This is a genomic window from Caballeronia glebae (assembly GCF_001545035.1).
GTDB classification, from domain to species: Bacteria; Pseudomonadota; Gammaproteobacteria; order Burkholderiales; family Burkholderiaceae; genus Caballeronia; species Caballeronia glebae.
The window spans coordinates 1-41,269 of record NZ_FCOJ02000064.1 but is presented as its reverse complement, the minus strand read 5'-3'; the positions used below and the strand labels follow the sequence as shown (position 1 = coordinate 41,269).

The following is a 41,269-nucleotide window of genomic DNA, read 5'->3' as shown; positions in this document are numbered from 1 at the left end:
CCCCGCCGCTTCGGGCGCTCGTCGGCAGCGAGCTGGAAGCATTGTTCGACCGTGCCGTGCGCGAAGCCGCACGCCGCAGGGCCGAAACCGTGGCGGCGCCGCCCGAGGCGCCCGCCGTCGACGACACATCCGACCCGTCAGGGTCATGAAGCGCGGATGCGCCAGATTTGCCTCTCATGGTGAACGCGGCGCGCGGCGCGAAGCTTATGCAAACGGCACTTATCGCGTTGTTGCGCTTCTACAAGGTTGCAGTGAGCCCTCTGCTCGGCAACCGGTGCCGCTTTTATCCTTCCTGTTCCGACTACGCACGCGAAGCAATCCAGTATCATGGCGCCGCGCATGGCACGTATCTCGCCGTGAAGCGGTTGTGCCGCTGCCATCCTCTTTCGGCGGGCGGCGTCGATCTCGTGCCGCCTCCCCGCGGACATGTCGCCTCTGACGACACGTCCGAATCGCGCCCGAAGTCCGACGATTCCGGGCAAGACAAGCTTTCAACACTAAACGGCGCTGAAGCGCTTTCCGATCGACACTGAGACAACGCATGGATATCAAACGCACCGTCCTATGGGTCATCTTCTTCGTGTCAGTTGTCATGCTGTTCGACAACTGGCAACGCGACCACGGGCGCCCGTCGATGTTCTTCCCGGGCGCGACGCAGCCGGTGAAGACCGCCAGCAACCCGGCGCCGGGCTCGGCCGCATCCGGCGTGCAGCCCTCCGTACTGCCGAACGCGCCTGCGGGCACGGCCGCACCCGGCACGACGACGCCGCCCGCTACGGCGCAAGCGCAACTCGTGAAGTTCACGACGGACGTGTACTCCGGTGAAATCGACACGCGCGGAGGCACGCTTTCGAAGCTTTCGCTGATGAAAGAGGGCGACGGCAAGCAGCCGGACCTCTACATCACGCTCTTCGATCACACGGCGAACCATACCTATCTCGCGCGCACGGGCCTCTCCGGCGGCGATTTCCCGAACCACAACGACGTCTTCACGCCGATTCCCGGCCAGACGTCGCTGACGGGCGACGAAAAGACGCTGAAGATCGCGTTCGAATCGCCGGTGAAGGGTGGCGTGAAGGTCATCAAGACCTACACGTTCACGCGCGGCAGCTATGTGATCAACGTCGACACGAAGATCGAGAACGTCGGCGCCGCGCCGGTCTCGCCCAAGCTCTACATGGAACTCGTGCGCGACAACACGCCGGTCGAGACGCCGCGTTTCTCGCATACGTTCATCGGGCCGGCGGTCTACACGGAGCAGAAGCACTTCCAGAAGATCGACTTCTCCGACATCGACAAGAACAAGGCAACGTTCGAGCCGTCGTCGGACAACGGGTGGATCGCGATGGTGCAGCACTACTTCGCGTCGGCATGGCTCCCGCCGCAGGGCGTGAAGCGCGACATCTACGTTCAGAAGATCGACCCGGACCTGTATCGCGTTGGCGTGACGCTGCCCGCGCAGACCATCGCGCCGGGACAGACCGTGAACGTCGATGCGCGCCTCTTCGCCGGTCCGGAAGAAGAGCGCATGCTCGAAGGCATCGCGCCGGGTCTGGAGCTGGTGAAGGACTACGGCATGGTGACGATCATCGCCAAGCCGCTCTTCTGGCTGCTCGAAAAGATCCACGGCTTCGTCGGCAACTGGGGCTGGGCGATCGTGCTGCTCACGCTGCTCATCAAGGCGGTGTTCTTCCCGCTGTCGGCGGCGAGCTACAAGTCGATGGCGCGCATGAAGGAAATCACGCCGCGCATGCAACAGCTCCGTGAGCGCTTCAAGAGCGACCCGCAAAAGATGAATGCGGCGCTGATGGAGCTGTACAAGACCGAGAAGGTCAATCCGTTCGGCGGCTGTCTGCCGGTGGTCGTGCAGATTCCGGTGTTCATCTCGCTGTACTGGGTGCTGCTGTCGTCGGTGGAAATGCGCGGCGCACCGTGGATCGGCTGGATTCACGATCTGTCGCAACAGGACCCGTATTTCATTCTGCCGGTGCTGATGGCGGTGTCGATGTTCCTGCAAACCAAGCTGAACCCGACGCCTCCGGACCCGGTGCAAGCCAAGATGATGATGTTCATGCCGATCGCGTTCTCGGTCATGTTCTTCTTCTTCCCGGCCGGTCTCGTGCTGTACTACGTGGTGAACAACGTGCTGTCGATCGCCCAGCAGTACTACATCACGCGCATGATGGGAAAGAATAAGAAGAAGGCCGCGTAAGCGCTTCTTCGGCTTCGAATGTGAAAACGCCCGGCTCTGGCCGGGCGTTTTTCTTTGGTGGAGTGGAAATTTACCGCTTCATCGATCCATAAAACTGCTCGACGAGTTCTTCGAGCAAATACCGATGATGCGGCGACAGCGCTTCGATCTTCGTCGCCAGTTCGAGCGTTTCCTCGGATGCGGGATATTGCTCGTCGCGCGCGAGCGGCTTCGGCGTCACCTGCGGATTGCCGCTCGGCGGCGGTCCGTAGTGGAGCCAGTGCTGATCGACCTTGAACCAGTCGGCGAGCGTCTTCAGCTTGTCGGCGGTCGGAATCGAACGCGCGGTGAGCCACTTGTGCGCCGTCTGCGGCGAAACGGGTTCGCCTCGATAGCGCAGATTGAAGTGCAATGCGAGATCAGTTGCTCCGCGCATCTTTTCGGCTGCGCGGGTCATCGAGAATTTGAGCCGCTCGGAGAAATCGGTCTTTTCTTGTGGTGTAGGCATGGGCTGGATTGTGCGAGGCAATCGCTGCTTACAAGTCAACCATTTACGCTAGATTTGGCGCGCACTCGCATTGATTTATCTTAATTACGTGATCTTATTCGCTGCTTATCGGCAATCTATTTGCATCGAAGCCGCAACGCCAGTAAGCCTCACCTCGCTCGTCGTACAAAATTTCGCTTTTCGGTCTGGATAAAATTGTCTATCTCAAAAAAGATAACTTATCTAGCCGGGTTCCGCCAGCGAGAAACGAGGCGATTCGGACGCCGCGATACAATGCCCGCACTTCGAAACCATCCCATTGCGCCATCGACATGCTGAGCAACGACACCGATCCGATCGTCGCAATCGCCACTGCGCCCGGGCGCGGCGGAATCGGCGTCGTGCGGCTGTCGTTCGGTCGCGCGGGCGCGGCCGCCGCGCAAAAGGCGATGCACGCGTTGTGCGGCCAGGCGCTCGCGCCGCGTCACGCGAGCTACGTGCCGTTCAGCGATGGCAACGGCGAAGCGCTCGATCGCGGCATCGCGCTTTATTTTCCCGCGCCGAACTCCTACACCGGCGAGCACGTGTTGGAATTGCAAGGACACGGCGGCCCGATCGTGCTGCAACTGGTTTTGCAACGTGCGATCGAAGCGGGTCGCGATTTCGGCCTGCGGCTCGCCGAACCGGGTGAATTCACCCGGCGCGCATTTCTCAACGACAAGCTCGATCTCGCGCAGGCCGAAGCCGTCGCCGATCTGATCGAAGCGAGCACGGAAGCCGCCGCGCGTTCGGCCGGCCGCTCGCTGGAAGGCGCGTTCTCGCGCGAGATCCATGCGCTGGTCGAGGACGTGATCACGCTGCGCATGCTCGTCGAAGCGACGCTGGATTTTCCCGAAGAAGAGATCGACTTTCTCGAAGCGGCCGACGCGCGCGGCAAGCTCACGCGCATCCGCGAGCGGCTGGACACGGTTCTCGCGGACGCGCGTCAGGGTGCGCTGTTGCGCGAGGGCTTGTCGGTGGTGCTCGCGGGTCAGCCGAACGTGGGCAAGTCGTCGCTGCTCAATGCGCTCGCGGGCGCGGAACTCGCGATTGTCACGCCGATCGCCGGAACGACGCGCGACAAAGTCGCGCAGACGATTCAGGTCGAAGGCATTCCGCTGCACATCATCGACACGGCAGGGCTGCGCGACACGCAGGACGAAGTGGAGCGCATTGGCATCGAACGCACGTGGGACGAGATCGAGCGCGCTGACGTCGTGTTGCATCTGCTCGATGCGCGCGAAAACGTGACTCCGGAAGATCGGGCGATCGCGGCGCGCTTTCCGGCGGGCGTGCCCGTCGTGCGGGTGATGAACAAGACGGACCTGGCGGGGGCGCCATCAGCCGCGCGAGATGCGCAAGGCCACGCGCGCGAAGTGAATCTGTCGGCGAAAACCGGTGACGGCATTGCGCTGCTGCGCGACGAGCTGCTGAAGATCGCGGGCTGGCAGGCGGGCTCGGAAAGCGTGTATCTCGCGCGTGAGCGGCATCTGATCGCGCTGCGCGAGGCGCGCGACCATCTTGCACTCGCCGCCGGACATGCCGATCAGCAGTCGCAGGTGCTCGATCTTTTCGCGGAAGAACTGCGGCTCGCGCAGGAAAATCTCAACGCGATCACGGGCGAATTCACTTCCGATGACTTGCTGGGCGTGATCTTCAGCCGCTTTTGCATCGGAAAATAAAAGCCGGCGAAACTACGCGCCGGCCGGTTTGCCGATCTCGCGTAGTTCAGCGCTGAGCTTTTCGCTTTCCTCCGGCCGTCCGTGAAACGCCGCCGGCGTGTTCTGGAACATCTCGATCCGATACACGCCGTCGCAGAACGACAGCACCATCGTCTGAATCGCGTTCAGACCGGGTTCGAGTTCCGTCGCGCCGCGCGGCCACATGCCCGCGACGGCACGCAGCAGCAGCGCCTGCCCGTTCGCCATGCGCCTCACCTCACGCACCTTCGCGACGAAGCGCGGTGTGGGATGCTCCGCGAAGATCGGCAGAAGGTGCGCCTCGATGCACGTGCGTCCGTCGATTGCGCTGCCGTCGAAACCGACCAGACTGCCACGCTCCGTAAAGCGCACCGCCATGGCAACCGCGTCCTGCCTGTTCCAGTCGTCGAGCAGGCCGAAATACGCGCGCCGCGCGCTCGCGGTCCAATCGTCGGACTGACTACTCATGTCGCCTTCTTCCACGCCGCCGCGAAGACGCCCGCGCCCATCAGAAGCGCGCCGCCCGTGCGGTTCACCGCGCGCTGCACGGAAGGCTTGCGGATCGCCTTGCGCGCGCCGGACGCGAGCAACGCGTAAGCGAACGCGTTCGCCGCCGCCAGTCCGACGAAGGTGGCTTCGAGAATCGCGATCTGCGACACGCTCGCCGCGTGCGGATCGACGAATTGCGGCACGAACGCGACGAAGAAAATGATGCTCTTCGGGTTCAGGGTCGTGACGGCGTAGGCGTGCGCCATGATGCGGCTCGTGCGAAGTTCGCCGGTGGGCTGCACGGCGTCCGTATCGACGGCGGGCGCGCGCCAAAGCTTGATGCCGAGGTACACGAGATACGCCGCGCCGATCCACTTCACCACCATGAACAATTCAGCCGATGCCGCCAGCAGCACGCCGAGGCCGAGCATGGAGGCGGTCATCGCGGTAAGGTCGCCGAGCGCGACGCCGACAGTCGTCGCGAAAGCATACTTGCGGCCGTGGCCGAGCGCGTAGGACACGACGAGCAGCACGGTCGGACCGGGAATCGCGACGAGAATTGCCGATGCGATCGCGAACGGCAGCCATTGAGCGAGGGTCATGCTGGGTCTCCTGAAGTCGATGCGTCGATTTATCCATGAACGCCGCATGCTGGCAATAGGCCGTTCAGCCAGCTTGACGTATTTCGCGCCCTGCTCATCATGTGTTGGCTTCGCCTCGCGCACGCTTAATGCGGCGCACCAAATGCACACGAGAGGCGAATTGTCGCAGTCGCGTGAACATAAACGTGAGCTTTCATTTCGCCAAGCGCGTCATATCAAGGATTTTCGTCTGCTTCGCCTTTATCGCAATTCACTTAAAACCAGTCTGCGACATTCTGACGTGTTGCGGACGCACATAACATGTGCTTGCAAGTTTTCCTCGCTCCTCTAGCATGAGTTTTGCGGTCATCCGCTTTTAAATACATAGCTAATTCGAAACGAGTTCGTCTGGAGGCTATACATGAAGAAACGCGCCGGTGCTCTCTTCGCGATTATGGGTTTGTTTGCAGTCGTTTCCGCAGCGCAAGCTCAGGACAGCGTTATTCAAGCTCAGCAGACATTCACTTTCAGGCCCGACTCGTATGGCTGCTTGTCCAAGGACAAGTTCGATTCGGCCGATCAACACGCGAAAGCCGGCGAGCATCAAAAGATGCAGCAGTTCTTTGAGGGCTTTGAATGCATTTCGACTCCGGTCGATTCGCATTTTCGTGTGATTCGTGTCGTGGGCCATGACGTCGAATTCGTCAACGCCTCAAATAACGATACGCAAGGTATGTGGACCGCAGATCGTTTCATCGATCAATAAGCGGTTTCTCGCGACTGCTAAATCGGCAATCCGGCGCGATTCTTAAATTGCGCCGGAGTTGGGAATTACCCGCGAACCGATCGCTCGGTTAATTCGACGGCTGAATCTACGCTACGCCAATCTCCGCCGCGCTCGCTGAGCGGATCGCGCGCGTCTCGCAATCTTCCAAATTTCCATCGATTCAACGCACAATATCGGTCTCGCGCGCGAACCATCGCGCCATATCGACAATTTTTGCGCCGGTCAACGAACCGGCGACGGATGCTGAATGGCCCTCAAATCCACGATCTACAAGGCAGATCTGCAAATTGCCGACATGGATCGCCACTACTACGGCGATCATTCCCTGACCATTGCGCGTCATCCGTCGGAGACCGACGAACGGATGATGGTGCGCGTCGCTGCGTTCGGCATGTTCGCCGACGAGCATCTCGAATTCTGCAAGGGCCTGTCCGATACCGACGAGCCCGATCTCTGGCAAAAGGATCTCACCGGGCAGATCCAGACGTGGATCGAGGTCGGCCAGCCGGACGAACGGCGCATTTCGAAGGCGAGCGGCCGTTCGGATCGCGTGATCGTCATCGCGTATGCCGGCAGGACGGCGGATATCTGGTGGAACGGCGTGAAGGGCAAAGTCGAGCGGCTGCGCAACGTGACGGTCTGGTCGCTCGGGGATGGCATCGCGGAAGCGCTCGGCAAGCTGGCCGAACGGACGATGCGTTTGCAGATGATGGTGCAGGACGGCGAGGTATCGCTGGGCAGCGAGACTGCCGACGCGGTCGCGATCCGCTGGAACGTGCTTAAGGCCGGCGCGGCCTGACCCTCAGGCTTCGGGCGGCCCTTTGAGCTCGATCATGTTGCCTTCAGGATCGAAGAAATAGAGCGAGGGGCCGAAGCCTTCGGCGCCATATCGACGCGCCTCTTCGCCGACGCGCGCGCCGTGCTTTTCAAGATGCGCGCGTAACGAGTCGGCATCGAACGGCTCGACGCGCACGCACTGGTGATCCATGTTGCGCCCTCTGCCGACCTGACCGCTCTCCGGCCGATCGATTTTCGCGCCGACGGCCAGCAGATCGATCAACGAACGGCCCGCGCGCATCTGCACGAGGCCGAGGTCGCGCTGTTCCTTCTCGACCGGACAACCCAGCACGGTGCGATAAAAATCCACCATGTTGTCGATATCGGCGCAGCGGATCACGACGTGATCGATTTCGCGGATGTTGATTTGCATGGTGCCTCTCTCACGGTCGATGGCACGGTCAGTTTAGCGCGACGGGGAAAAGGGGAGGTGGGAGCGGAAATGAGAAAGGGCCTGGCGTTTGAGCCAAGCCCTTCGGATTCGTGGTGGGAGGAGGACTATCAAACTAACCCGTCAGTTCAGCCACAGATAAGCGCTATAGCAAACGAATCTAAGCCGTTGCCCCCAAAAGTGCCCCCACATTAGACTTCCTGCTCTGATGTCCGGCAAGGGTACTTGGCTCGCTTCGCCGAACAGCGGAACCCGACTAGGTCGCTTCTGCACTGTCGCAGAAAGGCGACACCTTACAAATCGCATACTGAGGGCCTGCCTGTAGTCAGGGAGGTTCTCGACGTGCGCTCTTATTCCGTAGGTAGAGTGCTCGAGTCACTCACGCCCCACCCAAGAAAATCGCGCGATCATGCCGCATGTTTGACCGATCACTGTTCACAGGCGCTGCGCTGCGATCGGACGCAAGCGGCGCATTCGACTCGCGAGACGCTGCAGTCATCGAATGCCGGGAGCGAGCGTGCAAGGACGCCGAATGGTACATACGAAATGGCTGGACTGTGCGCTCTCCCACCGATTGTGAATTCGCGCAGCTCGCCAGCGAGCTATTTTGTGCGATGATTTGTAACCATACGGCGGCGGGTTCGAGCCCAGCAGCCAGAATTAATAAAAACAAAGGGTAGCGAGAGGTTGGCTTGTGACCCTTTGGCTAAGACCTACGCCCAATGCGAATGGGTGCGGCAAGGGGGCCAGAAAGAATGATCAATATCGGTCAGTTTGTGTCCGATCGCCGCTATGGTCCAGCAAAGATCATCGGTGCCCACGGGGGGAAGCATGAAATCGAGTACTTTTTCTCTCCGCAGCGGCGAAAGGCAGTACTTGTCGACCTGAATGGGGCGGCGCCGGTACGGCTCTACGAGCAAACGCGAATCTACGTACACCGTAGCGGGTTCTGGCGAATGGGGCGCATTATTCATGCACACCCAAGGGAGCCCTTCGGGTACGACTACGATGTTCAATTTCCGAACAAGCAAGTTTTGCGGATTTCGGAGGAAGAACTCTATTGTCGGTGTTGGTTCTCTCATGATGATCCTACCGCGGTGCTGGCAGGCGGTGGGATGGAAACGCAGTACTGGCATGAGTGCAGGCAAACGTTCACGAGATCTCTTATTGCCCAGCGTGCATCTTGCCGTGGGCTTTCCGCCCTGTTGTCTTCACGCATTGAACTAGTTCCTCACCAAGTTGAGGTGGCGCGACGCATACTCGAGGACCCGTTGCAGCGATACTTACTCGCAGACGAGGTCGGCATGGGAAAGACGATTGAGGCTGGCATCGTCATCCGTCAATTCCTTTTAACTAACTCTGAAGGGCGGGTTTGGGTCATTGCACCACCCTCATTGGTCAGGCAATGGGAGACGGAACTAGAAGATAAATTGGCCATCTTGGACTTTCCCGAGCGGATAAACGTCTGTTCCATCGATAAAATGGCGACCATTCCGACCGACGGGATTTCCATGCTCGTTGTCGATGAGGCGCATCACCTGGTGGCCGATGAAATTCCTCACGAGCTAACGCGCTTGGCAAGTTCGTCCCCGCGACTTTTGCTCTTGTCCGCCACTCCTCCTCTTGGACAACCCGAGGTCTTACTACGTCTCCTGAAAGTCCTTGATCCCGACAATTATGGTGATGTGGGTCTGGAAGAATTCTCAACCCGAGTCCGTGAGCGTGAAGCCCTCGGCATTTTTTTGCGTGGCTTGCGTCCAGATGCGAGCCCGGCAATCCTGCGCCAGCGACTCCGTCGTCTGCCAGATTTGTTTCCTAGTGATCGGGAAGCGATGCGCATGGGCGAGCAGATCAATTCTGCACTACAGGAAAATGCTCAAGAAGCCTTACAGCGCCATGTGAGCGACCTACGGAGCCATATAGCGGACGTGTATCGAATCCACCATAGGCTAATCCGCACGCGGCGTCGTGATGCCGCGGACTGGGTATTCCGGCCACGGGGGCCAGCAAGTCTGCATGAGGGTGAACCAAACCTCGAGCATGTCCGGTTGAGTTGGATCGAAGATAGTCGCCTTACGAGCGTGTTTGAGCTTTTCGAACAATGGCGTGTCGAGTTGGCATCAAAGTTTCCGAAATCATCGGCCGCGCGGACGGAAGCTTCACAGGCCGTCGTTACTCTGTTTGAAGCATTGGGGTGCAGCGTAGACGTATTTGCTGAGATCCTTGACGCTTTGCCCGGAGCCCTCTTCGACGAAGCCTGGAGGAGTGCGTTCACGAGTGTCATTCAAGAGCAAAATGACAAGCCATCACGACCCTTGCAGGTTGCGGCTGTCATAAAGCGTCATTTGGAGATACTCCAGCAACAGGACAAAGAGGGAACTCCACGCATTGCGGTCTTCGGCAGCAACGCCGACGACCTAGAAAAGTGTTACGCCGCTTTGCAGACGACACTCGGAAAGGAGCGAGTCTGGACGGCACCTGCGCATGGAGACGACGACGGCGATATCGCAGCGGAGTTTGAATCCGATAAGCAAGCGCGAGTGCTTGTTTGCAATCGGCAGCAAGAGGAAGGTCTCAACCTTCACTTCGTCGATGCATTGGTCCATCTTGATCTGCCGTTTTCCCCTGCACGTATCGAGCAGCGCATCGGTCGACTCGACCGATTCGGCCGGCGAAAGCGCCGACTCGAGCAGCGTGTTTTCTTTCCGTCTGTGAATGAAGAGTCAAGTCTATGGGAGGCGTGGTTTGATGTCTTGGCAAAAGCCTTCGACATCTTTAACTCTCCGATCGCGGATGTTCAATTCTCCCTAGCAGAAATTTCTGCCTATCTAACCGATGCTTTGTTTGAGCATGGCGCACTTGGCCTACATGAAGTGATTCCGCATGTGCGCGAGCAACTGGCGGCGGAGCGCGAGCGACTTGACAACCAATACGCGCTTGATCGGGTGCAACAAGAAGAAGATGCTGCAGAAGGCCTTTTTCGAAACCTTGATGAACTCGAAGGCGAAGAGTCCTTCATGTCCACGGCCCTTAGGGGATGGTTACTGACTGGCCTCGGCTTTTCTTGTAAAGGTGATTATGAGCGGATCTTTCGCGTAACGTGGGACGCCGAACGCACCCTGCTCCCGCTGAAGCCTTGGGGGCCAAGATTTCAGGGGGCATTGGCCGAGAGCCACACCTTTCACCGGAGTTATGCGCTAAGGCAAAACGAGCACGGTCGGCCTCAACTCATCAGGGTCGGCAGCAAACTGATGCGAGCGGTTGAACAAGAATATCGATGGGATGATCGAGGGACGGCTTTCGGCACATGGCGTCATTTGCTGTCGGACGGCGAAGAAGAGTGGTTCGCATTTAAGCTGTGCTATATCGTCGAAGCAAGCCTGCCGACAGATCTGACCGCGGATGAAAAGAGCGGACTCCGCGCTCGAATGGACGGCTACTTTCAGCCTTGGGCCGAGGAACTGTACATTGACGAAGCACTAGAAGTGGTTGAGGATGAGGAGCGTATACGGCTTTTGGCACTGCCCTACGACAGCCTGGAAACACATGGGCGAGACCACAATCTCGGAAGCCGCCAGGAATGCTTGTTCACACTCATCGAGCCCAGCAGATTCGAGCAGTTGTGCGACGCGGTCCGCAATTCTTCTGAGGCGTGGTTGCGCGAACGACCACGCTTCAAGCTTGCGCTTGAGCAGTCCGTTGCACGTGGGCAAGCGGACATAGACCGAAGGAACCGCAGACTCTTCCAGCGCCAACTCAATCAACGTCAGGCAAACGAGCGCGTGGACGTCGGACTAGCGCGCGAACTCGAACTGAACGCCTTGCTTTCGGAGGCGCTCCGTAACCCCGTGGTGACTTTGGATGCAATCGGCATCATTGTGTTAAGCGGGCGCGCTCCCGCAGCGTTCATGGAGGGGCGCACGTGACAGTCGTTGAAGGCCCGTTGGCGTTTGGCTACATTCGCAAGGCATTAATTGGCAGTATTCATCCGGAAAGCTTCCGATGCGCGGACGTGCCTTTCGAGCGCTTGCGGCAGGCAACAATCGATACGACGCTGAGTGCTTTGGATCGCGCGGTACGCCTGCGTCAAGCGCTCCGATATGCGGACGAGCGATTCGGAACCGCAGCGGGACGGCATAGTCTGCCTCTCCCAAAATCAATAGATTGGCCAGATCAGGTCATGTGTGAGACGTGCGGCCTGCAGAACAAGGCGGGCGCACATGTCGAAGCCTGGCCATGGTCGCCCTCGTGGCTAGACGGTTTGCCTGCCGACGGAGTGGACGCGGCGACGGTCCGGGCAATGCCACGGCAATGGCACAACGGTTCCTTACCCGCCGACTATTGGCTTACGGAAGCGCTCGGTTTCGATACGTTTCGTGGGCCAGGCCAGTCCGTTGGGGTACGCTGTGCCCTGCATATGTCCCGTGACGAAGCCTTACTGGTTATTCTGCCAACGGGTGAGGGGAAGAGTCTGGTTTTTCAAGCGGTGGCTGCGGCACATCCGGGGGAGACGGTAGCTGTCGTTGTGCCGACCGTCCCCCTAGCTATTGATCATGCGGCCTCCACTCGCAATTTCAGATCGTTGCTTCCCGAGCAGCAGCATGCTTATATAGGAAATCAATCCGAGGACAGGGCAGCCATACGGGAAGCTGTCGCCAGTGGAGAACAGGGACTCGTCTTTGCTGCCCCCGAGGCGTTCCTAGCCAGCTTGCGCCAGCCATTGCTGGATGCGGCGGCGGCGGGAAGGCTGGCGGCGGTCGTTATTGATGAAGCGCATCTCGTTAATGCGTGGGGCACAGATTTTCGCGTCGAATTCCAACTGCTAGCCGCACTCTTTGCCGAACTGAGGCGCAGTGCTCCAGCAGGTCGCAAGCCTCGTCTCATCTGCCTGTCCGCGACGGTCACGCAGGATGCCCTGCAATCCCTTGAGACACTTTTCTGTAGTGGCAAGCCGATTTCCGTTGTGCCAGCAGCACGCCTTCGTCCCGAACCAGACATCTGGGTTGCGCCACTGTCGTACAGCGAACTGGAGCGGCAGGTGCGTGTTCTCGAGGCGCTGCGTCACCTGCCCCGCCCAGCCATCCTCTACGTCACGGAGCAGAAGGAAGCCGAAGCATGGCATACAAGGCTTCGAGACGAAGGCTTTGCTCGGGTGGGGATGGTTCACGGGGGCAGCAATACCGATACGCGCACCACTGTCGTGAACGCTTGGCGAGAGGGCCGACTGGATATTGTCGTCGGTACCTCGGCCTTCGGATTAGGGATTGACTATCCACATGTCCGGACGATCATCCACGCTTGTCTGCCGGAGAGTCTTGATCGGTACTACCAGGAGATCGGTAGGTCCGGAAGAGATAACTGTGCCAGCATCGCGCTGCTGTTGGCGGACCGGTCCGACCTTGCGGTTGCCGAGGGCCTTGCTACCAAAAGGATTATCTCGATCGACAAGGGTTTTCAGAGGTGGGAGTCGATGTTCGCCAAGGCGAAGCGTGATGCTCGCGGCCAGGCCCGGTTCGAGATTGACATGACCACCAGTCCGAGCTATGAGCCGGATATGAAATCGGAGCGGAACGAAGACTGGAACGGGCGTGTTCTAAGTCTAATGTCCAATGCATCATTGATTCGCCTGGCTGGACTCAGCAATCACGAGGCTTCCCAGAAGACATTTTTGGCGGTGGATGTCCTTCACGAGGGGCATCGGGACAGAAGCGTCTGGGATAGTCGGGTCGAGTCGCTTCGCAAACGGTTGTTCGTTGCGAGTTACGAGAACTTCCTCGGCGTTCGTCGTCTTCTGGAGGACCGTGTCTGCCCTAGCACCCTGTTTTCCGCGATGTACAAACTGAAACATCAAGACGGCGTCCTGAATGTCGTTCAAGCTTGTGGCGGTTGCAAGGTTTGTCGGGCAACAAAAGAGCAAGGATGGTTTGCCGACTGGCCTGCCATGCCTCCATCACCGTGGCCAATCGGTCAAATCAGGCCGGAATTGGCGGCCGTTATTGACAACGGTCGTTGCTTTATTGCGCGTGACAGGTCGTCCGGTGGCAAAGCCTATGAGCGCAAACTCAAGGATTTGATCGGGAGCTTGTGGGAGGCAGGCCTTCGCAAGTGCTTCGTCCTCGGCGAAGTCCCATCGCTGCTACGCGGCGCGCTGACGCAGCGACCGTGGTGTGTCGCATCCGGAGACGATCCGCGTCTCCTAAGTGGCAATAGCCTTCCGCCGGGACCTGACCTTGTCTGGGTCGCTCCCGGACAGGCGCCGCTCGGTCATCACCTCGGGCCGCGGCCAGTCGGACGTGAGCGCATCTACCTGCTCCCCGATGGACTCGACGATCCCGAGCGCCCCGGCCGCCCACTTGCAGACCGCCTTTCTCTGCTCACCGTTCAGCATGTACTCAAAAGTCTTCAAATATGAGTGTTCTTAGCAATTTCCCCGCAATCCCCAACCGCGTCGCCATTGCCTGCGAGTATCTCCATTTCTTGGGAAGTAAGGGAGACCTCCGGGAAAATGTCGAAAAGCAACTGTCTCCACTAAAGAAGGGGGGAAACGAAGATTCCGAGTCGCAGGATGGAAAGGCTGACGGGAGGACGATAGCAGGTTTTGTCGTGGACGAAATTTTGAAGCTTGGGCTATCGAGTCTCGATGAGGAACGCGTTCTACGTCTGAATGACGAATACCTATGCATGCAAGTGCCGGAAGGCGATTGGGCAAACGCGCTTCGCCCGATCCTAATGGCCAAACTGGTGATGCCCGAGCATGCTGAGAAATCTGACCAATCGAGTGTGCCAGAAGCGCTATCGTGGTTGTTGGTGCAGGATCCTTACAGCACGCTCCCATTTTCCGGCGGTATCCACGCGGAACAGATTGTCCGTCAACTTGGCCAGCAGGACGCGCTTCGCACGATAATTGGCAATAATCAAAGGTTCCAGAACCTGATTTATTGGGCTCGCTATCTCGGCCTTGCGGAGCGCGTATCACTCAAAATTGGCGCTTCGTCCGCAGACATCGTGATTCCCGATCCAACTGAGGCGCTTGCGAGAATGCTGCCAAGCATTTTCGTGGATCAGCGCGAATTATCGATTCAAGCATTTATGCAACGCGCCGCAGAGTACTGCCCCGTCTTGGATGGCGGTGTGGCTCGCGTCAGATTGGAGGATCGCCTTATGGGGGACTTCGAACCGAAGGAAGGACACCTTTCGCGATCGACCAGTTTGGCTTTGTTTCGCTTGCAAGCACGGAAGTTGCTGAGATTGGAGAAGCCATCTGACGCGCAGGCACGGATACTGGATCTCGGCAAGGCGCACGAGCCCGTAAGCCATGTCCGGTATACAGCACCGGAGGCGGCATGAGGCAGAACCCGTGCTGGAACGAGCTTGAACTGCACCGCATCCTGAAGCCCGATGCTGAGGAAATCTCAGACCACGTGTTTCGAGCCGTGCACTGTCCGACGGACCTGCAGGTCGCCCACACATCGGATGGTGAGCGAAGCGCGATGTCGCCAGACAACCTGATCGCTACGTTTCTCGATCCAGGGCGAGACTACGTGCAAGCGGTTGTGCTAGGAGAATCGGGCACAGGGAAGTCGCACCTTATCCAATGGCTGCGGATGAACATTCCCGAAGACGAGTCGACTGTCTCGCTGACGATTCCACGGGCCGGTACCAGTCTGCGCGGAATTGTAGAACGGATCATTTCGCGTCTGCCTGAGGACGAGCGCGCACCATACGAAGAGCGTTTGCGCGGTACTGGCGCCCTGATGGCTTCGCAGGACGCAAAGGTTGGAAAATTCCTAAGTGAGCTTGCGTGGGCCATCGAACACGGCGGGCGTGCTACCGATCCCGAAGACGTCGATCTTGCGACCCTACTGCCCAACTTGCTGCTGGATCCGACCTTCCGCAGAGGCTTTTTCCAGAGCCCCGGCGGTACGGTCGACCTCATTGTGCAGCACGTCTTCGTTGACCCCGAGCAACGGGATAGCGGAATCGAACGTCGCGAGTTTCAACTCGGCGATCTTCCCTTGGATGGACGGCGCTATCAGGACGCTGCCGCGCTTGCCAAGGATGCGATCGATTACATTAAGAACGAGGAAGGTATGGAGGTGCGTGCCATCGCCCTCATGAATCGTAACCTTGCCGCGGCAATCGCTCAGACGCTTAATTTCTCCGCGGACCATTTGATCGATCTCATGAATTCCTTACGCCGCTATTTGGCCCGTCAAGGAAAGCGGCTGATCTTGCTAATTGAAGATTTCGCGCGGTTGCAAGGGATCGACACCGCACTTCTACAGGCCCTGATCACGCCACCGGGACAAGGGGACGAGCGTCTGTGCGAATTGCGCTGGGCGATGGCGGTGACGACCGGCTACTACAAGCGCTTGGAGGAGACCGTACTTTCTCGCACGACCCTGCTCGTCGACATGGACCTGAGCAAACCTGCAAGCCTGCAACAGTTGACCTCGGGGTACTTGAACGCCCTACGATTGGGGAAGATGCGTTTGCAAGGCATCTCTTCCGAGGAACCGATTCGCTCACGGTGCGAGGCCTGTGAATTCCAGGCGAATTGCCTGCCTTCATTTGGCCAGGTCGAGGGGATCGGCTTGTTCCCTTTCACCGCAAACGCCATCGAAATCATGGCTACAAGGACGGAGTCTCTGGACGATGACGGGAGGTTCAATGCTCGCCGGTTCCTACGCCGCGTACTAGAACCCGTGTTGCGAGATCACTACGCTGACCTGGAGCACGGAGAGTTTCCATCGGACGCCTTGCTGAAACGAGTGGGCGGAACGGATGCCCTGAGACCAATCGACCGAGACCAACTTGAACGGATGGATCCGCGCGAATTTTTACGGCGGAACACCCTTCTGGAGCTATGGGATGGCTCGGGAAGATTGGTTAACCTTTCGGATGGGATTCACGATGCGTTCGGGATTCCAAAGTTGCGAGATATCTCAGCAGAGCCAAAACCTGCTGAGTCCGTTGACAAGAAGCTGCCAGAACCTAGGTTGCCGCAGGAGGATATACCCGAGGAGGTCGACCTGGTTCGAAAGTGGGAACGCAATAACGCCATGCTGCCTCAAGGTCTGGTCACCGACCTGCGTAAGATGATTCATTCGGCATTGGGCAGCTTTATCGACTGGGACAGGATCGGATTGAGAAAGGCAACCGTGTTCGCCGATCCTTCCAGTTCACCCGTGGTTTTTGCACCCGCTAGTATCAGTTTCGAAAATCAACAAACTAGGCGACGCGAGCACCTACTGGTCTCGTTGGAGTTGAAGACTGACGCCACGCTCGCCATAGAAGCGCTGTTGATGTACGACCGATATCGGAGTTGGGATTTTCCTGACGGTGAGAAGTTGCAGGCATATCTTCTCGAGGCGCTTCGCGGATGGGCCATTCACATCGAGCAGCAACTCAAAGTCATCTATGGGGCTACGGACGATTGGGACCCTGCTAACGCCGCCGCCGAACTGCTGACGCTCGCGACGTATCGCAGCGGGCGCATGAAGATTGGAGACACGCTGAGCGAGACCACTGCGGCGCTTATGTGGGAAGCCAATGCGCCCCTCCAATTCAGGAATCTCGACCGTGCATTCACGGATATGAACGCGGAGATCATCAGCCATTGGCCGCGCCTGTTGGACCTGCTCAAGAACTTGTCGTCTGGAACCAAGGGAGGGGTGGCCGGTAACTTCGTTCGGGTGACACCAGTTGTCCGCGGATTGAAGTCGCTGCGCCGCTCGCTCCAACTATCTCAAACCCCGCCGAACAGTTCGTCGGGAAAGGAACTCGATGATCTGGCAAAACTGTACGGCCGAACCAAGGAGCAGTTCCTGCCGAGCCTGGAAAGAGAAAAGGACCAATGGCTTGCCTGGGCAGCGGAATTAGACGGATACCTGGGCGAGAACGGCAAGGTTGCAGAGTTGGTGACGGAACTGCGGAACGCGAGCGAGAACGCGATTTCGTATGGACTTAACACCGGAGCGTCCAGAAGCAGGCTAGCTGAAACACTGAGCTTACCGGGAATCAACACGCTGGACCGCACCGTCGATCACGCTCGCGCACTCAGGAATGCAAGCGTTGGTGAAACCCTGATAAGAATTGCTGCGGTAATTGACAAGCGTGATCTCGTCCAGCAGGTGTTGGAGCATGGGAGTGCGTTCTTGCAGAGTTCAGAGGCTGCTGTTGAAAATGAAAGCGCCAAGCTTGAACGACAAAGTGAGGCGGGCTTGAAGGAGAGCGAGAACATTATCGAACGATCGCTAAACAGTCTTGTTAGCTCGCTCGACGCTCTTCGTCAGCTGCAAGGAGAACGTGTATGACGCTGCTTTTGCGAGCGCAGACGCTCAGTCAGAATATTACGGCCTTGGGCGAACTCAAAAAACGGGCGGAACAGGCTGGCGTGTTCGAGCGCCGCGCGGAGGAACTGGCCAGTCCGGCGGAGGCGTGCCGGAAACTCAATGGTTGCGCACAGGTACTCGCCTCGCAGGAAATCCGTCCAACATCTTTGGATGCGGAGTTGGTTCGAGCGTTGTATGAGCGCGTGAGTGATCTCATCCACCGTTATGCGGGGGACCGAAATGTCATGCTCGACCCCTTCCCCAACGAAGATACGCGCTTTGTCTTGACGCAGCCTTTGCGGCAGTTGCCAAGCAAGGCTGAGGCAGCCATGCGGGAGGCTTGGGCGAATTGGGCGCGTTCCCGCTTACCGCAAATTGATGTGGAAGTGCTCGAAATTCTCGGGTCGATCACCACCCTGAGAGAGTCGGTGGGCCGAATACGCAATCTCAAACGCGAGGCTGAGCTGCGCTGTTCTACCTTACCGGAGGGAAGCGAAGATATCGCGTGCGTTCTGCAACTCTGTACGCAAATTCGGGAAGAATGGCTCAACCTGACTGGGGAGGGCATCCCACAAGGGGTGTTGATATTCTTGCGCGAGGCGGGAACTCCGTCCGGTGCGGCTTATTCCAGGCTAAACGCTGAAGTTCTGGAGTGGCTTTCGGCGCACGGCCTGAAGCAAGCTTTGCGAATCAGGATGGGATAGCATGGAGCCAATATATCTCCGCCTGTTGGATGAAATCGAACGCAAGGAGCTGCTGTCCCTGACATGGGGTTATGTCGATGGCAGCCTGTCTCGCCAGGAAGCAATCCGTCTGAGCGCGGAAGTTCTTCGCGGTGCAAGCGAATCTGGCGACGCGGAGGACTTGCTCGAAGAATTGGTCGAGCGTCGCCTTGTGTTCGAGGTCCATGGGAACCGCATCCGATCTCGCATCGCTGAGTCCGTTCGCCTGCTGTCGCGGTTGAAGCAACTGTTCTCCGAAGACCAGTGGTACGGAGCACCGCGCTTGGTTTCCGATTTCCGGATCGACATTCGTCGCCGTCGTTATCCACGGCGAAATCGCCCGGCTAGGACGGTGGCGGCCGAACGCGCCGGGATCCTAGGGGCAACTGCGTTGCGGCGCTCGCTGTGGCACGCGCTAACCGGTGATCCCGAACTGACGCTCGCCGCCTTTCAGGAGCGCTCGCTTTTGCGACTTCTCGATGCGCCATCGGACGCGGCCACGATCGTCACGGCGGGCACAGGAAGCGGCAAGACGCTTGCTTTCTATCTTCCCGCATTGCTGCAAATCAGCGACCACATTCAGGCCGGGCAGTACTGGGTAAAGGTTCTGGCGATCTATCCTCGCATCGAACTGTTGAAGGACCAGTTGGCCGAGGCCTTTCGGCGCGCTCGCATGATGGATACCGCGCTCCTAAGCGATGGACGCCGTTGCCTTTCCGTGGGTGGGCTATTCAGTGCAACGCCAAATTCGGCAAGCGCGAGGGATGTCTCCGACAAGTGGCAGAAACGAGGCAGCGCGTACGTGTGCCCCTGGCTCGGTTGTCAGGAATGCGGGGGCGAACTGCTCTGGCACGAGAGTGACATCGCCGCCAAGGTTGAGCGACTTGTCTGCTCGACACCGGGCTGTCATACGGTCATCGATGAATCGCAACTCGTATTGACTCGGACTGCTTTGATGTCGCGACCACCCGATATCCTGTTCACTACTACAGAAATGCTGAACCAGCGCATGTCCGATCTCCGGATGCGCAGCCTATTCGGACTTGGCCAGCCCAACCATCGCAAGCCGCGCTTTGCCCTCCTCGATGAAGTACACACTTGTGTCGGTACGAGCGGCGCCCAAGCGGCGCTTGTGCTCCGGAGGTGGCGTCATTTGCTGGCGGCACCCGTCACGTGGTGCGGCCTTTCGGCCACATTGCGCGAAGCGACGCGCTTCTTTGCCGACCTGACCGGTGTGTTGCCCGAAAAGGTCATGGAATTGACTCCGCATCAGGATGAAATGACAGAGGAGGGCGCCGAGTACCAACTCGTGGTGCGCGGTGATCCGATGCTGCAGGCGTCTTTGCTTTCTTCCACGATCCAAGCATCCATGCTGCTTGGCCGGATAATGGATCGGCCCGACTCCCCCATCTCTGATGGCGTATTCGGCCGGCGACTTTTCGTGTTCACAGATAACTTGGACGTCATCAATCGCCTGTTCGACAATCTGAGGGACGCCGAGGCCTACACAATTTTCGGCAAACCGAATCCAGCGAAATCGCCTCTGGCCTTCTTGCGGCGAAGACTAGAAAACGATCCGACAGGTCGAGATGCGGAAGGGCAACGCTGGCGCGCATGCGAACAGATAGGGCACCGTCTCGACGAGCGTCTGATTGTAGGCAGAACAAGCTCACAAGACTCGGGGGTTCTAGCCAAAGCCAATGTGGTAGTGGCAACAGCCTCACTGGAGGTCGGCTACAACGACCAGGAGGTCGGGGCGGTGATCCAGCACAAGGCGCCCCACAACATGGCGTCGTTCCTTCAGCGCAAAGGCCGAGCGGGCCGACAGCGGGGCATGCGTCCGCTCATGATCACCATGCTGTCCGACTATGGTCGCGATCGGGTCGCGTTTCAGGCTTACGAACATCTCTTCGATCCGGTCCTCCCGCCCCAACACTTACCGATCCTCAATCAATACGTCCTGCGCATGCAGGCGGTCTTCTCCACGCTTGATTGGCTTGCGGCGGGTGCAGTAGCCTCGGGCACATCAGGATGGATCTGGAACATACTGAGCAAGCCTGATAACAACACGGGTGGGCAGGTACAGGAAAGCGTAAAGGGCCGGTTGACGTCACTCGTTCGCGGCGACGCGCAGGTGTTGGCTTCGTTGAGAGAACATCTTCGGATGTCGCTCGGAATATCAGTAGAGGTAGTGGATTCCCTCCTGTGGGAGCCGCCGCGTTCGCTCCTGCTTGAAGCGATACCAACACTGGTGCGACGATACTTTCATGGCTGGCGTCTGGCGCATCCGACGGAGAGTCAGACGTTGGATTTGCAAGTGGACTATCACCCGTTGCCAGATTTCATTCCCAGAAACCTATTCAGTGATCTCAGCCTTCCCGAAGTGCAGGTGATGCTTCCAGCCTCCACCGTAAACGCACAACCCAGGCAGGAAGCGTTGCCGATTGTCCAGGCGCTGCAACAACTGGCTCCTGGCCGTGTCACGCGGCGGTTTGCGTTTGAGCGAGGTGGGCTCTATCACTGGTTTCCGATTGACCCCGAGGCATCAGAGCAATCGATTGAGATAGACCGATACTGCGAGCGCCACGAAGCATTGGGCGTTTTTGAAGGCTATCGCGGCGACGGCTCAGTCTGCCAGTTACCGGTCTACCGGCCGTGGTCAATTCGCTTGGGGAAAGTGCCGCGCGAAGTTGTGTTGCCGACCTCAAATGCCTTCCCCGTTTGGTTAAGCGGCTTTGTTCCGAATGGGACGCCTGTCGTCATTGACGTCCCAAGACGTAGTTCATGGCCCGAATATGTTTCAGGCATCAATTTCTTCCTGCATCGGTTCCGAAGTAGCGTGGCCGTACGTCGGTTCTCATCCGAGGTCAACGCTACGGTCCGGCGAACCAGTGGCGAGAAACTGACGCGTGTTCGTTATACCAATGCAGGCGGCGAACCGATTGCGGTGGGCTTCGAGATAGAGGTGGACGGCTTTTATGTCGATTTTCAACTGCCGTCGACAGCCGAGTTGCTTGCAAGCCAACTGCCCGCAGAACTGACTAGCAGCAGTCGGATCGCATACCATCGTTATCGCTTCCTCAGCGATACTGACCTGCCGCAGGAGGTCAATACTCTGCAACGAGAATGGATGCACCAGATTTTCGTCTCCGCGTCGCTGTCTCGGGCGTCGCAGGACAATTCTTCGCTGGGCCAAGCAGCGTTGGCGCTGCTCAAGCAGCATCCAAAACAGGCCTTTTCCGAAGTAATGCGTACGCTCTTTGCGATCCCCTATGCCGACCATGAAACGTCGGACTTTACAGAGTCCAATGAAATGGAGGAGGTCGATGCGGGCGAGGCTAAGAAGCAATTCAGCCGATTGGAGGAGCGCCTGAATGAAGGGTTTGACAGACCGGAAATCCTCGGGAAACTCGCCGAATTGGCGCCCGAACTAGATACCCCTGACCCGATCAGGTTTGGCGATTGGATGCGGCGGACCGTCCAGGAGACCCTAGCTGAGGCACTTCTCCAAGCGTGTATCAATACCGCTCCGCGGCATGCGGCCATCGATACACTGGTATCCGATTTGGAACTTCGCGAAGGCGGTCAAGTCGCCCGGATATGGGTCACGGAAACCACGTTAGGCGGGGCCGGGGTCATCCAAGCTTTTGCGGATACGTTTGCACGCGAACCGCATTCGCTTTTTCACGCGCTAGAGGCGGCACTTGCTCCCACGGATCTTGAACTAGCGAGTAACGGGCTAATCCGCTTTCTTGGACTAGTAGAAGAGGATTCAGAGATATGCAACTTGACTGCAGCGGTCCGGTCGAATTCGGACCACACCGTCAGGGCGCAGCATCGTGAGCAGCTTTATCATGCGCTCGCGAAACGTGGCGTTGATATCAGCCATGCGCTAAGCGTTTCACTGAATACCCGCCTCCTTCGTGCCGGTATGGACAGCAACTCGGACCGCTTGCTACGCGAACTGGTCACCGAATGGGCAAGGCTCGAGGGACAATACGGAATCGCTATTGGCTTGCGTGAGTTTTGTTATTTGGCGATCAGGCTTCCTGGCACGCGGGGGAAGTTGAATGCCCTTGTCTCGCAATCCACGGGTGGTGCTCTTAGCGATGGCGGCTTGATTCAAGTACTTTGCGGATTGCTGTGGCCACGTGGCATCGAAATCCGCCAGCGCGCGTTGCAGTCGTATAACCCGTTCCGGGAGCGCCGATTGACGGATCCTGCGCTGGTTCGTAGCCTGCTACTGGCTCCGCGCGTATCGAACGTCTCCATCTCTGAACCGGACTGGCAAGCGACTCTGGCGAAACGACTGGCCGAAGATGGCGTGGCATGTCTCGTGGCAGAGGACACTCATAAGGACTCGCATTCAGGAGATATGAGGGCGGCCGTCGTCAGAGCGATCTCCGCACCGGTCAATGTTGGCTTTCTGCAGTTCTTCCCTACTGTTGACCGTGTCGATCGAAACAATGTCTCGACGAAGGTCACACTTGTTCTGAGGGAGCATATATGACTCTGCCGGTACCACGACCACCGCGCGATCTTTTTGGGCCCGCCCAGGCCGGTGCCATCAAAGACTTGTTGCAGAGCATTTTTGTCGCCGAACTGCTAAAGCCGAGTCGTCGACTGTGGCTGGCATTTGGTTGGATATCGGACATCGAGATCCTCGACAACCAGGCACGCCAGTTTGCAGCGCTACAGCCAGACTGGGGCGCCGGCGGCGTCCGCCTGTCACAGGTTGTCGAAGCCATTGCTGCTCGTGGCGGAAATGTCGCGTTCGTGTTGCGCGACGTAGAGCATAACCGTTACTTCTTGGAGAAATTAGCGTCGATTCGTGAGCGCTACCCTTCCCAGGTAAAGGTTGTCATGGACGCCGATGTGCATAAGAAGGGCATTCTAGGGGACGATTTCCTGCTCAGTGGTTCTATGAATTTGACCTTCAGCGGCATCACTGTGAACGAAGAGCACCTGACGCTTCGGACGGATCCTGCCTCGGTCGAAGAGTGGCGCGTTGTGCTTGAGCAGAAATGGGGCGAACTTCTCGTATGACACAAAAGGATCTGGCGGCATTCGCTAACTTGATTACAGGGTTTCGTGAGGTGGCAGCGATAGCCGCATTAAGCCCGGAGACGCGAGAAGAGTTCGAGACGCTGGCACAGTCCGCATCGATGTCCGCCTTTCCGGGGGTTTTGCTGACGTGGCCTCGTCCCGGAAAATGCTCGATCTATTACGCCGTAGCAACAGACGCAGCCCAATGGAGGCGCTTACGGCCGTTGCTGATGGCGTTCGCCGGGGCGACGGTGACGTCCTTCGATGGCTTGCCCGCAAAATTGCTGCCAAGAATCCCCGTAGAGCGGTATCTTCTTTCCGACTCACGATATATCACTGCGCGTATCGTCCCCGGAGAGGGGCGGAAGCATCGTGAAACGACACGGCGAGCACTGGAGCGCTTGCTGACAACCATCGAGCGGGCTCCGGCAATAACCTCAGTCATTCCCCGCGCGACAAGTAGTCTGCTCGCTAGCTTTGGCGATTGCCTGAATGGCAACGATAGAACCGGAGCAGAACAGATTCTCGATATTTGTAGCAGCGAGTTGCGCGTCGATGCCTTAAATCTCACGTTCCTTCGTATCCGCCTGCTGTCACATTTCAGCGACTGGTGTGGCATCGTGGAACTGCCAGAATTCGCTTCCCTTTGCCACACGCGCAAGCCGCCGACCGTGACAGCAATTTTGCTTGAAGCGCTGTGGCAGGTATACCTCGCACCGTTTTACGGCATTGAATCGTTCGACGAGTTGCAAGCACGGTGGGTAGCCGATGTCCGGTCGTTTGCTTCCTTATTACTGCGCTTGCCGATCCAACCGGACAGCAGTCCTGGGGTGTTGCGTCTGTTCGCCTGGCAAGCCATCACCGACAGCGCAGATTCATCCGAGTTTAGAACCGCACTCGAGCCCTACCGTGGCCTACTCGGCGAGTTTGAGTCCAAGCTGGAAATCGTGGCTGAGGTTCAAGAGCCAACGATAGGATCCGATGTGCCGCCCTTCGGCGCGGCGGAGGTCGATCCAGTGTCACAGGCGCAGTACGCCTTGGCAGTGGCCGAGGATTTGAATAGCCTGGCGACCATTTCCGAAGCGCTGACCAGAGTGGCACAGTTGTCCGATCAGGATCGAAAGGCCCTGTTACGCTCGGAATTATTCAAGTCGACATGGCAGACGGTACAAATGGAACTCGGGAGCGCCCCTCCCACAGACTGGGAAGCGTGGCTCAGTCGACTACCCGACCCATCGTTCACAGGCGCTTTGAGCGTGCTAGAACGGGCGGCCACGGAATGGCCAGTCTCGGCAGTGACCGACGCCGTGGACATAGAACGCCTTGCTACTGCATTGTTATCTGTCCCAGACTCGCCTCCTGCTGATGAACGATTGGCGGACGCGCTGCCGCTTCTCGTATCTTGGGTAGCGAGAGATACGGATTTCCCTCGTCCCTCAATGGTTCCCGTCTATGAGGCGCTGCTGTTTCATTTGGTGTTGGGTGCCCGCCGAGGCTCAGCTGTATTCGATTCGGCAGCCATATTGATCCGGGCACTATTGGCAGTTGGTGTGGCGCCGTCCCGCTACACAACACTGCTGGATGACTGCCTCGCCTTGACCGGTGAGGGCGTCGGTGTACGCAATGTGTACTGGTTGCTCGATATCTTGGAGGAGGCTTTCCTAAATCAGGCGCCGAGCCCACAGGCGCGTGAGAATTTCTCCGTCTCCGTCCAATCTCGGCTTGCGCCTCTGCGCCACCGTCTCACGCCCGGACAGAAGATCTCGTTGCACGCGCTTGGTTCCGTCCTGGAGTGGACACCGACCGACGGCGAACATCCGGGCGCACCGCCCGATGCCTCGGAGAAAATGCAATCTCTGGCGGCGGCGCTGCATTCCAGAACAATTGGCATTTACTCGCTTACCGAGTCCGCTGCCCGGCAGGCTGCGCAGGTCCTTAAGCAACTTGATTCGAGTATCAAGGTCCTGCTCTCCCATGACGCAGTCGGGACGCCAACGTTGAAGACCATGGCACTCGGCGTCGACCTGATGATCGTTGCGACCGCGTCGGCAAAGCATGCCGCGACGGGATTTATCCAGCAGGTACGCCCACGAGAAAAGCCGACACGCTTCGCCGCAGGCCGCGGGTTCAGCAGTATTATTCGGACAATTGAGGAGTATTACCTCGCTAGTGTGTGATCCCAGTCTGGAGCCAATAACACTGGCGGAGCCTTGCGTTTCAATGGGAAAACCGCCCGCACTTCGTCCAACAATGGCGACGAACGCGCACCAACGAGTTATGCCTTGGTCGCGGCCGATAGTCTGAGCGACCTTACGGCCAAGGCAGATCTGCGCTACGTCATTGCCTCATGGGGCTCCTCACTCTTTGGCAGCCGAACGCTCAATAATGTCGATGTCGCTATACCAAGCAATGTCCCGCTTGCCATTTCTATAGAGTTGTGTAATTGCCGACATTACCCGTTCTCGCCCCTGATTTGTATCGAATCCCCCCTGTGCTTTCTCGGACCAAGGTGTCGTCCAAAATCGCATATCCATATGCTTTATGATTTTCTTCGTTTGAGATTCTATTTGTTCGAGATCAGTAACCTCGATATCCAAGTCGTCGCTATCAGCCCAATTGGTTATGCGATCGGCAACAAATCGCGTCAAACAAATAATCCCAATTTTCGAAATTAATCGAGAATTCGTCACCCAAAGTGATGGCCAATAAGCCTTAATAGCTTTCCAAATCGTCAGAAAAACACTTCTGCACACATCTCGATCTTGATACTCGGGAATTCCGAGTCCAACGATGTAGTCCAGCGAAATTTCAATGGACGTCGCTTGAACCATACGGTTTTCCTGAGGAGTCGTAGTCCAGTCGATCGTCTGGAAGAACGGGCTGTCGGGATCGGAATTTATCAAATCGACATCCTTAATCCCCTCCACGTCGAAAGCTAACTTTGCCCCTTTGAGGCGTGTCGCCAGAGGCGTACCTTTCATTTTTGCCAAAAGCGCTTTGGTATGAGTTGCAGCAACTCTGCTTGATTTATTATTGATAACGAGAAATTGGAAGGCTCGCTCAACAGAATCGGCGTCGAGTAATGCGACTATCGGAACGTGCGTTTGAGGATCAAAACTGTCGATTCCAAAAAGACGGTGTTGACCATCAACGATGGTCGCTGCGGGCGCTGCCGACAAGTTGATCGAGATTTTGCCCGCACTGGAACCCGGTACGGCCGGTTCTAGTGGTGCAAACGACGCGTTACCCTCGCCGAAGGCGAGAATCAATGCAGAGGGAATCGTATTTTGCGGATCAGCGCTAAGGAACTTCGAGATGGCCTGTACCCGTGCCTCCTTTTTTTCGCGCTGCGGACCTCTAGAATTCGGACCTAGTTCGCCTACTGCCGCCCACTGAAGGATTTCGTGGACTGGAGCATGAAACATGACCAATCTTGGCCCGGCTCCCCTTCGTTGCTGAAAGCAAAAGCCATGATATTCACGCACCTGCGTGATATCGTTCGAATCTTGTTTAGTCACGACATTTCCCATGTAGTCTGTAAATCGAAAAATGTAACCGGCGATCCCGTGGCATTATGCCCCAATATCTTCCTCATTGGGCCAATCGCCCTAAACGCCTGTTTCAATGAGATTTTCTGCTCGTCCGCAAGCGTTATTGCTTCGAGATAATGTCTAGCAAAACGAACTTTATTAGGGACCGCGATTAATGCCTCTTCCGAAGGTTGAGACGGGAGCACGAGATTATGAATATTGAGCCATTCCCAAGACGCCGTGTCCTTCGTGACTTCTTGACAATATTTGCATGCCGGGAGAAGATTATTGTCGATGCTATCTCCCCCGATTGAAGTCGGCCAAAGATGCTCGAGCGTCAAATGCGAGGCATGCTTGTTGCACGCATCTTTTTCGAGCGCTCTATTACAAAGGTAGCATCGCAAATTGACCTTTTCACGAAGTACGTTTTCTTTAACCGACGAATTAATCGGGCGAAAGGAAGCGGATTCCGCTTGAACAACGGCTCTGGCCAAACCATTGACTAGACCTTCACTAAGTCCAAAAAAAACATCTTGCTTGATGAAGGCAGTTACCTTGCGAACATATAACGACTCGTCTGCACAATTCTTCTTCTCGGTCTCCCAATACCGCAGCAGTTTTCGAACTATGTGGACGGCGATCGCACCTTTTACATAATTCGAGTAGTTCGCGTCTGAGCCTACCTGGTTAAACAGAGTTGCAAGATTCGACCAATTGGCATGCGCTCGCTCAGAAGCATCGAGCGCCTCATCGCGAACAAGATAAAAGAGCCTCTCCCCGGCGGTTACTCGTTTCATGTATGTTCACTAACGTTAAATTTTTCTGAATTTTCGTGGTCCACCGTACGCGACACCCTGAGACTCGACGCTATCGATCCCTTCGCGACATGCACCACCGGCCGCCGCTTGCTTAGTTTAGATTGCTTCTGCCCCTGCGCATGATTGTTCCTCTTCACGACATAATTCCAACACGTATCTTAACGACGTTCTCGCACGGTTGCGCACTCAAGATAAGAGTCCTGTCGAAGAACTTTGTGCCTCGTCGCTAGCGACGAGGGATCTTCTGCGTCAGTCTGCAAAAGCCACGCAAGCGTCACCCGTCGCGTGTCGCTCAACTTTGACCTTGGTTATGCTAGGCACATATTCCGCTAGCTTGCGTAAAATGAATCCACTGAGGTTTTCTAACGTTGCTGGGCCAAGTCCGCTTACTTCGTCGAGAAACCGATGATCGAGAAGGTCGCGAATTCGCTCGATCTCCAAACGTAGCAAGCCAAGATCCACAAGCATGCCAGTTTTGGAGTCCGGTAGGCCCCGCAAGTAGACTTCCGCGTGATAGGTATGCCCGTGAATCCGACGGCTTCCCTCCTGATCGATCTCGCGATGCAACGTGTGGGCAGCCTCAAAGTAGAATTTCTGGCTTAGTTCGTAGTTCATCTTATATCCGACGTACGTAGATTTCTCTCCCACTCAGCAGTGGTACAAAACGTTATGGCGCCTCGGTCGCTAAATAGGATTGGTATCCCTTCTGTCGTAACTCACAGGCAGGACATTTACCACATCCATAGCCCCAATCGTGCTGTGTTGTGTGGTCCCCAACATAACAGGTGTGGGTTTCTGTCCGAATCAAGTCAACAAGGCCTATGCCACCCAACTGGGATGCCATCTCCCAAGTTTGCGCCTTATCGATCCACATTAACGGTGTTTCAATGACAAGCGGTTGGTCCATGCCAAGAGCAATGGCGACCTGAAGCGCCTTAAGAGTACTGTCTCGACAGTCCGGATAACCGGAGTAGTCTGTCTCACACATCCCTCCGACCAGTACTTGGAGGCCACGTCTATAAGCTACGGCGGCCGCAAGCATGAAGAACAGCAGATTTCTTCCTGGCACAAACGTGTTCGGCAAACCACTCTTCTCCATCTCAATGGCCTTTCCTTGAGTGAGCGCCGTGTCGCTGATCTGCCCAAGGATTGAAAGATCAAGCATGTGGTCGTCGCCGAGTTTTTTCCCCCAGTCCGGAAACTGTTCACGAAGACGGGAAAGCACCTTCGGTCTGCATTCAAGTTCAACGGAATGGCGTTGTCCGTAGTCGAACCCGACTGTCTCGACATGTTCGTAGCGATCAAGGGCCCATGCAAGGCAGGTCGTAGAGTCCTGACCGCCGGAAAAGAGAACCATCGCGCGAGTTTTCATGAGTAGGCCTCGTATTGCTAGGAGTTAGCTACCCGTCGTGGCTGACGGAGCGCCCGTTTCATCGACCGAACTAGATAGTTGGTCAGCAAATCGATATCGCTAGGAGTGTTCTGGATACCATTCCAAGGACGCTCGTCATTTGGTGCAAGGCGCCACTGGCCGCTTGTCCACGCGGTATATTCTTTCAGCAATCGGAGGCCGCTCTCAAATTCGGCGCGAGTTGTAGCGCCTTCGCTGGAATACAGAAACTCCATGACGAAACCCATTGCCACAATGCCTGCGCCATGACGCAGGCGTGACGTTTTCGGGCTCATGCCGATCCATTCGCTTCCAAAAACCTTGACCACAGCTCCGAAGAACGCGTTAACGAACTCATAAGCACGAGTTTCGAAATCACCATCCTTGATGAATTCACGAATTGCGCCGTCAGAGGCAGAGTTCATCACCAACTTCTGCATGGCCGTATCGCTCAGTATCCCTTTGGGGTTCGTGTGCTGACGGATTTCGCCATGCAACGAAGAGCCGCGAGTGAAATTCAGGCGATCGACGATGCGCGCGGCAAACTTGCGCGCGGTAAATCGTTCCGGCAGTCCTTCAACCGTCGGGAGCAACTCGTAAATCAGCGTCTTGGGCAGCGGTCGCGTGTTGTTGATCAACACAAACTGCTGGCGTAGTTCGTTGTAGTCCTTGCAGATAAGCGCGGACACAAAGACCTGAAATCCGGGTTTGGTGATACCGGACAATGCACTGAGTCGCTGCTGGCCATCCACAACAAAGCCCGGCTTTTTATCGCCGGATTTGATCTCAATCTCAACGACCCCATCCCCTTTATCCTTCACCTTGACGCCGCCGATGAAGGCAACGATCAATGCATTGGGAAGAAGTGCATCGTCGCGTCGCAAATAATCGCGAATCTCCTTGATGTGAGATGCGATCTGATGGCGCTGGAAGCCGCGTAGTTGCCCGTTTTCTTCTCGGCCGACACGTTCGATCTCAGCGAAACCCCAGATCTGTTCGGGCGTGGCGGCAAAAGTAAATACATCGTGCTCCGGAGCTTGTGATGCACGAATGGCCTTGAATCGATAGACGCTCACCGGTGTTTCTCCAAGGTACGCTGTACGTGTTTGTGGTAGACGCCCAGGTTGTGAAATCCACGGCGCTTGTTTCGGTTACTGGATCGGAAGATGATGACTTCGACACCGGCCTTGCTGCAGACAGAGCAACGGCAACGCTTCCAAGGTGCATCTTCCAAAGTGCGCTCTACGAGCACACGCATCTTCTTGAGTTCCTTTTCGTGCTGCTCAATGGGGTGTCCGTCACCCAGCGTGAGGAACTGCTGATAGTCCATGACAGCATCGAGCGCATCCTTCGCCTTCCCATTGCCGCTGTCGAACTTGCGCAATGCCGTCAACGCTTTCTCCTCGCGGCGTTGTAGGTCCTCGGCACTAAAAATCCCGCGTTTTATCCCTTGCATCAAACGAGGATTTTCGATTGCCTGCGGAATGCGGATTGCCGCGTAATAGTCCAGTCCACCTTTGGGCGATTCCAGGTAGTAATTCGCCTTTGCATCTTTGAACGCCCGGATAAGGGGGGACGTAGAGTCGAAGCTGGTGATGCCAAAATTTGTGAACTGATGAATCGTGTCCGCCTTAGCAAACCCGAGGAGGTGGATGTTTGTCTCAGGTTTGATGGCGTCGCGCAGCGCGTGCAGGACCTGCTTGATGACGTCAACCTTTAACGGAACGAGACCTCCAATCGCAAGGTAGCGGTATCCCATTTTCTCGAGCTGAACGGCGGCGTCAGCCATGCTCTTTGGTGACCAACCCTGCACGGCACCCAGAGGCTCGAATGGGTAACCTTCCGCATCTGTGAGACGCAGAAATTCCCGGGCATTTGCGAGCGTGATATCAAAACGCTCAATAACACCGGGCGCAGCCTCGCTGGCAGGAGGGTTGTCCGTAAGACAGTCAAAGATGATGTGGTCGGGAGACACGCCGTGCGTGAAACCTGCGTCCGTGTAGAATTCCACCACTTCCTGAGGAGGATACGCGGGCGTTTCGCTATCAGCATAGGCAAAGGCCCCGCAGTCTCCCAGCACCATCGAGTCCTTGAATTTTGGACCACCGTATCTCAAAAACTTACGCACGCCGTCGCGCAGCATCCTCTGCTCTTCGGCAGTTGAATACCGCACCTTGGATTTGGCGACCCCATCCGCTTGCCGAACTGCGCTCATGGATACCAGTAAGCCGTCGTACGGTGACGGAGTCATAAGCTCGTGCGCATAGACGTCATCCCAGTACCGACGTCGACCGGGAGCATTGCGATCTGTAAGAAAGTCATACTCCGGATCAACGTAATCCTGAGTATCGGAATAGAGAAATTTCATTGCTTCATCGTGCTTGTATAGGCTCGGACTAGCGTGTCCTGGAGCTTTCTAATGTCTCGTGGCGTACTTTGAATCTCGTTCCAAGCAACGCCCAGTGTTTCCCATGTGCCCTTGGTCCAGCGACAGGCGGGTGCAACTTTCTCCAACTCCTTGCGTACTGTCTTGTAGTCTTCCCCGTGTCCTGCAAGGCGTGCGTAAATCCTGTCCATCAGCACGCCCATGGCCTCAATACCTGCCGAATGCATGAGTCTGCTGCGTCGCGGATCGGCGCCCCACGATTCCGGGAATACATCCCGTACAGCGGACCAATACGTTCGCAAAATCTGATACATCGCTTCAACGTCGACACCTTCGCGACCAGCCAACTTGTAGGGCGCAAGTGCACCTAATGGATTGTTCATGCTGTTACGAATCATCGCGATTACGGCGGTATCGGTGATGACGCTGGTGGTGCTGCCCTTTTCCGAGATGCGTTTGATGAGCTTGTGGAACGGTGATTCAGGGTCACGGTTAAGCAAGTTGCATATCTCGGACGGCACCTTTCGCGCACTCAACTCACGAGGGAGCAAAATACTGCGGGTTTCTGGCAGGAGTTCATTAATCAGCCGCGTCGGGAGTGGCCGAGCCTTGTTGACTAGGATGAATTGCTCGCGCTGGATCTCCAGATTATCTGAAACAAAGCCGACAACAGGTACTGGAATGCTCTTTGTCCCTGCTTGTGCCAAAGCCAGAGAACGCTGTTGACCGTCAACGATCCAGGCGACGCGCTGCCCCTCGTCATACACTGGGATCGTCAGAGTGCCAGCCTGCGCAATCCCCTGATCGCCAGTAGGCTTTGTGCCTCGAGCTGCGGCAAAGTGAACCGCCGGTGACATCGCAAGGATGATCGCGTTTGGGAAGAGGACGTTGCCCTGATTCAGATAGTCGGCGATACCTTTGACGTGCGTTCTAATCTCGGGTCTCTGAAAGCCTTTGAGCACTTCTGATTCGTCGCGCTCCACCCTCGATATGTCGGCGACTTTCACGATGTCAGAGCCCTGAATGAAAAAAGCATAGACGTCCAGACCCTCACCTTGGGTCGTACGAAGTGCGCGTACAACAATTTCTTTCTTGGCCATATCAAGTTAGCCCTTTGTGGTGAGTTCTTGCTGGAGAAGACACCACAGACCGCGGAACCGCCCTTGTTCGCAAGCGACTAGTGCATCGTCTCGCAGATAGCGCAGGAGCCGGCTTGAGGCACCATCAAATCGGTGCCAATTCTTACGCAGCAGCGCGAGAATCTCTGCATCAGTCTTCCTTTCTCGTACCGGAACAGCCGGCTTCCTCAGCATATGCATCGCATTCGCCACAGCCATTCTGCCTTCTTCAGCAGAGAGTCGATGCCCATGCAGTACTTCGACGAAGTGACGCAATGCCCTTTGCGCAAAATCGGTTCGCGTGCCAGGGAATGACGACCCTTCCAGACGTTCGTCGTAAGGCAGAACGACGTGGCGGGCATTGACCGGAACAAACGCCTGACCGTGACCAGATGTGAGGATGCGAACTCTGCTGACTTGGGTATCAGTCAAGGAAGCTAGATCCCGAGCGATGAGGGCGACGTAACTTCCCGGCAATGCAAAGAGCGCCAAGGCGTCTGCATGTCTGTCGAGTAGTGCATGCACAGAGCGCTGGTGTCCGAGTTTTGCTGTTAACGCCGACCACCAGTCGCTTGGCTCTTTTCCCAGTCGAAGGAGGAGAGGTTTCAATGAATTGCTGCCATCGGAGACGGTCAAGTCGTATGACGGAATCGGATCTGTGGCATCCACCACCCCGAGTCCTGCAGATATGACATGTAACGTACCCCCTAGACTCGCGGCTACGTGCTGGGCCTCAACGAAGGCGCGCCCCATGTAAACGTCCTGAGCCAGCCTCGAAGGTCGTGCTTTCCGAACGGCCTTTGCCCAATGTGCAGCGACTGATGTAAGCGGGCCACCCGTTTCGACTTCGTTAAGGGCGAGGCCAACTCCACTGACACGCTTTCTGTTGGTGCAGTTAGTAACAACAATCGCTTTCCGTGTCATAACTGCATCCACGATCCAAAAATTCTCCCGAAAAACTACACACTGAACTATTTGATAGTGTCGCACTTATCAGGGGAAAATTCCATATTTACAGCCACATACGAGGGTTTTGTTCAAGAGAATGTGTAGCTCCGGCGCAACGGTGGATGAAGTCGGACAGTCGGGAGAGAGGCCCGGAGACGAGATTGGAGTCGCGCCGGTGACGTGGCGGAAGCGTCTCAATGATGCCTGGCCTGGAATCTGTGGTCAGGTGGTCCAGCAGGAGAATCGGCGTCTCGGTGCACGCTCATTGGTGAGCGTCTATCGGAACAATCTGTCTCGATCGTGAGCGAAGGGCATTGCTGATGAGAAATCCAGACAATGTAACGAATGCATCAGACGGTTTTCAAGGTGAACAACGTCGTCGGCGGAGACTGCGCGAGCGCCGACGCATCCGCCTGCTCGTAGGCTTCAACTACTCGAATGGCCGATAGCATTCCAATTCAACCTGATCCGATCTTTTGGTCGATGCCCACCACACATGCGCCAAGGAGGGCGCCCCTGTGATCGCAGCGGTGAAAATTTCGGATGGTGAGATAAGGAGGGGGCGACCGGGAAATTCGCGGCCTCGAGTTTGTCAACCACCAATTCTCGGCATGTCGCCGCCGACGGCCATCAAGCGCGCCTCTCGCTTGCAACTGGTTCAACGTCAGGCCTGCCGTACCTACGGGGTCGATCTGCAGCAACAAGGATGACGGCCTGAAAGAGGATTCTTTAGAGAAGACCTTCTATCGAACAGGTGAACTCCCACCATCCTCAAAAACGCGCTCCATTTCGCTCGCTAAATTTCTCGTAATTAGGTATCCAAATAATTTTGAACCTATATCACTTAAGTGAGATGGACCGCTAGTCGCCGCTCACTCGAAAATTGTTAACTCCATGTCTTCACCCTCAAGGAAAACGCATGAGCACTGATAGCCCTCTTAGTGTTGAACACCTTCCCCTCGAATGTCCTCGTTGTCAATCAGCATGTATTGAAACTCGAAACTATGCGCGAAAGGCTGGCGGTGCGATCGGCGCGATCGCAGGTGCGGCAGGCACCGCAACCTCTGCCATGTCAGGCGCCGAGATAGGTGCGACCGCCGGTCTGGTCGGCGGCCCTGTCGGCGCCGCTTTCGGTCTCATCGCTGGCGCCATTATTGGCGGTCTTCTCGGAGGAGCCGCTGGCTGTGCGGCAGGTACGGCCGTTGGTGAAGTGATCGACGACAACGTCCTCGATAACTACCGTTGCCTCCACTGCGGCCACACGTTCAGCAAGCGCGACGCAAGCGCCTGATTAAGAACCTACACAGCATCGCATTTTCACGCGCTTTACCTGTTTGCTCTGATCTCGGCGTTTACCGCCATCCCGTATTCCCTCATTTTGATTTCAACGCTCGCGAGTGTGCCCGGCCCCGGCCGGGCTTTATGCGCTCGTCTTTTCAGAAAGGAGTTATTCATGCATCTCGTACAAACCATGGCCTACGTCAACGAAACTCCGTGGCACGGCCTCGGCAACCAGCTTGCCCCGAATCAGCCACTCGAAGTCTGGGCGCAACAGGCTGGCATGAACTGGAAGATTGAAGAGTCTGAAGTGCGTTTCGTTGCCGGAAGCACGGGCCTCGGTTCCATTCATGCTTTTCCCGAACAGAAGGTGCTGTACCGGTCGGACACAAAGGCACCGCTGTCCGTTGTGTCAAGCCGCTATCAGGTCGTACAGCCCGCAGAGATTCTGGAGTTCTACCGGGATCTCACCGAAGTGGGCGGCTTTGAGCTCGAAACGGCGGGCGTCCTCAAGGACGGCAAGAAGCTGTGGGCTCTGGCTCGTACCGGCCAGAGCGTGTCGCTCAAAGGCCGCGACAAGGTCAACGGGTATCTGCTGCTCGCCACCGCGTGCGACGGCACGCTCGCGACGACAGCGCAGTTCACCTCTGTTCGTGTGGTCTGCAACAACACGCTCGCCATTGCGCTCGGCGACAGTACGGGCGCGGTCAAGGTGCCGCATCGCAGCCAGTTCGATGCACAGGCGGTGAAACGCCAACTCGGCATCGCCATCTCGTCGTGGGACGGGTTCATGGCCCGCATGAAGGCGCTGTCGGATCGCAAGGTCACTGTTGAATCGGCCGAAGCGTATTTCCGGCGCGTGTTGACCTATCAGACGGGGAGCGCGTCGAACGCATTAGACAAACCATCTGCGACCACCAACGACAGTGCGATCCGCGCCGTGCACGACCTCTACTCGGGGCGCGGCAAGGGTGCCGCGCTCGCCTCTGCCTCAGGCACGGCGTGGGGACTCCTCAACAGCGTCACCGAATATGTCGACCACCAGCGCCGTGCACGCAGCGAAGACCATCGGCGCGACGCAGCGTGGTTCGGCCATGGCGCGGCGCTCAAACAGAAGGCGTGGGACGAAGCACTGAAACTCGTCGTCTGAATCATTGCTGTTGGTTTTATCGTTTCTTTCCGTCCTTCGTCTGTTGTTGTCATAAGGCGCCCGGTTGAGCTTCGGCTCAACGGGCGCTTTTTCATTTATCCGTCTGGGAGAAAGCCATGTCGCAACTCATCCAGGAAGAAAAACCCGTCAGGAAAGGTTCTGCATTACGCCTAGTCGAAACGCGCACCCTGAGCCGTACCGACTGGCTGGCCGTTCGCAGGACCGGCATCGGTGGCTCCGACGCCGCGGCAGCCGTCGGACTGAATCCGTACAAGAGTGCGCTCGAGTTGTGGCTCGAAAAAACCGGGCGCGATGCCGAACTCGCGCAACCTGATCCTCACGACACCACGGAGCCCGTCTACTGGGGCACGCTGCTGGAACCGATCGTTGCTGCCGCCTATACGCAGCAAACCGGCAATCGTGTGCGCAAGGTCAATGCGGTGCTCCAGCATCCAACGATCCCATACATGCTCGCGAACCTCGACAGGGAGATTGTGGGCGTGCCGGGGCTGCAGATACTGGAATGCAAGACCGCTGGTGAGTTCGGCGCAAAGCTCTGGCGCGACGGCGTTCCGGAGTACGTTCAATTGCAGGTCCAGCATCAGCTTGCCGTTACCGGCAAACGTGCCGCCGACGTAGCCGTACTACTGTGCGGCCAGCAACTGACCGTGCACCGCATCGAACGCGACGATGAACTGATCGCCCGGCTCATCCCGCTCGAAGTGCAGTTCTGGCAGTACGTCACCAGCGATACGCCGCCGCCTGCGGACGGCTCCGAGTCGGCAGACCGCGCCCTGCGCTGCCTGTATCCGGGGAATGCCGGTGTGACGGTTGATTTCACGAATGACCGGCGGCTCTCTGCAACATTCGCTGATCTCGTTGCGGTGCGTGCCGAGATTGAAGCGCGCGAGCAACAGGAAGCAAAATCTAAACAAACGATCCAGCAGGCGATGGGCGACGCATCCCGCGCGGTGTTCGAAACCGGCGAAATCTCTTTCAAACGCAGCAAAGACTCGGCTGGCGTCGATCTGAAGCGGCTGCTCGCCGATCACCCCGAGCTTGAATCGCAATACGCCATCACGAAGCCGGGTTCGCGCCGCTTCCTGGTTTCTATCTGAATCGTTGTTCCAATCTGAACCACTCTTACTTTAGGAGAATCACCATGCTCAAAGGCCTGGCGATCACGCCCCCTCTTGTCGGTCGCATCTCGATCGGTCGTATCGTCGAAAAGAACGGCAAACGTCTGCCGGAGAAGGACGACCAGTTCACCATCACCAGCCAGATGCAGCACGCAAGTGGCTGGCTTTTGCATCCGCTCAACGAAACACTTCGCAAAGCTACCACGGGCAAACTGCGCTCGATTCCCGTGCGGATGCTGTTCAACGATCCGGACCTGAACCTGCGTGCCGAATACAGCCTGTTCGATCGTCGCACCGGTCGCCCTATCTGCGTGGGGGACGGCGAGACCTGCCGCCGCGTGACCGATGGCGGCATCTCCGCCATGGGTTGTCCGACGCCAGACGGCTGCGCGTTCGGGGAAGCCGGTGGCTGCAAGCCTTATGGGCGGCTCAATGTCACGATCGGCGATGAAGATGAACTAGGCTCGTTCATCTTCCGTACCACCTCGTATAACTCGATCCGTACGCTGTCGGCGCGGCTGCAGTATTTCAATGCAGTGTCGGGCGGTCTGCTGGCCTGTCTGCCGCTGGAACTGAAGTTGCGCGGCAAGTCGACCGCGCAAAGTTACCGTTCGGCTATCTACTACGTCGATCTCGGCGTGCGCGCGGGCAGTTCGCTGGAAGAAGCTATCGTGCAGTCGCGCGAGCTTGATGCGCGCCGCCGCGTGGCCGGTTTCGACCAGGCTGCGCTCGATGCGGCGGCTCGCGCTGGTTTCGCCAACGGCGCATTCGAGGACAGTGTCGAGGAAAGTGCGGCCGTAGCGGAAGAGTTCTATCCAACGGCCGAATCAGGCGACGACGCCAGCCAGGGCAGGCTCGACGGGAAGGACAGGGAGAAAGTCGCAGACGATGCGTCAGACACGACCGGTAAACAGGGCGCCCCAACGCTGCGTGACAAGCTCGACCGGCGAGCGGTTCTGCTGGGAGGAACAGCGGCATGACCAGCGTGCCTGGTAGTTCGGTCGGCCGCTCGGATCGCGATCCGTCGTGGTTGACCTTCGCGCTGGCGGCTGCAACAACCGCAACGGCGATCTGCATGTCCGTGCTGGCCGGGTGGCAGCGCGGCGGCGAATTACCGGAGCGAGTCGTGTGGGTGGCGATCGGTGTCGTGCTGGTCGTCTGCGCACACCTGCTCCCGGCACTGTGTCGCTACTCGCCATGGTCGGTACGCGGCATCGGCAGTCTTCTCTGGATTGCGTGCATGGCGACCGCCTGTTTTGGTCACGCCACCTTCTTCGTGCTCGCGCAGCAGCACGCCGGGGAACGTCGCGCGTCGTCCCTCGTTCCCGAGGTCACCAATACCGTTCCGGCTAGTCGCAATCTGACAGCGATCATGATCGACCGGGCCAACGTCGCCCGGCAACTGGCGATCGCCGATGCGCAACGCTGTCCACGAGAGTGTGCGGCCCTGAAGGTTCGACATGTCGCGCTCGCCGCGACACTCGATGCGCTGAACGCGGAAGCCGACGATGTTCGGCGACGAGAGGCGTCGGACGACCGCGGGAAGCGGCGGCGTGACGCACTGACGGTCGATCCAGTCACGGGACGACTCGCGACGTTACTCGGCACCACCATAAGTCGCGTCGATCTGCTTTCGGGACTCACGTTTGCTGCCGTGCTCGAAGGCGTCGCCTGCCTGCTTTGGAGCCTCGCACTCAAGCCACGGCAAGCGGCGGTCACCACGCCCTCAGTTACCGACCCCGCTGCATCGGGTCACGAGCCTGTCTCGCCCAGTCACGGCACCGTCAATGCGCCGGTGTCGCCCGCAGCCACCGAAGTCATGAGACTAGCCCGCGACGTCGCCGCCGGGAGAGTCCGCGCAACCGTCTCCGACATCCGGCGCCACCTCGGCTGCTCGCAGGCGAAGGCCATCGCTCTGCGGCGCCAGCTCGCGGCACACGCCACTACGCCCTAGCCCGGACAACCGTCCGGATTCCCTCTTGCCCTGTGCATCCGATTTTCTTCGGAGGCAGGCGTTCGTCCTTTACCTGGAGAAACACCCTCATGAATCCGCTATCTGCAAGATCCACGGGACCCCGGCTAACACCCGGGCGTCTCTTCGCCACCCCCGGCGCGCTTGAGGTGCTGCGTGCCGCCAACGTGTCGGTCGACGACCTGCTGACCCGACATCTGCGCGGTGACTGGGGCGACCTTACCGCAGAAGACCGCAGGCAGAACGATCTCGCGCTTGAGAGCGGCTTGCGTGTGTTGTCGTGCTACGAGCTCCCCGGCGGCGGAAAGGTCTGGATCATCACTGAGTGGGACCGCTCGGTCACGACCGTACTGCTGCCCGACGACTACTGAGAACCGCGCGTCGGATTAAAGCCATCCGCGCGAATTTCATCTGTCATCGATCCGCCCTATTCCACCTCCCTCTACTGTCTGCCGTCGGACATGTCCTGATGGCACGAGAAACAATGCTGGAGTCACCATGCAATCCACCGACATCGACAACAACAAAATCCGATTCAAGGCAGGCCGCATCACCGTCACACCAGTTGCCGCCGCTGCACTTGAGCTGGCGAAAGCGCACGACATCCTGCTGCTCGCGCGTCACATTCACGGCGACTGGGGCGACCTAGGCCAACGCGACTGCCTGCAGAACGAGCTCGCCGTACTGCTCGACCTGCGCATCCTCTCGCGTTACGCACTGCCTACCGGCTCAGTCATCTGGGTCGTCACCACGGCGGACCGCTCCGCGACCACAATACTGCTTGCCGACGGCGGATAGCGCGCCGTTGCGACAAAATCCCGCGCTGGATACCACCTTCAGCGCCGGGCAAATTTTGCAGACAGGCAGCATCAGAAGCCGCACTCCAGACGAACTACGTCAATTGCATGAAGAAGTGGCAACGAGCGGGGATGGCGCTACAAGTCCATACCGCGAGCCCGAACGAGGAAGTCAGGCAATGGCAGACATCCTGACAGAAAGGCATATTGCCGGGCTAACTTCCGGACAGCTCTGCCATCCCTGTTTCCTTCCCGCGCATCCAGCGGCGTCGAAAGGCATAATGTGGCCCTCTCAGGTTCTGGCACGGCCCTCGGAACGGCCAGAATCATTAGCCGACCTCATGGGTCGACTTTTTTTGCCACGGATCATACGGAAAGGCGGAACGCGTACTTGCAAGCGGCAAAGTCCGACCATGAACGCCCGCTCGCGATTACTGAGCGCGAGGCCGCCGTCGAGCGAAGCGGCCGTTCATGGTCGACTTCCGCTCGCAACTGGTAGTATCTGACGCAACCCCACTCCGCTATGCCTTAGTTGCAGAGCCCCATGTTACGGCGCGCCTCGTTAATCAGCGAACAGCTCATAGTCGGAGTTCGAGCGGCGTGGGCAAATACCAACCGCAGCACACGTCGGCGTACAAAGAAGAGCGATAGAGACCTATGAACCCGAGTGAAGGAGACGTTTTTACCCTTGGTAACCTGTATGTGGCCTACAGGAAAGCGAAGGCTGAGGCGTTCTACGAGAACACGCACTTTCATGCGTTGGCCTTCACCAAGTACGAGCAGGCCTTAGATGCAAACCTGCGACGACTTCGCAGTCAACTTGTCGCGCGTCAAGCTGACTGGCATACCGACACCACCTTTATCGGAGACCACGCTTATCTGCCGAAGTCGGTCGATTGCTCAGCGTGGGATACGAATCATGACGGTCACTTCCGGGCGCTAGACCCCCGGCAAGATTGGCAGTATCGCTTCAGCGAAGCCGGACAACGGGCCAACGCTTCACTTCGCTTAGTCATTCGACCAACGGTAGATTTTCAAGTGGTCTCGGCACTTTGGATTTTAGGCTCTTTTGAAAATGAAGTGGGTAATGGCTCTCAGCGGGCATGCGAGTTGAATGCGGAGAAGTCGAGTTTGCCAGC

The 41,269-nt window shown here is 57.5% G+C and carries 31 protein-coding genes and 2 pseudogenes; 21 read left to right on the top strand and 12 right to left on the bottom strand.

The annotated features are described in order from the left end of the window. Positions 1-206: 206 nt before the first annotated feature. Both yidD and yidC read left to right on the top strand, forming a co-directional pair. Positions 207-458, top strand: a pseudogene (gene yidD / locus AWB82_RS30510) (membrane protein insertion efficiency factor YidD); the annotation flags it as partial. Between the two features lie 83 nt (positions 459-541). Then, positions 542-2,212 (top strand): membrane protein insertase YidC, encoded by a 1,671-nt coding sequence (gene yidC, locus AWB82_RS30505; RefSeq protein ID WP_086973038.1) that lies wholly within the window; start codon positions 542-544, stop codon positions 2,210-2,212. A gap of 70 nt (positions 2,213-2,282) precedes the next feature. On the opposite strand, the gene AWB82_RS30500 is transcribed toward yidC, so the two are convergent. Further along, positions 2,283-2,699, bottom strand: a complete 417-nt coding sequence (locus AWB82_RS30500) for a transcriptional regulator (RefSeq protein ID WP_086973037.1) — start codon at positions 2,697-2,699, stop codon at positions 2,283-2,285. A 311-nt stretch (positions 2,700-3,010) separates the two neighbouring features. Between AWB82_RS30500 and mnmE the strand changes: the two genes are divergently transcribed. Next, the gene (gene mnmE / locus AWB82_RS30495; protein WP_086973036.1) at positions 3,011-4,399 is read left to right on the top strand and encodes a tRNA uridine-5-carboxymethylaminomethyl(34) synthesis GTPase MnmE; all 1,389 of its coding nucleotides are present in this window, start codon (positions 3,011-3,013) and stop codon (positions 4,397-4,399) included. Positions 4,400-4,411: 12 nt separating this feature from the next. Here mnmE and AWB82_RS30490 read toward each other — a convergent pair whose 3' ends face one another. Then, entirely contained in the window at positions 4,412-4,885 is a 474-nt protein-coding gene (locus AWB82_RS30490) for an SgcJ/EcaC family oxidoreductase (RefSeq protein ID WP_086973035.1), read from the bottom strand. Continuing rightward, entirely contained in the window at positions 4,882-5,508 is a 627-nt protein-coding gene (locus AWB82_RS30485; RefSeq protein ID WP_086973034.1) for a LysE family translocator, read from the bottom strand. The genes AWB82_RS30490 and AWB82_RS30485 overlap by 4 nt, the downstream gene beginning before the upstream one ends. Before the next feature lie 400 nt (positions 5,509-5,908). On the opposite strand from AWB82_RS30485, the gene sap1 reads away from it, so the two are divergent. Together sap1 and AWB82_RS30475 are read left to right on the top strand one after the other, a co-directional pair. Continuing rightward, complete coding sequence (gene sap1, locus AWB82_RS30480) at positions 5,909-6,253, top strand: surface attachment protein Sap1 (RefSeq protein ID WP_086973033.1); 345 nt, start codon at positions 5,909-5,911, stop codon at positions 6,251-6,253. Positions 6,254-6,521: 268 nt separating this feature from the next. Continuing rightward, positions 6,522-7,073, top strand: a complete 552-nt coding sequence (locus tag AWB82_RS30475; protein WP_086973032.1) for a YaeQ family protein — start codon at positions 6,522-6,524, stop codon at positions 7,071-7,073. A gap of 3 nt (positions 7,074-7,076) precedes the next feature. Here the strand turns inward: AWB82_RS30475 and AWB82_RS30470 are convergent, their stop codons facing one another. Beyond that, positions 7,077-7,484: a VOC family protein gene (locus AWB82_RS30470; RefSeq protein WP_086973031.1), complete on the bottom strand. Its 408-nt coding sequence runs from the start codon at positions 7,482-7,484 to the stop codon at positions 7,077-7,079. 773 nt (positions 7,485-8,257) lie between these two features. Here AWB82_RS30470 and dpdE point away from each other — a divergent pair. Genes dpdE through dpdD form a run of 8 tightly spaced genes read left to right on the top strand, consistent with a single transcriptional unit; the run spans position 8,258 to position 25,781 of the window. Continuing rightward, positions 8,258-11,428 carry a protein DpdE gene (dpdE, locus tag AWB82_RS30465; protein ID WP_159462641.1) on the top strand — a complete coding sequence of 1,057 codons (3,171 nt, stop codon included), beginning with the start codon at positions 8,258-8,260 and terminating at the stop codon, positions 11,426-11,428. Beyond that, positions 11,425-13,914: a protein DpdF gene (gene dpdF / locus AWB82_RS30460; RefSeq protein ID WP_143756927.1), complete on the top strand. Its 2,490-nt coding sequence runs from the start codon at positions 11,425-11,427 to the stop codon at positions 13,912-13,914. Before dpdE ends, dpdF begins: the two co-directional genes overlap by 4 nt. Further along, complete coding sequence (dpdG, locus tag AWB82_RS30455; RefSeq protein ID WP_086973028.1) at positions 13,911-14,849, top strand: protein DpdG; 939 nt, start codon at positions 13,911-13,913, stop codon at positions 14,847-14,849. Before dpdF ends, dpdG begins: the two co-directional genes overlap by 4 nt. Continuing rightward, positions 14,846-17,818, top strand: a complete 2,973-nt coding sequence (dpdH, locus tag AWB82_RS30450) for a protein DpdH (protein WP_086973027.1) — start codon at positions 14,846-14,848, stop codon at positions 17,816-17,818. Before dpdG ends, dpdH begins: the two co-directional genes overlap by 4 nt. After that, positions 17,815-18,540: a hypothetical protein gene (locus AWB82_RS30445; protein WP_086973026.1), complete on the top strand. Its 726-nt coding sequence runs from the start codon at positions 17,815-17,817 to the stop codon at positions 18,538-18,540. The genes dpdH and AWB82_RS30445 overlap by 4 nt, the downstream gene beginning before the upstream one ends. A gap of 1 nt (position 18,541) precedes the next feature. Next, entirely contained in the window at positions 18,542-23,068 is a 4,527-nt protein-coding gene (gene dpdJ, locus AWB82_RS30440) for a protein DpdJ (RefSeq protein WP_086973025.1), read from the top strand. Beyond that, complete coding sequence (dpdK, locus tag AWB82_RS30435) at positions 23,065-23,604, top strand: phospholipase D-like domain-containing protein DpdK (RefSeq protein WP_086973024.1); 540 nt, start codon at positions 23,065-23,067, stop codon at positions 23,602-23,604. Before dpdJ ends, dpdK begins: the two co-directional genes overlap by 4 nt. Continuing rightward, positions 23,601-25,781: a protein DpdD gene (dpdD, locus tag AWB82_RS30430; RefSeq protein ID WP_086973023.1), complete on the top strand. Its 2,181-nt coding sequence runs from the start codon at positions 23,601-23,603 to the stop codon at positions 25,779-25,781. The genes dpdK and dpdD overlap by 4 nt, the downstream gene beginning before the upstream one ends. Positions 25,782-25,961: 180 nt before the next feature. Here the strand turns inward: dpdD and AWB82_RS30425 are convergent, their stop codons facing one another. The 8 genes from AWB82_RS30425 to AWB82_RS37400 form a co-directional block, all read right to left on the bottom strand. Next, positions 25,962-27,122: a DGQHR domain-containing protein gene (locus tag AWB82_RS30425; RefSeq protein ID WP_159462640.1), complete on the bottom strand. Its 1,161-nt coding sequence runs from the start codon at positions 27,120-27,122 to the stop codon at positions 25,962-25,964. Further along, positions 27,119-27,931 carry an HNH endonuclease gene (locus tag AWB82_RS37405; protein WP_143756926.1) on the bottom strand — a complete coding sequence of 271 codons (813 nt, stop codon included), beginning with the start codon at positions 27,929-27,931 and terminating at the stop codon, positions 27,119-27,121. The genes AWB82_RS30425 and AWB82_RS37405 overlap by 4 nt, the downstream gene beginning before the upstream one ends. 270 nt (positions 27,932-28,201) lie before the next feature. Continuing rightward, the gene (locus AWB82_RS30420) at positions 28,202-28,567 is read right to left on the bottom strand and encodes a 6-carboxytetrahydropterin synthase (RefSeq protein WP_086973021.1); all 366 of its coding nucleotides are present in this window, start codon (positions 28,565-28,567) and stop codon (positions 28,202-28,204) included. 52 nt (positions 28,568-28,619) lie between these two features. Continuing rightward, positions 28,620-29,324, bottom strand: a complete 705-nt coding sequence (queC, locus tag AWB82_RS30415; RefSeq protein WP_086973020.1) for a 7-cyano-7-deazaguanine synthase QueC — start codon at positions 29,322-29,324, stop codon at positions 28,620-28,622. Between the two features lie 17 nt (positions 29,325-29,341). After that, positions 29,342-30,418, bottom strand: a complete 1,077-nt coding sequence (dbpB, locus tag AWB82_RS30410; protein WP_086973019.1) for a DGQHR domain-containing protein DpdB — start codon at positions 30,416-30,418, stop codon at positions 29,342-29,344. Further along, complete coding sequence (gene dpdA / locus AWB82_RS30405) at positions 30,415-31,710, bottom strand: tRNA-guanine transglycosylase DpdA (RefSeq protein WP_086973018.1); 1,296 nt, start codon at positions 31,708-31,710, stop codon at positions 30,415-30,417. Before dpdA ends, dbpB (AWB82_RS30410) begins: the two co-directional genes overlap by 4 nt. Then, positions 31,707-32,828: a DGQHR domain-containing protein DpdB gene (dbpB, locus tag AWB82_RS30400; RefSeq protein WP_086973017.1), complete on the bottom strand. Its 1,122-nt coding sequence runs from the start codon at positions 32,826-32,828 to the stop codon at positions 31,707-31,709. The genes dpdA and dbpB (AWB82_RS30400) overlap by 4 nt, the downstream gene beginning before the upstream one ends. Before the next feature lie 6 nt (positions 32,829-32,834). Then, a complete protein-coding gene (locus AWB82_RS37400; protein WP_143756925.1) occupies positions 32,835-33,515 on the bottom strand; it encodes a hypothetical protein in 681 nt (226 codons plus the stop codon). Between the two features lie 1,198 nt (positions 33,516-34,713). Here AWB82_RS37400 and AWB82_RS30395 point away from each other — a divergent pair. From AWB82_RS30395 to AWB82_RS30360, 8 genes and pseudogenes are all read left to right on the top strand, one after another. Beyond that, on the top strand, positions 34,714-35,085 hold the full coding sequence (locus tag AWB82_RS30395) for a hypothetical protein (RefSeq protein WP_086973016.1): 372 nt from the start codon (positions 34,714-34,716) through the stop codon (positions 35,083-35,085). Positions 35,086-35,247: 162 nt separating this feature from the next. Further along, the gene (locus AWB82_RS30390) at positions 35,248-36,222 is read left to right on the top strand and encodes a DUF932 domain-containing protein (RefSeq protein WP_086973015.1); all 975 of its coding nucleotides are present in this window, start codon (positions 35,248-35,250) and stop codon (positions 36,220-36,222) included. Between the two features lie 116 nt (positions 36,223-36,338). Continuing rightward, positions 36,339-37,340, top strand: coding sequence for a YqaJ viral recombinase family nuclease (locus AWB82_RS30385; protein WP_086973014.1), 1,002 nt, complete (start codon positions 36,339-36,341; stop codon positions 37,338-37,340). A 44-nt stretch (positions 37,341-37,384) separates the two neighbouring features. After that, positions 37,385-38,341, top strand: a complete 957-nt coding sequence (locus AWB82_RS30380) for a recombination directionality factor (RefSeq protein WP_086973013.1) — start codon at positions 37,385-37,387, stop codon at positions 38,339-38,341. Then, positions 38,338-39,315, top strand: coding sequence for a hypothetical protein (locus AWB82_RS30375; protein ID WP_407643061.1), 978 nt, complete (start codon positions 38,338-38,340; stop codon positions 39,313-39,315). The genes AWB82_RS30380 and AWB82_RS30375 overlap by 4 nt, the downstream gene beginning before the upstream one ends. An 89-nt stretch (positions 39,316-39,404) precedes the next feature. Beyond that, positions 39,405-39,704, top strand: a complete 300-nt coding sequence (locus AWB82_RS30370) for a hypothetical protein (RefSeq protein ID WP_086973012.1) — start codon at positions 39,405-39,407, stop codon at positions 39,702-39,704. A 127-nt stretch (positions 39,705-39,831) separates the two neighbouring features. Next, a complete protein-coding gene (locus AWB82_RS30365) occupies positions 39,832-40,131 on the top strand; it encodes a hypothetical protein (protein ID WP_086973011.1) in 300 nt (99 codons plus the stop codon). Between the two features lie 656 nt (positions 40,132-40,787). After that, positions 40,788-41,269, top strand: a pseudogene (locus AWB82_RS30360) (hypothetical protein); the annotation flags it as partial.

Excerpts from the sequence above, each read along its gene's own strand:
- yidC (WP_086973038.1), top strand. The coding sequence starts at position 542 with ATGGATATCAAACGCACCGTCCTATGGGTCATCTTCTTCGTGTCAGTT.
- AWB82_RS30500 (WP_086973037.1), bottom strand. The coding sequence starts at position 2,699 with ATGCCTACACCACAAGAAAAGACCGATTTCTCCGAGCGGCTCAAATTC.
- mnmE (WP_086973036.1), top strand. The coding sequence starts at position 3,011 with ATGCTGAGCAACGACACCGATCCGATCGTCGCAATCGCCACTGCGCCC.
- AWB82_RS30490 (WP_086973035.1), bottom strand. The coding sequence starts at position 4,885 with ATGAGTAGTCAGTCCGACGATTGGACCGCGAGCGCGCGGCGCGCGTAT.
- AWB82_RS30485 (WP_086973034.1), bottom strand. The coding sequence starts at position 5,508 with ATGACCCTCGCTCAATGGCTGCCGTTCGCGATCGCATCGGCAATTCTC.
- sap1 (WP_086973033.1), top strand. The coding sequence starts at position 5,909 with ATGAAGAAACGCGCCGGTGCTCTCTTCGCGATTATGGGTTTGTTTGCA.
- AWB82_RS30475 (WP_086973032.1), top strand. The coding sequence starts at position 6,522 with ATGGCCCTCAAATCCACGATCTACAAGGCAGATCTGCAAATTGCCGAC.
- AWB82_RS30470 (WP_086973031.1), bottom strand. The coding sequence starts at position 7,484 with ATGCAAATCAACATCCGCGAAATCGATCACGTCGTGATCCGCTGCGCC.
- dpdE (WP_159462641.1), top strand. The coding sequence starts at position 8,258 with ATGATCAATATCGGTCAGTTTGTGTCCGATCGCCGCTATGGTCCAGCA.
- dpdG (WP_086973028.1), top strand. The coding sequence starts at position 13,911 with ATGAGTGTTCTTAGCAATTTCCCCGCAATCCCCAACCGCGTCGCCATT.
- dpdH (WP_086973027.1), top strand. The coding sequence starts at position 14,846 with ATGAGGCAGAACCCGTGCTGGAACGAGCTTGAACTGCACCGCATCCTG.
- AWB82_RS30445 (WP_086973026.1), top strand. The coding sequence starts at position 17,815 with ATGACGCTGCTTTTGCGAGCGCAGACGCTCAGTCAGAATATTACGGCC.
- dpdJ (WP_086973025.1), top strand. The coding sequence starts at position 18,542 with ATGGAGCCAATATATCTCCGCCTGTTGGATGAAATCGAACGCAAGGAG.
- dpdK (WP_086973024.1), top strand. The coding sequence starts at position 23,065 with ATGACTCTGCCGGTACCACGACCACCGCGCGATCTTTTTGGGCCCGCC.
- dpdD (WP_086973023.1), top strand. The coding sequence starts at position 23,601 with ATGACACAAAAGGATCTGGCGGCATTCGCTAACTTGATTACAGGGTTT.
- AWB82_RS37405 (WP_143756926.1), bottom strand. The coding sequence starts at position 27,931 with ATGAAACGAGTAACCGCCGGGGAGAGGCTCTTTTATCTTGTTCGCGAT.
- AWB82_RS30420 (WP_086973021.1), bottom strand. The coding sequence starts at position 28,567 with ATGAACTACGAACTAAGCCAGAAATTCTACTTTGAGGCTGCCCACACG.
- queC (WP_086973020.1), bottom strand. The coding sequence starts at position 29,324 with ATGAAAACTCGCGCGATGGTTCTCTTTTCCGGCGGTCAGGACTCTACG.
- dpdA (WP_086973018.1), bottom strand. The coding sequence starts at position 31,710 with ATGAAATTTCTCTATTCCGATACTCAGGATTACGTTGATCCGGAGTAT.
- dbpB (WP_086973017.1), bottom strand. The coding sequence starts at position 32,828 with ATGGCCAAGAAAGAAATTGTTGTACGCGCACTTCGTACGACCCAAGGT.
- AWB82_RS30395 (WP_086973016.1), top strand. The coding sequence starts at position 34,714 with ATGAGCACTGATAGCCCTCTTAGTGTTGAACACCTTCCCCTCGAATGT.
- AWB82_RS30390 (WP_086973015.1), top strand. The coding sequence starts at position 35,248 with ATGCATCTCGTACAAACCATGGCCTACGTCAACGAAACTCCGTGGCAC.
- AWB82_RS30385 (WP_086973014.1), top strand. The coding sequence starts at position 36,339 with ATGTCGCAACTCATCCAGGAAGAAAAACCCGTCAGGAAAGGTTCTGCA.
- AWB82_RS30380 (WP_086973013.1), top strand. The coding sequence starts at position 37,385 with ATGCTCAAAGGCCTGGCGATCACGCCCCCTCTTGTCGGTCGCATCTCG.
- AWB82_RS30375 (WP_407643061.1), top strand. The coding sequence starts at position 38,338 with ATGACCAGCGTGCCTGGTAGTTCGGTCGGCCGCTCGGATCGCGATCCG.
- AWB82_RS30370 (WP_086973012.1), top strand. The coding sequence starts at position 39,405 with ATGAATCCGCTATCTGCAAGATCCACGGGACCCCGGCTAACACCCGGG.
- AWB82_RS30365 (WP_086973011.1), top strand. The coding sequence starts at position 39,832 with ATGCAATCCACCGACATCGACAACAACAAAATCCGATTCAAGGCAGGC.